The following is a 56,857-nucleotide window of genomic DNA, read 5'->3' on the forward strand; positions in this document are numbered from 1 at the left end:
TCGCGCCCCACTCCGAAGCGCGAAAGACCGAAATTCTAGCCACCCCCTCGCGTCCTGGCAAGCGGTATTTTGAAGATCTTATGACAAGCACTTCGTCTGTGATGCTGGGCACCCATTATTCCTCGGTGTTGGTCCCGCCGCCGCCCAACAAAGCCTGGCAGCAGGCGAACATGCCGCCCTCTCAGCTTACAGCCGCGCTACTCGTCTACTCGAGCAACAGCATCGCCCCCAGCCCCCTGGGGCGTTGACGGTAATTGCCCCCCGCCCGGTCAAAGTTAAAGCCGCCGGGAAAAGACTAGAATGGAGGGTTCTTCGAATACAAACATTCAGCCACTATGCGCTCGCGAATCGCCAAACGCCTCCCTCCCGATGCTGACAAGCTGGTCGGCCTGTCGCTCGCGTTGTTTGCGTCGGGCAGCCGCATCGAAGACCGCTTCTGGGAGGCGAAGCTCGATGCGCTGCTCGCGAAAATTGTCCGAAACGGCAACCAGACGACCCTCGATGCCGCGCTCGACCATCTTCAGCAAAACCATCCCGATGCATACGGCGCGCTTGCCGACATGGCCGAAACGCATAGCGAGTCGTTCGTGGTCGAACATGAAGGCACGCCGTACGAAGCGCTCTTGATCGCCGCGCCGGTGCTGGCATGGACCCGCTACGCAATCCCGTCCGGCCCGCTGAAGACTGATTCCGTCGACGCGCTGCGCGCGCATCTGCAGGCACACGTTCTCGCCGATTCCACGCGGGTCGCACTCGCGCCGTTCCTGTACAGCATCGATCAGTTGCCCCGGCATCACGTCGAAACGTATCGGGTGGCGCAACAGCTCGTCCAGGCCGCCGTCAGCGGAACCGTCACCAAGATCAATTTCGGCGATCTACCGGAAACCTCGCCGATTCTCGCCGACCCGCGCTTCCTGCTTGCGGTTGTCGCCGCGCCGGTCGGCGCCCCGCTCTTTCGATGGCAGGAGGAAGACGGCGGGGCGCGCATCGAGCGCGGCCAATGCCTCGAGCAATGGGCGACGCAAGGCGGCGCCAATCTCGCATTGGTGCTGCCGGGCTGCGAATTCGAATGCCTGCTGCCGGATGCCTATTACTCGGCCTGCCGCGACGCCGATGAGCGCGTGCGCCCGCACACGGTCCGCACAGCCATCCGCTACCTCTACGACACGATCGGCGCAGCGCCGCACGACCTCAGAGCCGTGGTGGCGGGCTTCGGCGAGCGCCGCATCGACGAGTATCGCGTCGGCTTCACCCGGCGCGGCAGCAACGACGTGATCTATGGCGTCGTCTGGCCCCTCTACGGGCGCGAAAACGGCGAGCTGGCCATCGACGAGGAACCGGAAGGCGCCGAGGCCGCCGACGGCCCACTCGAGGAAATCGTCGCGCTGCTTAAGGAAGCCGGCGTGACCGACATCCGCCGCCATGCCGGGCGCTTCGAGCCGGAATACTGCGACGACTGCGGCGTGCCGTTGTACGCGGACCCGCTCGGCGAGATCGTGCACGCCGAAATGCCGGAAGATGCCGAGCCCGCGCAACCGCATTTTCATTGAGTTTGCGCGTCGAGCGCGCCGCGACACCGAGCCCTGCCCTGCGCAGGGCTTTTTTCTGCATTTTTCCTATGCCATTCGGCCAGCCGCACGCGACGTAAGGAATTTGTCATCATAGTGCCGGCGGTGCATCACAGACAGCCGGCTCGAACCGGCACACGGATATCGCGCCGCCTCATCCAACCTAGGGAGGCAAAGTATGCGGTTCTCGGTTGTGAATTCAGAAGCAGAAAGACGCGACGGGCTCAAGGCCCTGCTGCGGCAAATCGATCGGCAGGCGCGCTTTAACGATGCGAAAGATTGGGCCCAGGCAAGCCGCGCATTGCAGCGTTCGAGTGTCGATCTTCTCGTCGTCGACTGGCAGGACTCGATGTGCGTGACGGATATACGCGCGCTCCTCAACGAGCACCCGTCGCTGCGAATCGCGGCGCTCACCGACGATGCCTCGCTGCCCCAGGTGCGGGCACTGCTCGGCGAAGGCGTACGCGGCATCATTCCGCGAGCGATGGAACCGCAGTTGATCGTCCACGCGTTCGAGCGGGTGTTGCTCGGCGGCCACTTCGTGTCGCATCGCGTGCTGACGCTAGACGTGCCATCGGCGCAAGAGCCGCCGCACGGCGCCGGGTCGCGAGCACGCGATGCCGCCAACCTCTATTCGCGCCGGATGCGCCTCTCGCGTCCGCTGTCGCCGCGTCAAGAGCAGATCATGCGCTGCGTCCACATGGGAAGCACCAACAAGATGATCGCGCGCACGCTCGGCATCAGCGAGGGCACGGTCAAGATACATCTCGCCAGCATCTTCCAGCAGTTGGGCGCGCTCAACCGCGCTGCAGCCGTTGCGCTCTACAACGACTGGCAGTCGCCGCAACTCGAAGTCCTGCGCCCGCTTGCCGATAGCGCACCAAAGCCCGTGCTCGGCCAGCCCGGGCCCGTGCCTCTGCGACCTAATACCGGCTTCAAATATCCGTTGCCCGACAACGACGACAGCAATCTTCCGATCGCTGCTGAACCTGTTGCGCCATTCGGCAAGAGGAGATCAGACGGAACCTGACGCGTCGCCCGAGGCATTGGCCAGCGGCTTCGACAGGCCGCTGGCATGGAATCCGCTCACACCTTTTGCGCACCAACGAGTAATATGAGATGCATGGGTTTCCTCTACACACCGTTACCGTTATGGCTTGCCGTCGGTGCCTGGATCGTCGCCGCAGGACTGCTTGCGTTCGCGTTATCGCGCAGGCCGTTCCGGCGTCTTCAGGACGGCACGCTGCAGCACGTGTGGCTCGCGATCATCGTGGCGGTTTCGGTGCTATGGGCGACCAACGCCTGGCTGGACGACGGACCTGTCATGCATCTGCTCGGCGCGACGCTGGTGGTCACGCTGTTCGATTGGGCGCTGGCGCTGATTGCGATGGCGGCCGTCAGCGGCATCGCTGCGGTGATTTTCGATGCGACTTGGCAAGGCATCGCGCTGACCTTCCTTGTCTACGGAGCGATGCCTGTCGGCGTTTCCGCGTTGTTGCAGCGCGCGACGATCGCGTGGCTGCCGCGCAATTTGTTTGTCTTTATCTGCGCGCAAGGCTTCGTATCCCCGGCAATTGCGGTGGCCGTTGCATCGGCAGCCGCGATCGGTACGCACGTGGCGCTCGCCAACGGCTCGATGGCCGTGATCCCGGTTGGGTACGCCTTCAGCGTACTCCTGCTCGCTTCCGGCGAGGCGTGGTTTACCGGGATGTCGACTGCGCTCATCGCGGTCTATAAACCGACGTGGGTAACCACGTACGATGTGCGCCGCTATCGGCTCGGCGGCCCCCGCACCTGAGTCGCGGCGCCGCGCCCGACCCGTGCGGCGCTGCGGCGGATGCAATTGCGACGTGGCATCGGCAGTGGAACACCGAGCGAGTTCGCCAAGGCATCGGCCGATTTTTCGCAGCATAGCCCGCCGGAATATTTGTTCTGAAGTTGAACTACACCGCATCGTCAGGCATCTTACGTGCCTGTTGTCTCAACCTGCATAATTAGATGGATAGCTCCAACACTCCGCGCCGATTCTTTCTTTTCGTCGGCCGGCTGGCGGCGTGCGCTGCCAGCGTTTCACTTGCGCTTGCCACTCCCGCCTTTGCCGACCTTGTCGATCAGCGCAACGAAATGATCAACAAGTACATCACCGATATGCATGCCGACCCGCTCGTCGCCGACTGCGCGGCGCACGGAAACTTCGTCGCCAGCACATCGAGCGCAATCGACCATGTCGAGTTCTCTCCCGAATCTTTCGATAGCGAGCACGCCACCATCACCCCCTGGAACGATTCGTTCGACGAAGGCAAACAACGAGTGAAAGTCGATAACATCGTGACGGTCGAAGGGTTGGGCTACCCGCACGACGCGAGTCAGCCGCCGATCAATTTGAAGTTCCGCTGCGGCTATGTCGGCACGCAGATGCTCGCTTTCAGTTGGAACGATCCGGTGCCGCCCGCAACGCGTGCCAAGGCGCCCGTCTCCAAGGCTGCGAAAGGCAAACACACTGGCAAGGGCACGACGAAAAAGAAGTCGACCGGCAAGAGCGCCTCCAAGGCGGTCTCGTCGAACGCAACGACGAAGAAAAAGGCCACGGCCAATAAGTCGTCGACAAAGAAGGAGACCAATACGGAGCAGAAGACGTCGACGGCAAAAGAGTCCTGACCGTTTTGGGCGACCCGTCTGTGCCGTTGCGCCGCGCATGAGGCGATTCGACGCGCTCGCCGGCCACGCAGATGGCAAACGCCAGCGAGGCATCACGCCGCGGCGCAGCACCGGGCCTCAGGGCCTCAGGCAAACGTCTCGACATGCCGCAGCACCGCATTGAGCATCGCCGCGCCCAGCGCCGCGCTGCGCTCGCCGTTCCAGCCGACGCGCTCGTCGGGAAGATTCGCGTTGTCCTTGAACGGCATCTCCAGCGTCAACGACAGGCAGCCGAATTCGTGGCCGATGGACTTCGACGCGAGCTTCAGCGCGTCCTGCTGGTACTTCGACGGTTCGTAGCCGAATTTGTCCTGGAAGTCCGGGCTTGCCTGCTTGAATGCGTCGATGAATGCGGCTTGCCGCCTACCCTGCTCCTCCGTAAAACCGGGCAACATCTCGGAGCCCGCGACGAACACATACGGCAGGGCCTCGTCGCCATGGATATCGAAGAAGAGATCGCAGCCCGTCGCACGAATGGCATCGCGCACGAGCAGCACTTCGGGGCTGCGCGCCGCGTCCGGCTCCATCCATTCGCGGTTCAAGTTCGCGCCTGCGGCATTGGTGCGCAGATTGCCGCGCACGCTGCCGTCCGGATTCATGTTCGGCACGATGTAGAACACCGCGTGGTCATAGAGCTTTCGCGCAACCGGGTCGCCCGCCCAATCGCCCCACCCTGCGAGCCGCTTCACGAGGCCCTCGACGAACCACTCGGCCATCGTCTCGCCCGGGTGCTGGCGCGCGATGATCCAGACCTTCTTCTTGGGCTTGTCGCCGGTATCCGGCGTGCCGAGCACGAGCAGCGACATCGGTCGGCCTTCGACCGTCTGTCCAAGTTCGACCAGATTCGCTTGCGGCATCTGCTGCACGGCGCCGAGAAACTCCGAATGCCGCTCCTCGCTGTACGGCTCGAAATACGCGTAGTAGATGCGGTCGAAATCGGGCGTGTGGTCGATCGTCATCACGCGTCCGTCGTATGACGTCGGCACGCGGAACCAGTTGACGCGGTCGTAGCTCGCCACGGCCTGGTAGTTGCGCCATCCTTCCGCGAACGCGCACTCGGACGCGTTTTCGAAGGTCATCACGCAGCGCGCGCCGCGCGCGCCCGAAAGGCGGAAATAGAACCACTGCGCAAAATCCGCGTGGCTGTCGCGGCGGACGCGCAGGCGGATATCGTCCGCTTGTTCGCAGGATAGGACTTCGACTGCGCCGGCGTCAAAGTTGGTCGTGATCAATAGACTCATGGGGCGTTCCTTGTCTGGTAGGGATGCGTCGGCGGACTTGACCGTCAATCGCCCACGCGCCGGCGAAATACATAAGTGGAGTCGTTCGAAGCCTCGGCATCGAACGCGTAGCCTTCGGCCGCGAAGTTTTTCAGCGCTTCCGGCGCGTCCGCGCGGTTTTCGACCGCATAGCGCGCCATCAGGCCGCGAGCGCGTTTCGCGTGAAAGCTGATGATCTTGTAGCGGCCACCCTTCCAGTCCTCGAAGACCGGCGTGACGACCGGCGCGTCGAGCAGCTTCGGCTTGACCGACTTGAAGTACTCCTCCGACGCGCAATTGACGAGCACCCGCGCCGCCCCTTTGTTCTTTTGCAACTGAGCGTTGAGCGCGTGCGTGATGCGCTCGCCCCAGAACGCGTAGAGATCCTTGCCGCGTCCGTTCGCAAAGCGCGTCCCCATTTCGAGCCGGTATGGCTGCAGCAGGTCGAGCGGCCGCAGCAACCCGTAAAGGCCCGACAGCACGCGCACGTGGTGTTGCGCGTAGTCGAGATCGGCGGCCGAAAGCGACTTCGCGTCGAACCCCTCGTACACGTCGCCATTGAATGCGAGCACGGCCTGCTTCGCGTTTTCGGCACTAAAGCGCGGCGACCAATCGGCATAACGCTGGAAGTTCAGATGCGCGAGCGTATCGGAGATGCCCATCAGCGACGCGATCTGTTGCGGTGACAGGCGGCGCAGCTCGCCGATCAGCTCGGCGGCTTCGTCTGCAAAATCGGGGATCGTATGTTTCTTGACGTGCGGCGGCGTTTCGTAGTCGAGCGATTTCGCCGGAGACAAAACAATTATCATAGAGGCTCGCCGGCACGCCGTGCCGGGCGGTAAAGACGGGAAAGCCCGATTGTAACGAATGCCTAGTTCCCATGCCTCGCGCGGCGCGCCCCGCGTCATCCTCGATTCGAATGTCTGGATCGACATTCTCGTCTTCGACGACCCCGACACGCGTCCGATCCAGGCGGCGCTGGAATCCGGCGCGCTGCACGCGTTGATCGATGCGCGGTGCCTCGCCGAGCTCACGCGCGTGCTGGACTATCCGCAGTTCGTCGCGCGCAATGTCGACAAGGAAGCGGCGCTGGCGGCCGTCAGACGCCTGGCGGAATTCGTCGCGCCGGAAGCGGCGGACGCTCCGCCAGAAAATGCCCGTCCGCTGCCGAACTGCAAGGATCGCGACGACCAGAAGTTTCTCGAACTCGCACATGCGGCGCACGCCGATTGGCTCGTATCGAAAGACCGTGCCGTGCTGAAGCTCGCGAAGCGAATCGCGCGCGACTTCGGCTTTCGGATCGCACAACCTGCGCCATTCGTCGCTGCCTGCGAACTCGGCGCCGCCGCCGTGCCGGAGCCGGCACCAGAACCAGCCTGACGCCTGGCATTCGACATCAGGCCCGCCGAAACCCTCCGCCAGCGCCTTGACCTCCAACACGAACCTGCTCGAGCCTGCCGACCGAATCATGAACGCACCGCACGAAACGCTCACGACACCCACCTTCGCCTCGCGCCTGCCGCACGTCGGCACGACGATCTTCACGGTCATGAGCGCGCTCGCCGCCGAAAAGCGCGCGGTCAACCTCGGCCAGGGCTTTCCCGATTTCGATTGCGATCCGCGCATCGTCGACGCGGTTGCGAAAGCGATGCGCGACGGACACAATCAATATCCGCCGATGGCCGGCATCGCGCCGCTGCGCCAAGCGATCTCGGACAAAGTCGCGAACCTCTACGGCCGGCGCTACGACGCGAATACCGAAGTCACCGTGACGGCCGGCGCCACGCAGGCATTGCTCACGGCGATCCTCGCGACTGTGCACCCAGGCGACGAGGTCATCGTCCTCGAACCGAACTACGACTGCTATGTGCCGTCGATCGAGCTGGCGGGCGGCAAGCCGGTCTTCGTCACGCTTGAAGCGCCCGACTACGCGATTCCGTTCGACAAGCTCGCCGCCGCGGTCACGCCGAAGACCCGGCTCATCCTGATCAACACGCCGCACAACCCGACCGGCACGGTCTGGCGCGCCGACGACATGCGCAAGCTCGAGGAGATCGTGCACGGGACGAACGTGCTGATCGTCTCGGACGAGGTCTATGAGCACATGGTGTACGACGGCGCACCGCACGAAAGCGTCGCGCGCTACGCGGAGCTCGCGCAGCGCAGCTTTGTGGTGTCGAGCTTCGGCAAGACCTTTCACGTGACAGGCTGGAAGATCGGCTATGTCTGCGCACCGGCCGCACTGACGGCCGAGTTCCGCAAGGTCCATCAATTCAATGTGTTCACGGTGAACACGCCGATGCAGTATGGGCTCGCCGACTATCTGCGCGATCCGGCGCCCTATCTAGCGCTGCCGGCGTTCTATCAGAGGAAGCGCGACTTTTTCCGCGAAGGCCTCGCGAAGACCCGCTTCAAGCTCCTGCCTTGCACCGGCACGTACTTTCAGTGCGTCGACTACGCGGCGGTGAGCGATCTGCCGGAAGCGGATTTCTCGACGTGGCTCACGAGCGAAATCGGCGTGGCGGCGATTCCGGTGTCGGCCTTCTATCACGAGGCGCACGAATCGGGCGTCGTGCGCTTTTGCTTCGCGAAGCAGGAAAGCACGCTCGCCACCGCGCTCGAACGGCTCGCGCGGCTCTGACGGCGAGCGCGATCATGCGACAGAGCGCCCGTTGTTCGCATTCGCGCCTCGCGTTCACGGCTCGTGCAGCCGCTTCATTTTGCAGCGACGTATGCCTTGCGATCGTCCGTCACGCGCTGCGCGGCGGGCCGCTGGTTGATCAGCTTCACGTAGCGCTTCCAATCGATGCCTGCATCGAGCAGGAAGTCGCGCCCGTAGACCGTGTTCGTCGCCATGCCGACGAGCGGCAGGCTTGCAAACGCGGCGATATCGGCGATGGTGAATTCGTGGCCCGCCAGATAAGGCGCGAACTTCGCGAGCCGCTTGAAGCCGGCAATGCCGTGCATCAGGCGCTTCTCAGCCCGCGCCTTGGTGGCGTCAGTCACCGTGCCGCCGAAGAACGCCTCCTTGTACAGCTCGCGCGCGACGAGTTCGAGATGCAGGTCGACGAACGTCACCAGTTCACGCGCCTTCGCGGCCTCGAACGGATCGGCCGGAAAAATCGGCTTGTCGGGATAGCGCTGTGCGAGATACTCGACGATCACTTCCGATTCGCACAAATCGCCCGCTTCCGTGCGGATGTACGGCACCTTGCCGAGCGGCGAATGCGCAAGCACCGCTTCGTCCTGCGACGGAATGATGAACACTTCCTCGAACTCAATACCGTGTTCGAGCAAAACGAACTTCACCTTGTTGTAGTAGTTGGACAGCGCGAAACCGTGCAGCTGGATCATACGGCGTCTCCATGTGACAGGATGATCGGAGCCGTTAGGCGCCACGCGCCGCCGCCAAGCTCCGCCAGGCATCATTTTAAATCGCACGACCGTGCTATTTTAAAACAGATTTGGAGTGGGACACCATTATGGCCTCTCGTCGGACCCGCATCGAGACTGTCGGCATCGTAGGCACAGGCGCGATGGGACGCGGCATCGCGCAGATCGCGGCGCTCGCCGGCCTCACCGTGCGGCTCTTCGATACCGACCCGCAAGCCGTCTTAGCCGCACGCGATTACCTCGCGGACATCTTCGTCAAGCTGACCGTCAAGGGCAAACTCGATGAAGCCGGCGCGCACGCCGCGCTCGCACGCGTGATCGGCGCGCAGGCGCTCGCCGAGCTCGCCGATTGCGATCTGGTGGTCGAGGCGATCGTCGAAAAGCTCGACGCCAAGCGCGCGCTCTTTCGCGAACTCGAAACCATCGTCAGCGGGCGCTGCGTGCTCGCGTCCAACACGTCGTCGCTGTCGATTACCGCCATTGCCGCCGCGTGCACGGATGCGTCGCGCGTCGTGGGCTATCACTTCTTCAATCCAGTGCCGCTCATGAAGGTCGTCGAAGTGATCGACGGGCTGCGCGGCGATCCGGCTGCCGGCGACGCGCTCATGGACCTCGCACGCCGCATGGGACACACCCCCGTGCGCGCGAAGGACATGCCCGGCTTCATCGTCAACCACGCCGGACGCGGGATGAATACCGAAGGGTTGCGCGTCGCGAGCGAGGGCGTGGCGAGCTTTGCCGATATCGACAGGATCATGCGCGAGCAGGCCGGCTTTCGCCTCGGTCCGTTCGAACTGCTCGACCTGACCGCGCTCGACGTGTCGCATCCCGTGATGGAGTCGATCTATCACCAGTTCTATGAGGAGCCCCGCTTCACGCCGTCGCCGATTACCGGCACGCGGCTCGCGGGCGGGCTGATCGGCAAGAAGGCAGGCGAAGGTTTTTATCGCTACGTCGACGGCAAGCAGCAAGTGCCCGGCGAGCCGAGCGCGCCCACCGCACTGCCGCAGCGCGTGTGGGTCAGCGGGCGTCATCCCGAGGCGCGCAACGCGGTGTTGGAACTCGTGACACGCGCCAACGTCGCGCTCGACGAAGGCGCAAAACCCGCTCGCGATTCCTTGATCGTCGTGACGCCGTTCGGTCTCGATGCGACGACGGCGGCCGTCGAAGAGCAACTGGATGCCAGCCGCACCGTCGCAATCGATGCCCTCTTCCCGCTCGCCACCGTCAAGCGCCGCACGCTGATGACGACGCCGGCCACGACACGCGCCGCGCGCGATGCCGCCCATGCGCTCTTCGCCGCCGACGGCGTGCCCGTCACGGCGATCCGCGATTCAACGGGCTTCGTCGCGCAGCGGATCGTCGCGACGATCGTCAACATCGGCTGCGACATCGCGCAGCGGCAGATCGCCTCGCCGCAAGATATCGACCTCGCCGTCACGCTCGGCCTCGGCTATCCGAAGGGACCGCTCGCACTCGGCGATGCGCTCGGCGCGCAGACCCTCCTGACGATTCTGCGCAATATGTCGAACGTGCTCGGCGATCCGCGCTATCGGCCGTCGCCGTGGCTCGCGCGCCGCGCCCAGCTCTGCCTGCCGCTTACGAGCGCCGATGCGGCCGACGCCCCGAACTAAGATCGAATTCGAACACGCCACTGACCCAGGAACCACCATGACCGCCGAACTCCTCGCGTCGCGCCCGCCCGAAAGCGAATCGACGCTCGTTCTCACGCTCTCGAACCCCGGCGCGCGCAACGCGCTGCATCCTGACATGTACGCCGCCGGCATCGAGGCGCTCGACACTGCCGAGCGCGATGCGTCGATCCGCGCGATCGTGCTGACCGGCGCGGACGGCTTCTTTTGCGCGGGCGGCAACCTGAACCGGCTGCTCGAGAACCGCGCGAAAGATCCGTCGGTGCAGGCGCAAAGCATCGACCTGCTCGGCGAGTGGATCTCGGCGCTGCGCGCCTCGACGAAGCCGGCGATTGCTGCCGTGGCCGGCGCCGCGGCCGGCGCGGGCTTCTCGCTCGCACTGGCGTGCGATCTGATCGTCGCCGCGGACGATGCGAAATTCGTCATGTCGTATTCGCGCGTCGGCCTCACACCCGACGGCGGCGGGTCGTGGTTTCTCGCGCGCGCCTTGCCGCGCCAGCTCGCGACCGAAATCCTGCTCGAAGCCAAGCCGGTCGCCGCCACGCGCCTCGTCGAACTGGGCGTCGTGAACCGGCTCGCGAAGCCATCCGCCGTGCTCGACACCGCGCTCGCCTGGGCCAACGAGCTTGGGCGCGTTTCGCCGAACGCCGCCACGCGGATCAAGTCGCTCGTCGCCGCGGCCGATTCGCAGCCGCTCGCCGATCACCTGATTGCCGAGCGCGACAGCTTCGTCGCGTCGCTCCATCACCGCGACGGGCTCGAAGGCATCACCGCATTCCTCGAAAAACGCGCCCCGGTCTACAAATGAGCGATCCGACGACAGCAGGCTTCGACATGCCCAAGCGCCGCCGCATCTTCCTGATGCGGCACGGCGACGTGACTTACTTCGACGCCTCGGGCCGCGCGATCGAGCCCGAAACGGTGCCGCTCAACGCGAACGGCCGCGAACAGGCCAGCGCGGCGGGCCGCGAGTTCGCCGCGCACGAGGTGCGCTTCGATCGCGTGATCGTGAGCGGCTTGCCGCGCACGGTCGAAACAGCGCAGCGCGTGCTGGCGGAGACGGGACAGAAGATCGAGATCGAAATCTGGCCCGAATGGCAGGAGATTCGCGGCGGACGCCTTGCGGGCCTGCCGCCCGGCGAAGTCGAATCCGCCTTTCTGCGCGTGTTCGACGGCATCGTCGCCGAGGACACGCACTTCCTCGGCGGCGAGACGATCGGCGAATTGCTCGATCGCGTGCTGCCGCCCGTCGCAAAGCTGCGCGACGATCCGTTGTGGGACACGGCGCTGCTCGTGCTGCACGGCGGCGTCAATCGCGCGCTGCTCTCGCACGCGATCACGGCAGGCGGGCGCGCGTTCTTCGGCCACCTCGCGCAGGCGACGGGCTGCATCAACGCGCTCGACGTCGGCGGCGAGCCGCGCGACTGGGTCATCCGCACGCTCAACTATTCGCCGCCGTCCCCGCTATTCAAGGACGTGCGCAACACGACGATGGAACTGCTCTACGCGCAATACCTTCGATATAAGCGCGACTGAGCACGAGTATCGAACCCAACCGATCTGGAGGAGACAATGGCAACGAGCCGTCCAGCAGCAGATTCGGATCCGCCGCAAGACTATTCGGCGTTCGTCGGCACCCGCGCGGTGTCCGAGCGTCAGCGTTTCGACATCGCGGCGCTCGGAGAATGGCTCGCCGCGCACGTCGACGGCTTCGCCGGGCCGCTCGCTGTCGAGCAATTCGCCGGCGGCCAGTCGAACCCCACGTTCAAGCTCGTCACGCCGTCGCGCAGCTACGTGATGCGCGCGAAACCCGGCCCTGCCGCGAAGCTCTTGCCGTCCGCGCACGCGATCGAGCGCGAGTACCGCGTGATGGACGCGCTCGCAGGCACCGATGTCCCCGTCGCGCAAATGCTCGCGCTTTGCGAAGACGAAGCGGTGATCGGCCGTGCGTTCTACGTGATGGAGTTCGTCGCGGGCCGCGTGCTGTGGGACCCGTCGCTGCCCGGCATGTCGAGCGCCGAACGCGCGGCGATCTACGACGAAATGAATCGCGTGATCGCGGCATTGCATACGATCGATGTCGAGAAGGCCGGCCTTGCCGACTACGGCAAGCCGGGCAACTACTTCGCGCGGCAGATCGGCCGCTGGAGCAAGCAGTACCAGGCGTCCGAGACCGAGCCGATCGAAGCGATGCACCGGCTCATCGAATGGCTGCCGCAGCACATGCCGGCTGAAGCGGACGACGGCACGCAGGGACAGAGGCGCGTGTCGATCGTGCACGGCGACTACCGGCTCGACAATCTGATCTTCCATCCAAGCGAGCCGCGCGTGCTCGCAGTGCTCGACTGGGAGCTGTCGACGCTCGGCAGCCCGCTCGCCGACTTCGCCTACCATTGCATGGCGTGGCACGTCGACCCCAAGCAGTTTCGCGGCATCGCCGGGCTCGATTGGACGGCGCTCGGCATTCCCGATGAAGCTCATTACGTGCAGCGCTATTGCGAACGCACGGGCTTGAAGATCGAAGGCGACTGGAACTTCTACCTGGCCTACAACATGTTCCGCATCGCGGCGATCCTGCAAGGGATCATGAAGCGCGTCGTCGAGGGCACGGCGGCGAGCGCACAAGCGGCCGACGCCGGCCGCCGCGCACGGCCGATGGCCGAACTGGCGTGGCAGTACGCGCAGAAAGTGCGCTGAGCTCGGCACCGATACCGTCACGAAAGAAACCGTCCCAGCGGGAGGCATCATGAATTTCGACTACACCCCGAAAGTCCAGGCGTTGCGCGAGAAGCTCCTCGCGTTCTTCGACGAGCACGTCTATCCGAACGAAAAGACGTTCTACGAGGAAATCGCTCGCAACCGGCAAAACGGCAATGCGTGGATACCGACGCAAATCGTCGAGACGCTCAAGACGCGCGCGCGAGGCCGGCCTATGGAATCTCTTCCTGCCCGCCTCGAAGCGCGGCGCAGGCCTGACGAACCTCGAATACGCGCCGCTCTGCGAGATCATGGGCCGCGTGCCCTGGGCGCCGGAAGTCTTCAACTGCAACGCGCCCGACACCGGCAACATGGAAACGCTCGAGCGCTACGGCAGCGAAGCGAACAAGCGCGAATGGCTCGAGCCGCTGCTCGAAGGCCGGATCCGCTCGGCGTTCCTGATGACCGAGCCTGACGTGGCGTCCTCCGATGCGACGAACATCCAGACGCGCATCGAGCGCGACGGCACCGACTACGTGCTCAACGGGCGCAAGTGGTGGTCGTCGGGCGCGGGCGATCCGCGCTGCAAGATCTATATCGTGATGGGCAAGACCGATCCCGACGCGGCGAAACACCAGCAGCAATCGATGATTCTCGTCCCCGCGGACAGCGCCGGCATCACCGTGCACCGGCCGCTGTCGGTGTTCGGCTACGACGACGCGCCGCACGGCCACATGGAGATCACGCTCGAAAACGTGCGTGTGCCCGCATCGAACATGCTGCTGGGCGTTGGCCGCGGCTTCGAGATTGCGCAAGGCCGCCTCGGTCCGGGCCGCATCCACCACTGCATGCGCTTGATCGGGCTCGCGGAACGCGCGCTCGAATTGATGTGCAAGCGCACCTCGCAGCGCGTCGCGTTCGGCAAGCCCATCGCCGCGCAGACGGTCACGCAGGAACGCATCGCCGAAGCGCGTTGCATGATCGAACAGGCGCGCCTCTTGACGCTGAAGACCGCCTACATGATGGACACCGTCGGCAACAAGGGCGCGCGCGGGGAGATCGCGATGATCAAGGTCGTCGCACCGAACATGGCGTGCCAGGTGATCGACTGGGCGATCCAGGCGCACGGCGGCGGCGGCGTCAGCGACGACTTCCCGCTCGCCTACGCGTACGCGTCGGCCCGCACGCTGCGCTTCGCTGACGGCCCCGACGAAGTGCACCGCAACGCGATCGCGAAGCTCGAACTCGCGCGCTACGTGGACCCTGAAGCGGCCGCGCACGGCTGAGAAACCCGGACGCCAAGCCGGATTTTCGAGGCCGTCAGCAGCACGTAGCAATCCATGCTCTAATTTTTTCCGTGCTTTTGGCGCCGCGTGTGCGGCGCCGTCCTTATGGAAAAGGAGACGAGATGCACTATCCCCACGCTCACTTGCTTTGCATGGGACCGGAGTACGCGCTAAAGCGCTACTCCGGATCGACACGTTCGCTGCCCCCGAAGGAGGCGTCATGATCGACGTCTATAGCTGGGCGACCCCGAACGGCCATAAGGTTCACATCATGCTCGAGGAGACGGGCCTCGATTACAACGTGCACGGCGTCGACATCGGCGCCGGCGACCAGTTCAAGCCCGAGTTCCTCGCGATCAGCCCGAACAACAAGATCCCGGCGATCGTCGATTCGCAAGGGCCTGGCGGCAAGCCGCTGTCGCTGTTCGAATCGGGCGCGATCCTGATCTATCTGGCCGAGAAGACCGGCAAGTTCCTCTCCGCCGATCCCGCCGCCCGCTACACGACGCTGCAATGGCTGATGTTCCAGATGGGCGGCATCGGCCCGATGTTCGGTCAGACGCACCATTTCCGCATCTATGCGCCCGAGCAGATCGAATACGCGGTCAGCCGCTACACGAACGAGACGAAGCGCCTGTACGGCGTGATGGATACGAAGCTCGGCAAGACGCAATATCTCGCGGGCAACGATTACTCGATCGCCGACATCGCGAGCTTTCCATGGACACGCTCCTGGAAGAACCAGGGCGTCGATCTGGACGACTTCCCGAACGTGAAACGCTGGCATGAAGCGATTGCGGCGCGGCCGGCGGTCCAGCGCGCGGTCGAAGTGCTGGCGTCGGAACGCAAGGCTTCGTTCGACGACAAAGCGAAGGAAGTGCTGTTCGGCGCGACGCAATACGCGCGGCATTGAGCGGCAACCGCGCCGCGGGGCATTGTGGCGAGCGGCCCTCGACGTGCCGCTCGCCGCGCCCTGCAACGAACTTCCTTAGAAATAGTGCCGCGTGATGAACTCGGCGACGCAAACCGGCTTGTCGCTGCCGCCCGCAGCGCCGCCTTCGGCTTCGAGCGTCACGTTCCAGATGACCTGTACGCCGCCGCCGTCCACATCGGTCACGCCCTCCACCTGAAAGCGCGCCCGCACGCGCGCACCCACCCGAACCGGCGCCGTGAAGCGTACGCGATTGAGCCCGTAGTTGACGCCCATGCGCTGCCGCATCGCGACGGTCTTTTCGAGCAGCGCCGGGACCAGCGACAACGTCAGGAATCCATGCGCGACCGCTCCGCCGAACGGCGAATCGCGCGCGGCCCGTTCGGGGTCGACGTGTATCCACTGGTGATCGCCGGTCGCATCCGCAAACATGCCGACGCGAGCCTGATCGATTTCGACCCAGCCGCTCGTCAGCGGCGCGGCGCCGATGAGCGAGCGCAGCGCGTCGGCATCGCCGAGCTCGACGATCGCGTTCTGCGCAGAAGCCGGCATCTCAGGCGTCATGTTGCCTCCCGTCCCCCAGGGGACTTCCTTCGGGGCGCTGGGCCGCCCCAAGGAAGGCAACCGCCCTCGCGGCTGGAAGCGAACAATAGTGAGCGTGGGGGCGGTTCATCGGGTGCCTCCCGGATTACGCAGCCCGAAAATCACCTTCGAGCGCACGACGATAACCGTCTCCCCGTTCTGGTTGATGCCTTCCCATTGGATCGACACGATGCCGCGGTCCGGACGGCTCTCGGATACGCGCTTGTCGAGGACCGTGTTCTTCATCAGGATCGTGTCGCCGGCGCGCACCGGCTTGATCCAGCGGACTTCGTCGACGCCGGGCGAGCCCATCGACGTCGAACCGCGCAACTGATTGCGCACGACAAGACCCATCATGACCGAACACGTATGCCAGCCGCTCGCGATCAGACCGCCGAACGGGGACGCCTTCGCGGCGGCCTCGTCCACATGGAACGGCTGCGGGTCGAACTGCTCGCCGAACCGGATGATTTCGTCGGCGCCGAACGTGTGCTCGCCGACGTCCGCCGTCGTGCCGACTTCAAAGTCTTCGTAACTCATACCCATTGTTCTGCTCCTTCATTGAAGTGAGTCTTCGCGACAGCGCTCAGGCATCGGCCGTCGCGAAACCCGGCAGCGCCGCGAAGCGCGCGAGGTGATGGTCGACGTCGCCGAGCGTCGTCTCGATGATCGCGAGCCGCTTGAACCAGTGCGCCGCCGCGACCTCGTTGGTCACGCCCATGCCGCCGTGCAACTGCACCGCTTGCTGACCGACGAAGCGCGCGGCTTGTCCGATGCGCACTTTCGCCGCCGATACCGCGCGGCGCCGCTCGTCGGCATCGCGGCTCGCATAGCGGACCGCCGCCAGATACGCGAGCGAACGCGCCTGTTCCGTATGAATCAGCATCTCGGCCATTCGGTGCTGCAGCACCTGGAAGCGCGCAATCGGCACGCCAAACTGCTGACGCGCTTTCGTGTATTCGAGGGTTGCATGATTCAGCGCGTCGAGCGCGCCGATGGCTTCCGCGCACAGCAGGACGATGCCATAGTCGGCGATGTGCTCGAGCGTCGCTGCTCCCGCGTGCACGCCGGCAAGCCGGCGGGCGGGCGTATTGGCGAACGTGAGCGTCGCGGCGCGCTGACCGTCGATCGTGCGGTACTCGGCAACCTCGGCGTGCGCCGCGTCGCGCGGCACGATGAACAACGCGATTTCGCCGGCAAGACGCGCCGGCACGATCCAATAGTCCGCTTGCGCGCCGTGCTGCACGATCGATTTGCATCCGGTCAGCGTGAATCGGCCGCCCTCTTCTTTGGCAGTAGTCGCGATATCGAACAGGTCGTAGCGCGCGTGAGGCTCATGAAACGCCACAGCGAGCTTGATCTCGCCTGCGCCCGCGCGTTCGAGCCATTGCGCGTCGTCGCCGTCGCCCGTACCCGCAAGACGCAGCGCCTCGATGCCGACCGCCGTCGCCCAATACGGCTCGACGACGAGCCCTCGCCCCAGCTCCTGCATCACGACGAGCATGTCGACCGCACTGCCGCCGAACCCGCCCTGCGCTTCGGGCACCGGCAGCGCCGTCAGGCCAAGCTCGGCGAAAGCGCCCCAATGCGCGGCCGAGACGCCCGGCTCCGACCGCACGATGGCCTGCCGCGTTTCGAAGCCGTAGTGCTTCTCGAGATAGCGACGCAGCGCGTCGGCGAATTGCTGCTGTTCATCGGTGAAGGTGAAGTCCATGCGCCGCTCCTGTCGATCAGAGTTGGCGCTTTAGCGCTTACTCTGGTCCCATGAAAAGCTCAAAGCCCGAGAATCATCTGCGCGATGATGTTCTTCTGGATTTCGTTCGAGCCACCGTAAATCGACGTCTTGCGGAAATTGAAGTAGTACGCGGCGAGCGGAGCGGCATCGTCGTCGCCGGCGATGCTGTGCTCGCGCTTGCCTTCGAGGAACGGCGCGTCGAATGCCGCCGCGAGCGGCCCGGCCGCTTCGAACATCAGTTCCGTCAATCCTTGCTGGATTTCGGTGCCCTTGATCTTCAGCATCGATGCCTCTGGCCCCGGCCCGCGCCCGCTCGCCTCGTTGCTGACGACGCGCTGCACGGTCACATCGAGCGCCATCAGCTCGATCTCGAGCGCAGCCACTTTGGCGCCGAATGACGGATCTTCGATCAGCGGTTTGCCGTTTTTCCTCTGCTCGCGCGCAAGGCGCTTCAGGAACACGAGTTCGCGCTTCGAGCGGCCCACCGCAGCAATACCCGTTCGCTCGTGGCCAAGCAGATACTTCGCGTAAGTCCAGCCGCGATTCTCGTCGCCTACGAGATTCCCGACCGGCACTTCGACGTCCTCGAAGAACACCTCGTTGACCTCGTGATCTTCGTCGAGCGTGATGATCGGACGCACAGTGATGCCCGGCGTCTTCATGTCGATCAGCAGGAACGAGATGCCTTCTTGCTTCTTCGCGCCGCTATCGGTGCGCACGAGGCAAAACATCATGTCGGCGTGCTGGCCGAGCGTCGTCCAGGTCTTCTGGCCATTGACGACATAGTGATCGCCGACGCGCTCGGCCCGCGTGCGCAGCGACGCGAGATCGGACCCCGAGCCGGGCTCCGAATAGCCCTGGCACCACCAGTCGGTGCCGTCGAGAATGCGCGGCAAGTAGTGGCGCTTCTGCGCTTCGCTGCCGTACTTCATCAGCACGGGCGCAACCATCGACACGCCGAACGGCAGCACCGGCGGCGCTCCGACGCGCGCGCATTCCTCCTCCCAGATGTGACGCTGCGTCGCGTTCCAGCCGGGCCCGCCGTATTCCACGGGCCACGCCGGCGCAGACCAGCCACGCGCGCCGAGCCGCTTATGCCAGCTCGCAATGTCGTCGCGCGACAAGCGTTTGTGATTGAGGACCTTGGCGGCAAGCTCGGCAGGCAGATTCGCTTCGAGCCACGCGTGGATTTCGGCGCGGAATGCGCCTTCGGCGGGGGTGTAGTCGAGATTCATACGCAGTGTCTCCTGGCCGCGCCGTTCGCCGCCAGGATGACGCTGCGCTTATTGCAGCGACTCTTTGAGTGCGGTTGGAACCGGCAGCGGCATCACGTCGATGCCCTCTTCGACCAAGGCCTTCGCATCCTCCGGCGTCGTGACGCCGCGGATGCTGCGCGCGGGCGCTTCATTGTAGTGAATGCGCCGCGCTTCCTCGGCAAAGCGCTCGCCCACGTTCTCGGTTTTCTCGAGCAGCTCGCGCAATGCACGCATCGCACGGGCCTGCAACTCACCGGCATCCGCCGCGGGCTGCACCGCGCTCGCGCCCGACAGATTGAGACGGGGCGCGGACGGCATGCGGCTCACTTCGGTCGCGCCGCAAATCGGACATTCGACGAGCTTGCGGGACAACTGCGATTCGAAGTCTTCGGCGGAAGCAAACCAGCCTTCGAACCGATGGCCATGCGGACACTGTAAGTCGAGAACCTTCATGAGTCGGGGCTTGTGCACGAGTGTAGCGCAAAATCAAAATTTGTGAACGACCGTTCGCAAATTTATCGGGGAATCACGACGTGGACTGCTGGACGCTGAAAGCGTAGAGCAAATCGACGTGTGTGCGCGATTTTAGCGCTTCGCGTGAAAACGCGCCGAAGGTGACGCGGTGATGACAAATACGGCGAAACGCACGCCGGACGGCGTGATTCCAGCGTCCTTCACGCGAGCGGCCAAGCGCCGGAAAGCGCCTTCTCGAGCCAGAACGTGCCGATGATCGTCTTCACGTCGCTGATCTGGCCCGTGCGCACCCACTCCATCACTTGCGCAAGATCGACCGTGAACGTCTCGAGAAACTCCCCGTCGTCGAGTTTGCGCTCACCGGCCGTCAAACCGCGCGCGAGAAAGATATCGATGAATTCCGTCGAGTACGAAATGATCGGATGAATGCGCGTCAGGTACACATACTCGCGCGCCGTATAGCCGGTCTCCTCGCGCAGCTCGCGCTTCGCGCACGCAAGCGCGCCCTCGTCCGGATCGAGCTTGCCGGCCGGATACTCGGTCATCACCTTGCCGATCGGATAGCGATATTGGCTTTCCATCAGCACACGGCCGTCGTCGAAGAGCGGGATCACCATCACCGCGCCCGGATGCTGGACGTATTCGCGCGAGGCATGCTTGCCGTCCGGCAAACGCACGATGTCGCGCTTGAGCGTCAGGAAGGAGCCTGCGTGGATCGTGTTGCTTTCGACGCACGTCTCGGTGAGCGCGGCATCGTGGTTGGGCAGTTCAGCCATGGTGCCTTCCGTCCCCAAAGTGGTCTTGCTTCGGGGCGCCGGGCCGCCCCCAAGGGAGGCATCCGCCCCCTCGGGGGGCAGCGAACGAAGGTGAGTGTGGGGCTCGTTCATGTCGCCTCCTCGGACAGCCAGGACGCGCGATGGCGGCTAGCCATCAGCGGCGTTTGACGAGATATTGAAAAATGAAGCCGGGAAACGCGAAAACGACGAACAGGCTGAACGTGATCGCATAAAACTGCCAGCCTTGCTCGAAGCGGTTGCCGGCGCGCGCTTCAAGCATGAAGCCGAGAGCGCCGACCACGAAATACAGCACGATCAATTCGCCGATCCGAATCCACGCGTTCTTCTTCGCCGCCTTGAGCGGCACGACCGCGAAAAGCCTCTGATTCAGAAACGGCAAGTTGGCGCCCGCGAGCGCCAACAGCACGATAAACCCGCCTGCTGCCGACATCACAGCGCCACGGGCAACGTATGCGTGATCGCGGCCAGGCAGGCAGTCATGAGCGGGCCCGGAACGATGCCGAGCAGCAGCACAGCGACCCCGTTCAGCGACAGCACGACACGCTTGCACGTATCGCCTGTGATCGGCGTCGTGTCTTGCGGCGCATCGAAGTACATCAGCTTGACGATACGCAGGTAGTAGAACGCGCCGAAGAGCGACGTCACCACCGCGAGCACGGCCAGCCACGTGAGGCCGGCGTTCATCGCCGATTGCAGCACGGCGAGCTTCGCGTAGAAGCCGACGGTCGGCGGAATGCCTGCGAGCGAGAACATCATCACCATCATCACGAACGCGAAGACCGGGCTGCGCTTGTTCAAGCCCTTGAAGTCGTCGAGCGAATCGGCTTCGAAGTCGCCGCGTGCGAGCAGCATCACCACGCCGAACGAGCCGAGCGTCGTGATCAGGTACACGATGCTGTAGAACATCGCCGAGCCGTACGCGCCGGCCATGCCGCCGGTTTTGCCGTCGACCACGCCTGCCAGCAGGCCCAGCAGCACGAAGCCCATGTTCGAGATCGCCGAGTAAGCGAGCATCCGCTTGACGTTGCGCTGGACGATACCGGTGATGTTGCCGACGATCATCGACAGCGCCGCCAGAATGACGAGCATTTCCTGCCAGTCGACTGCGAGCGGCAGCAGGCCCATCACGAGGAAGCGCAGGCCCCACGCGAACGCCGCGACCTTCGGGCCGCCGCCGACGAGAAGGGTCATCGCCGTGGGCGCGCCGTGATAGACGTCGGGCACCCACATGTGGAACGGCACGGCGCCCATCTTGAACGCGACACCGGCAACGATGAAGATCACGCCGAACAGCAGCACCACATCATTGATACGGCCCGAAGCCACCGCCTTCAGCACTTCGTTCAGGTCGAGCGAGCCCGTTGCGCCGTACAGCATGGAGATACCGTACAGCAGGAAACCGGAAGCCAGCGCACCGAGCACGTAGTACTTCATCGCCGCTTCGTTCGACTGCGACGCGTCGCGGCGCAGCGCGATCGCCGCGTACAGCGACAGCGACATCAGTTCGAGGCCGAGGTACAGCGTCAGGAAGTTGTTGCCCGAGATCATCACGAGCTGGCCGAGCAACGAGAACATCCCCAGCAGGACGAAGTCGCCGCGGAACAAGCCGCGATCGTCAAGGTACTTGCGCGAATAGATGAGCGTCACCGCAAAGCCGAGCGACACCACCGACTTCATCGCGCTCGCGAACGAATCGACCACGTACATCCGCGAGTAGAAATACAGCGTCTGCGTATCGAACGCGAGCGCCGCGAACCAGATGCCCGCGATCACCGACGACACGACCGCAATCCAATACGTCAAGCGACGGCCGGACGCGCCGACGAACGTGTCGTTCAGCCAGGCCACGACGATCGCGGCCATCACCAGCGCGTCCGGACCCAGAGCAGACATAGAAGCGTTTTGCATGATCTTTATATTCCTCTGCTCTGCATTACTGTGACAACGGCGGCAGCTTCGACTGCGCGACGTGGGCGAGGAGGTTGTCCACGGCGACGTGCATCACATCGGTGAAAGGCTTCGGATACAGGCCCATGAACAGCGTCAGCGCCGCCAGCACGCCCAGAATGAAGAATTCCCGGCGGTTGATGTCCGTGAGCTTCGCGACGTGGTCGTTCGCCACCTTGCCGAAATAGACGCGCTTGTACATCCACAGCGTGTACGCCGCGCCGAGAATCAGCGTGAGGGCGGCGCCGAACGCGATCCAGAAGTTGTAGCCGACCGACGCCAGGATCACCATGAACTCGCCGACGAAACCCGAGGTGCCCGGCAGGCCGGCGTTCGCCATCGCGAACAGCATCACCAGTGCCGCGAACTTCGGCATCGTGTTGACGACGCCGCCGTAATCGGCGATCTGACGCGAGTGCATGCGGTCGTACAGCACGCCGATGCAAAGGAACATCGCGCCCGACACGAAACCGTGCGAGATCATCTGCACGATCGCGCCTTCCGCACCCATCTGGTTGAAGATGAAGAAACCGAGCGTGACGAAGCCCATGTGCGCAATCGACGAATACGCAACCAGCTTCTTCATGTCGGCCTGCACCATCGCGACGAAGCCGATGTAGATCACCGCGATCAGCGACAGCGCGATGACGACCGGCGCCAGCGCATGGCTCGCATCAGGCGTGATCGGCAACGAGAAGCGGAGGAAACCGTACGCGCCGAGCTTCAGCATGATCGCCGCCAGCACGACAGAGCCGCCTGTCGGCGCTTCCACGTGCGCGTCAGGCAACCACGTGTGCACCGGCCACATCGGCACCTTCACTGCGAACGCCAGGAAGAATGCGATGAATAGCAGCACCTGAGGCGTCATCGCGATCTGCGCGCTCTGCCAGGCCGCGAGGTCGAACGTGCCCGTCTCCACGTACAGGTAAATCAGCGCAACCAGCATCAGGAGCGAGCCGGCCAGCGTGTACAGGAAGAACTTGAACGCTGCGTAGACCCGGTTCGCACCGCCCCACACGCCGATGATGAGGTACATCGGGATCAGCGTAGCTTCGAAGAACACGTAGAACAGCATGCCGTCGGCCGCCGAGAACACCCCGACCATGATCCCCGACAGGATCAGGAACGCCGCGAGGTACTGCGACACGTGCTCGGTGATCACCTCCCAGCCGGCGATCACGACGATCACCGTGATCAGCGCGGTCAGCACGACGAACCACATCGAGATGCCGTCGACGCCGAGGTGGTACGTGATATGGAAGCGCTCGATCCAGTTCGACTGCTCGACGAACTGCAGCGCCGCCGTGCTCGAGTCGAAGCCGGTGATGAGCGGCAGTGTGACGAGCAGGCCGAGAACCGAACCGATCAGCGCCAGCCAGCGCGCCGGAGCGGGGTTCCTATCGGAACCGATAGCGAGAACAGCGAGGCCGAAAACGATCGGCAACCAAATCGCGACACTGAGAATCGGAAAAGAGTGCATTAGTATCCCCGCCTTATTTGCCGCCGAGCGTTACAAACAGGGTCAGGAGCCCCAACATGCCGATAATCATGGCGAACGCGTAGTGATAGATGTAACCGGATTGGAGGAAGCGGATCACGCTCGCGAACCAGCCGACGAAGCGCGCGCTTCCGTTGACGACACCGTCGATGACCGCGACATCGCCCTCTTTCCAGAGGCCACGGCCGATCGCCACAGCGCCCTTGGCAAACACGACGTCGTTGATCTTGTCCATGTAGTACTTGTTATCGAGCAGCGTGTAGATCGGACCGAACGCGCGGCGAATCACCGCCGGCAGGTCCGGACGCTTCAGATACAGGAACCATGCGGTGACCACGCCCGCGAGCGCGAGCCATACCGGCAAGCCCGACACCGAGTGCAGACCCATCGCCACCCAGCCGTTGAATTCGTCGGCCATCTCGTGCAGCGCCGGATGGTTCTCGCCGATGAAGATCACCTGGCTGAACGCGACACCATGCTGGAAGAAGTCGCCGAACAGCATCGGGCCGATTGCGATCGCACCGATCACCACGGACGGAATCGCGAGCAGCACCAGCGGCACCCAAACCACCCAAGGCGTCTCATGCGGCTCGTGCGCGTGGCCGTGATCGTCGTGGCCGTGACCGTGGTCGTCATGACCGTGGCCATGACCATGAGCGTGCAATGCCGCTTCCGCGCCCAACGGCGAATCGGGGTGCTTCGGACCGCGGAAGCGCTCTTCGCCGTGGAACACCATGAAGTACATACGGAACGAGTACAGCGCGGTGACGAACACGCTCGCCACGACCGCGAAGTACGCAAAGCCCGAACCCGGCAGATGCGAGAGCTTCACGGCATCGATGATCGAGTCCTTCGAATAGAAGCCCGAGAAGAACGGCGTGCCGATCAGCGCGAGCGAACCGACCAGCGACGTGATCCAGGTGATCGGCATGTACTTGCGCAGACCGCCCATGTTGCGCATGTCCTGATCGTGGTGCATGCCGATGATGACCGAGCCCGCGCCGAGGAACAGCAGCGCCTTGAAGAACGCGTGCGTCATCAGGTGGAACACGGCGACCGGGTAGGCCGACACGCCGAGCGCGACCGTCATGTAGCCGAGCTGCGAGAGCGTCGAGTATGCGACCACGCGCTTGATGTCGTTCTGGACGATGCCGAGGAAGCCCATGAAGAGCGCGGTAATCGCGCCGATCACCGTGATGAACGACAGTGCCGAATCCGACAGCTCGAACAGCGGCGACATGCGCGTCACCATGAAGATGCCGGCCGTCACCATGGTTGCCGCGTGAATCAGCGCGGAGATCGGCGTCGGGCCTTCCATCGAATCGGGCAGCCACACGTGCAGCGGGAACTGCGCCGACTTGCCCATCGCGCCGATGAACAAGCAGATGCAGGCGACCGTCAGAAGGCCCCAGTTCGTGCCCGGGAACGAAAGCGCCGCGAGTTCGTGGTTCTTCGCGAACACGTCCGTGTAGTTCAGCGAGCCTGCGTACGCGAAGATCAGGCCGATGCCGAGCAAGAAGCCGAAGTCGCCGACGCGGTTCACGAGGAACGCCTTCAGGTTCGCGTAGATCGCGCTTTCACGCGTGAAGTAGAAGCCGATCAGCAGGTACGACACGAGACCCACCGCTTCCCAGCCGAAGAACAGCTGCAGGAAGTTGTTGCTCATCACGAGCATCAGCATCGAGAACGTGAAGAGCGAGATGTACGAGAAGAAGCGCTCGTAGCCATCGTCTTCGGCCATGTAGCCGATCGTGTAGATGTGCACCATCAGCGACACGAAGGTCACGACGCACATCATCATCGCGGTCAGCGTGTCGACCAGGAAGCCGACTTCGAGCTTCACCGAGCCAACGTTCATCCATTCGTAGACCGTCGCGTTGAAGCTCGCGCCGTTCAGCACGTCGACGAACACTATCGCCGACAGGATGAACGAAATGAACACGCCCAGGATCGTGATCCGGTGGCTCCCCTTGCGCCCTACCGTCTTGCCGAACAGCCCCGCAATCAGCGAGCCGGCGAGCGGTGCGAGCGGAACCGCCAGCAGCAGGTTTTCATTAAGTGTCGTTGACATAACAGCGGTGCCTGAATTTAACCTTTGAGCTGATCGAGGTCTTCGACGTTGATCGTGTCGAGACTGCGGAACAGAGTCACCAGAATCGCGAGGCCGATCGCGGCTTCAGCCGCGGCCACCGTGAGCACGAAGAACACGAAGATCTGGCCGTGCACGTCGCCGAGGTAATGCGAGAACGCGACGAAATTGGTGTTCACCGCCAGCAGCATCAATTCGATCGCCATCAGGATGATGATGATGTTGCGACGGTTCAGGAAAATACCGACGATGCTGATCGCAAACAGGATCGCACCGAGCACGAGGTAGTGAGCAAGGGTCAACATGTTTTTCTCCAGTGCGCTCAGGCCTTGTTGCCGACCGTGCCGGCGCCGGTGTTGCCTGGTGCGGCTTCGCTTGCGGCAGCTTCCGGCAGCACCTTTTCCGCCGGCATCTTCACGAGGCGCACGCGGTCCTCGCGACGCACCTTGACCTGTTGCGACACACGCTGGCGTTTGCTGTCCTTGCCTTGGCGCGCGGTCAGCGCCACGGCGGCGATGATCGCGACGAGCAGCACGAGGCCGGCGATTTCAAACGCGAAGATGTAATCGGTGTAGATGACCTTGCCGATGAGGCGCGTGTTCGGCATCGCGCCCGCGGCCCCCACGCCGCCCGCGCCTGCCGTCACGTCGTGCAACGGCGTGACCGTTGCACCGTAGCCGTGCCACAGGATCAGCGCCGTTTCGATCACGATGATCGCGCCGACCACCGTCGCCATCGGCACGAAGCGCCTAAAGTCCTTGCGCAGGACGTCGAGATTGATGTCCAACATCATCACGACGAACAGGAACAGCACCATCACCGCGCCGACGTAGACGAGCACCAGCAGGATCGCGAGGAATTCGGCCTGCAGCAGCATCCAGATGGCCGCCGCGTTGAAGAACGCGAGCACGAGGAAGAGCGCAGCCGCAACCGGGTTGCGCGAGGTGATCACCTTCAGCCCTGACACCGTCAGGAGCGCAGCAAAGATGTAGAACAGTACGGTCGTGAATTCCATGATTACCGGTTCATCGTTAGCCCATCGTCAGGCATGGTGGTTCTTTGGCTTAAGGCATCCGCCGAACGGCACGGCGGTCTACCGCGCCGCAGTGCGGATCGCCCCGCGGCGCACGGCCTTCAAGCCGGCAGCATCAAACCAAAACGGTCCAGCTAAAGCGTTCAAACGAGATTCAACGGTAAGGCGCATCGGCTGCCTTGGCCGCGGCGATCTCCGTTTCGTAGCGATCGCCGACCGCCAGCAGCATTTCCTTCGTGAAGTACAGGTCGCCCCGCTTTTCGCCGTGGTATTCGAGGATCTGCGTCTCGACGATCGAGTCGACCGGGCAGCTTTCCTCGCAGAAACCGCAGAAGATGCACTTGGTCAGGTCGATGTCGTAGCGCGTCGTGCGGCGCGTGTTGTCCGCGCGCGTTTCCGATTCGATCGTGATGGCCAAGGCCGGGCACACCGCTTCGCACAGCTTGCATGCGATGCAGCGCTCTTCGCCGTTCTCGTAGCGGCGCAGCGCGTGCAGCCCGCGAAAGCGCGGCGAGATCGGCGTTTTCTCTTCCGGGAACTGCACCGTGAACTTGCGCTTGAACGCATAGCGTCCGGTCAGCGCGAGCCCCTTCAGCAGCTCGGTCAGAAAGAACGTCTTGAAGAAGTTTTGGATTGCGGTCATGTTCTCGTCCGCCCTTTATTTCCAGATATTCAACGGCGACATGATCCAGAACCCGACCACGATCACCCACACCACGCACACCGGCAGGAAGATCTTCCAGCCCAGGCGCATGATCTGGTCATAGCGGTAACGCGGGAACGTCGCACGCGCCCAGATGAATACCGACAACAGGAAGAAGACTTTCAGCACGAGCCATAAGATGCCCGGGATGAACGACAGGAAGCCGAACGGTGCGCTCCAGCCGCCAAGGAACATCGTGGCAGCCAGCGCCGAAATCACGATCATGTTGATGTACTCGGCGAGGAAGAACAGCGCGAACGCCATCCCCGAGTAATCGATCATGTGGCCCGCGACGATTTCCGACTCCCCTTCAACCACATCGAACGGGTGGCGGTTCGTTTCGGCGATGCCGGAGATGAAGTACACGACGAACACCGGCAACAGCGGCAGCCAGTTCCACGACAGGAAAGTCACGCCGTAGCTCGCGAAGATGCCGCGCTCTTGCGAAGTCACGATATCCGAGAGGTTCAGGCTGCCCGAGGTCATCAGCACGACGACAAGCGCAAAGCCCATCGAGATTTCGTACGACACCATCTGCGCCGCGGCGCGCATCGCGCCGAGAAACGCGTACTTCGAGTTCGACGCCCAGCCGGCCAGAATCACGCCGTACACGCCGACCGACGAAATCGCGATCGCGTACAGGAGACCCGCGTTGATGTCGCCGAGCACGGCGCCCGCCTGGAACGGAATCACCGCCCACACCGCGAACGCCGGGACCACGACCATGATCGGCGCGATCAGGTAGATCCAACGGCTCGCCGCCGTCGGCTGAATCACTTCCTTCAACAGCAGCTTCAGCACGTCGGCGATCGGCTGCAGCAGACCGGCCGGGCCGACGCGGTTCGGGCCGAGACGCACGTGCATCCAGCCGATGAGCTTGCGCTCCCAGAGGATCAGGTAGGCCACGCACAGCAGGATCGCGACGGACACCACCAGGATCCGGATGAGCGCCCACACTGTGGGCCATGCCACGCCGAGAAGCTGACTGCCGCCCGAGTTGATCGTATCGAACAAGCTCATTTACGCCTTCTCCACCACCAGTTCACCGAACAAGCTGCCCAGCGCAGCGCCGGCAGGCGTAGCCGCCGACACGCGGACGACCGTCTCCGCAAGATTTGCCTCGCGCACCGCGGGCGCTTGCACCTCGCGGTCGCCCTGACGCACGCGCACCGCGTCGCCTTCCTTCAATGCCAGCTTGTCGAACAGCGCGGCCGGCAGGCCGATCGTATTCGCCGCGCGCGCGGCGGCCGTCAGATGCAGCGACGGCGCACGACGCACGAGCGGGTCGGCGTGATAGATCGGCACGTCGGCGATGCGCTCGAACTTGCCGTCCGCGGCCTTCGCAGCGGCGCCGTTCGCACGTGCGACTGCGGCGCTCGTGCGGTTCGACAGACGCGCGGCGATTTCGCCCTCGCCGAGCGCGGCCGTGCGCACTTCTTCCGCCGTGTCGTATTCGAAGCCCGGCAAGCCAAGCACGCTGCCGAGCACGCGCAGCACCTTCCATGCGGGACGCGTTTCGCCGAGCGGACGCACGACGCCGTTGAACGACTGCACCGTGCCTTCTGCGTTGACGAACGCACCGGCCGTCTCGGTGAACGGCGCGATCGGCAGCAGCACGTCGGCGTAATCGGTGCCGTGCTTGAACGCCGACAGCATCACGACCATTTCCGCCTGGTTCAGCGCGGCCAGCGCCTGCGCCGGATTCGCGGTGTCGAACTCGGGTTCGACGTTGAGCAGCAAGTAGCCCTTGCGCGGCTGTTCGAACACTTCGCGCGCGTTCAAACCGCCCTCGCCCGGCAGCGCGCCGGCCAGGTGGGCACCGACGGTATTCGCCGCTTCGGCGACGAAGCCGAGCGTGGCGCCCGTGTTTTCAGCAATCCATTGAGCGGCCGCATGAATGCGTGCGAACTCCGGGTGGCGCACGGCGCCGTTGCCGAGCAGCACGACGCGCAGCTCGCCGGCGCTGAGCGCAGCGGCGACATCCCTCGCCGCTTCCGAAGCTTGAGCCGAGGCGAACGCTTCCGGCAGTGCCACGCCGCGCGCTTGCGCGACGGCGGCGGCAATGCCTGCAAGCTCGTCGAGCCATGCCGACGGCGCGGCGGCGATGCGCTTGGCGGTCGGGATCAGCGAGTCGTCGCCCGTCGCGTTGAGGAAATGCACCTTCGCACCGCCCTTCGCCGCTTGACGCAAGCGCGCGGCCACGAGCGGATGATCGCGGCGCAGGAACGAGCCGATGACGAACGCAGCATCGACCTTCGACAGATCGGCGAGCATCACGCCGAGCCACGGCGTGCCTTCCGGCTTCGCGGAGAAATCGGCTTGACGCAGACGGAAGTCAACGTTCGGCGTACCGATCGCGGCAGCAAGCTGCTTCACGAGGAACAGCTCTTCGAACGTGCTATGCGGGCTCGCGAGCGCCGCGAGCGCCTTCGCGCCGTGGTCCGCGGTGATGCCCTTGATGCCCTTCGCGACGTATTCGAGCGCGGTCTGCCAGTCGGATTCGACCCACTGGCCGCCTTGCTTGATCATCGGCTGCGTGAGGCGCTCTTCGCTATTGAGGCCTTCGTACGAGAAGCGGTCCTTATCCGAGATCCAGCACTCGTTGATCGCTTCGTTCTCGAACGGCAGCACGCGCATCACGCGATTGTTCTTCACTTGAACGACGAGATTCGCGCCGACCGAATCATGCGGGCTCACCGACTTGCGGCGCGACAGTTCCCACGTACGCGCGCTGTAGCGGAACGGCTTGCTGGTGAGCGCGCCGACCGGGCACAGGTCGATCATGTTGCCCGACAGTTCGGAATCGACGGTCTTGCCGACGAACGACGTAATCTCGGCATGCTCGCCGCGGCCCAGCATGCCGAGCTCCATCACGCCGGCGATTTCCTGGCCGAAGCGCACGCAGCGCGTGCAGTGAATGCAGCGCGTCATCTCTTCCATCGAGATCAGCGGGCCGACGTTCTTATGGAACACGACGCGCTTTTCTTCGCTGTAGCGCGACGACGATTTGCCGTAGCCGACTGCGAGATCCTGCAACTGGCATTCGCCGCCCTGGTCGCAGATCGGGCAATCGAGCGGGTGATTGATCAGCAGGAATTCCATCACCGATTGCTGAGCCTTCACCGCCTTCTCGGACTTCGTATGCACGATCATGCCCTGCGAGACCGGCGTCGCACACGCGGGCACGGCCTTCGGCATTTTCTCGACATCGACGAGACACATCCGGCAGTTGGCCGCGATGGAGAGCTTCTTGTGATAGCAGAAGTGAGGAATGTACGTGTCGACCTTATGCGCAGCCTGGATCACCATGCTGCCTTCGGCCACCTCGACCTTCTTGCCGTCTATTTCAAGTTCAACCATGATGGTGAATGGTCCTTAACCTATTTACCGCTCAATCATTCGCTCAGTGCCGGCCCGGCGGATTGCCGTCGAGCCGTTCAGTGCGGCAATGAAATTCCGTGCGTGGGGTACCGCTCGCGCCGCTTCAGGCCGCGCGTTACGCGAGCACCGCTTCGACCGAAGCCGGCGCGCCCGCGTGGCCGCCCACGAGGCAATGCTTGTGCTCGACGTGATAGGCGAATTCGTCCCAGTAGTGCTTCAACATCCCGCGCACCGGCATTGCCGCTGCGTCGCCGAGCGCGCAAATCGTGCGGCCCATGATGTTATCCGCGACCGAATTCAGCAGATCGAGGTCTTCCTTGCGGCCCTGGCCGTGCTCGATACGGTGCACGACGCGATAGAGCCAGCCGGTGCCTTCACGGCACGGCGTGCACTGGCCGCACGATTCTTCGTAGTAGAAGTACGACAGACGCAAGAGCGAACGTACCATGCAGCGTGTGTCGTCCATCACGATCACCGCGCCCGAACCCAGCATCGAGCCGACCTTAGCGATCGAGTCATAGTCGAGATCGGTCTGCATCATGATGTCGCCCGGTACGACCGGCGCCGACGAGCCGCCAGGAATCACGGCCTTGATCTTCTTGCCGCCACGCATGCCGCCGGCAAGCTCCATGAGCGTCGCGAACGGCGTGCCGAGCGGCACTTCATAGTTGCCCGGGCGCTCGACGTCGCCGGACACCGAGAAGATCTTCGTGCCGCCATTGTTCGGCTTGCCGAGTTCGAGGTAGGCCTGCGGCCCGATCGAGAGCAGGAACGGCACGGCAGCGAACGTTTCGGTGTTGTTGATCGTCGTCGGCTTGCCATAGACGCCGAAGCTCGCCGGGAACGGCGGCTTGAAGCGCGGCTGGCCCTTCTTGCCTTCGAGCGACTCGAGCAGCGCGGTTTCTTCGCCGCAGATATAGGCGCCGTAACCGTGGTGCGCGTGCAGCTGGAACGAGAAACCCGAGCCGAGAATGTTGTCGCCGAGGAAACCCGCGCGGCGCGCCTCTTCGAGCGCTTCTTCGAAGCGCTGATAGGTTTCCCAGATTTCGCCGTGGATATAGTTGTAGCCGACCGTGATGCCCATCGCGTATGCACCGATCGCCATGCCCTCGATCAGGGCATGCGGGTTCCAGCGCAGGATGTCGCGGTCTTTGAACGTGCCCGGCTCGCCTTCGTCCGAGTTGCAGACGAGATACTTCTGCCCCGGGAACTGGCGCGGCATGAAGCTCCACTTCAGGCCGGTCGGGAAGCCCGCACCGCCACGGCCGCGCAGACCCGACGCCTTTACGTCGGCGATCACCTGCTCGGGCGGAATCTTTTCTTCGAGAATGCGGCGCAGCTGGGCGTAACCGCCGCGCGCCACGTAGTCTTCGAGGTGCCAGTTGTCGCCGTTCAGGCCAGCGAGAATCAGCGGTTTGATGTGACGATCGTGGAGAGACGTCATTTCGAAAGTTCCTCCAGCAATTGGTCGATCTTCTCGCGGCTCATGAAGCTGCACATGCGATGGTTGTTCACGAGCAGCACCGGCGCGTCGCCGCATGAGCCCATGCACTCGCCCTCTTTTAGCGTGAACTGGCCGTCGGGCGTGGTTTCGCCAAAGTCGATGCCGAGCTTCTTCTTCAGGTATTCGGCAGCGCCGTCCGAGCCGCCGTCCGGCCCGAGCTGGCACGGCAGATTCGTGCAGAGGGTGATCTTGTATTTGCCGACAGGCGACGTCTCGTACATCGTGTAGAACGTCGCGACTTCCTGCACGGCGACCGCAGGCATGCCGAGATAGTCCGCCACGTACTGCATGATTTCCGGCGACAGCCAGCCGTGCTCTTCTTGAGCCACGGCCAACGCCGACATCACGGCGGACTGTTTCTGATCGGCGGGATACTTCGCGATCGCACGATCGATTTCTTTCAGGCCTTCAGCTGAGATCATTTTCAGACACGACTCTTTCAATTCCTACCGAACGAAAACCTGCCGCGGGTGTTGCATGCGACGGACCTAGCGCTCCTCTTGGCTCCTGGCGGGGCCGCGAGCTTCGCGTCGCCCCGCGAGCGGACTTGCCGCTGGCGACACCCGCCGTTGCCGGCGCGCATCGCGCGGCGGCTTAACGGTCGACTTCCCCGAACACGATGTCCTGCGTGCCGATGATCGTCACGGCGTCGGCGATCATGTGGCCCCGCGCCATTTCGTCGAGCGCGGACAGGTGCGCATACCCGGGTGCGCGAATCTTCAGGCGATACGGCTTGTTCGCGCCGTCGGAGATCAGATAGATGCCGAACTCGCCCTTCGGATGTTCGACGGCTGCATACGCCTCGCCTTCCGGCACGTGGAAACCTTCGGTGAAGAGCTTGAAGTGGTGAATCAACTCTTCCATGTTCGACTTCATGCCCACGCGCGACGGCGGCGCAACCTTGTGATTTTCCGTCATGACGGGGCCAGAATTCTTCCGCAGCCACTCAATACATTGTTTTGCAATGCGAGTGGATTGGCGCATTTCTTCGACGCGCACCAGATAGCGGTCGTAACAATCGCCGTTCACGCCGACTGGGATGTCGAAATCGAGGCGATCGTACACTTCGTACGGCTGCTTCTTGCGCAAATCCCACTCGATGCCTGAGCCGCGCAGCATCGCCCCCGTCAGGCCGAGCTGCATCGCACGCTCCGGGCTCACCACGCCGATGCCGACCAGGCGCTGCTTCCAGATCCGGTTGTCGGTCAGCAGCGTTTCATATTCGTCGACGCAAGTCGGAAAGCGCGTGAAGAAATCGTCGATGAAGTCGAGCAGCGACCCTTGGCGCGCTTCGTTCATCCTCGACAACGCCTTCGCATTGTGGATTTTGGACGCCTTGTATTGCGGCATCGCGTCAGGCAAATCGCGGTAGACGCCGCCCGGACGGTAGTACGCCGCGTGCATCCGCGCACCGGACACGGCTTCGTACACGTCCATCAGGTCTTCGCGCTCACGGAACGCATACAGAAACACCGCCATCGCGCCGACGTCGAGCGCGTGCGCGCCGATCCACATCAGGTGGTTCAGCACGCGCGTGATTTCGTCGAACAGCACACGGATGTATTGCGCGCGGATCGGCACATCGATGCCGAGCAGCTTTTCGATCGCGAGGACATAACCGTGCTCGTTCACCATCATCGACACGTAGTCGAGACGGTCCATGTACGGCACGGATTGAATGAACGTCTTGGTTTCTGCGAGCTTTTCGGTCGCGCGGTGGAGAAGGCCGATGTGCGGATCGGCACGTTGAATCACTTCGCCGTCGAGTTCGAGCACGAGGCGCAGCACGCCGTGCGCGGCCGGGTGCTGCGGGCCGAAGTTGAGCGTGTAGTTTTTGATTTCTGCCATGGCGTCCTCTTAGTGTTTCAGACCGCCATAGCGATCCTCGCGGATCACGCGCGGCGTGATTTCGCGCGGCTCGATCGTCACCGGCTGGTAGACGACGCGCTTCTCTTCCGGGTCGTAACGCATTTCGACGTAGCCGGAGACGGGGAAATCCTTGCGGAACGGATGGCCGATAAAGCCATAGTCGGTCAGGATACGGCGCAGATCCGGGTGGCCTTCGAAGACGATGCCGTACAGATCGAACGCTTCGCGCTCGTACCAGTTCGCCGAATTCCAGATGTCGACAACCGATGCGACGATGGGCACTTCGTCATCCGGTGCGAACACGCGCACGCGCAGACGCCAATTATTCGAGATAGACAGCAGATGCAGCACCGCCGCAAAGCGCGGGCCGTCGTAGGCGCCGTCGCCGTAGGTTTGGTAGTCGACGCCGCACAGATCGATCAACTGCTCGAAGCCGAGCGCGCGGTCGTCACGCAAGCGCTTCGCGATATCGAGGTATTCGCTTGCCTTCACGACGATCGTCAGTTCACCGATCGATTCCGTGATGCTCGCAAGGCGGCCGCCAAAAGCCGCCTCGAGGTTCGCTTTGAGGGTCTCGAGTTTGCTTGCCATATTGTGGGGAGGCTCAGGCCTTATTGACGGGCGATGGTGTTGGTGCGGCGGATCTTCGCTTGCAGCTGGATCACGCCGTAGACAAGCGCCTCAGCCGTCGGCGGGCAGCCCGGCACGTAGACGTCGACCGGCACGATCCGGTCGCAGCCCCGCACCACCGAGTACGAATAGTGATAGTAGCCGCCGCCGTTTGCGCATGAGCCCATCGAGATCACCCAGCGCGGCTCGGCCATCTGATCGTAGACCTTGCGCAGCGCCGGCGCCATCTTGTTGCACAGCGTGCCGGCGACGATCATCACGTCCGACTGGCGCGGGCTGGGACGGAACACGACCCCGAAACGGTCGAGGTCGTAGCGGGCCGCGCCCGCATGCATCATCTCGACCGCGCAACACGCGAGACCGAACGTCATCGGCCACAACGAGCCGGTACGCGTCCAATTGATCAGCTTGTCAGCCGTGGTGGTGACAAACCCTTCCTTCAAGACCCCTTCGATACTCATTTGCTTTCCACTCCAGACGGGCGGCGGAGAGTGGCCGCCCACGCAAACCGGCGATTAGCCCGTCACTCCCAGTCGAGGCCGCCCTTCTTCCAGATATAGGCAAAGCCCAGCAGGAATTCGAGCAGAAAAATCATCATCGCCAAGAAGCCCGTCCAGCCGATGTCGCGCAGGGCCACACCCCACGGAAACAGGAACGCGGTTTCAAGGTCGAAAATGATGAACAGGATTGCAACGAGGTAGTAGCGCACATCGAACTTCATGCGCGCGTCTTCGAACGCTTCGAAGCCGCATTCGTACGGCGCGTTCTTTTGATTGTCGGGCTTGTTGGGGCCGAGGATCTTACCAATGCTGACCAACGCTATGCCTAAACCGGTGCCCACAATGAGGAACAACAATACGGGGAAATAGGCTGCGAGGTTCAAGACTATCCTCAATTGGTTGGTTCTGAATTCCGCCGGAGTGTACACCCTAACGGGAAATCACTTCATCCAACTCAGCGTCGCAAGGAAGCCGCAAGGCTGGAGCCAGAAGTGACAATGCCAGCCGAAGCGATGCATGCGGCTGGCATTGGATAACTTTGGTGCCGACGGCGAGACTCGAACTCGCACAGCTTTCGCCACTACCCCCTCAAGATAGCGTGTCTACCAATTTCACCACGTCGGCACTGGCTGCAATCCGGGAAAACAACTTATATAACCAGCGAATCGCTTCAAGACTTAAATTCTAACCCGTCTAAACAGTTTGTTCAACGCACAAATGCGTTTTGAACGAAATTTCTTATTTCGGCACGTTCTGACCCGGAGCCGATGCCGGCGACGCAGCAACGGGCACGGAAGCCGCCGCCGGAAGCGAAGCAGCCGATGCCGCCACCGGTGCCGTCGGAACTTCGCCAAGCACGCCAGCCGAGGGTTTCGACTTGTATGAACCGATGTAGGTCAGCGTCAGCGTCGTCACGAAAAAGATCGCCGCGAGAACGCCGGTCGTACGCGACAAGAAGTTCGCCGAACCCGTCGCGCCAAACAGGCTTCCCGACGCACCGCTGCCGAAAGCAGCGCCCATATCGGCACCCTTGCCGTGCTGAAGCAGCACGAGGCCGATGACCCCAAGCGCCGACAGCAACTGGACGACGATGATCAACGTTTTCAAATACAGCATTGCGCTCACCTGAGTTTGAGTTAATCGTCCGACACAAATGCGTCAGACGTGTGTACTGCAATCGCGCCGGCGCAACAACGCGACGGCGCTTTGTTCAATGCGCAGCAGCGATGGCCGCTTGCGCCGCCTCGCAGATCGCGAGGAAATCCTTGCTCTTCAAGGACGCGCCGCCAATCAGGCCGCCGTCGATGTCCTTCTGGCGAAACAATTCTTCCGCGTTTTCCGGCTTCACACTGCCGCCGTACAACAACGGCACGTCGGCAACCGCCGCGCCCTTCGCCGCGAGACGCCCGCGCAGGTAAGCATGCACTTCCTGCGCTTGCTCCGCCGTCGCGCTGCGGCCCGTGCCGATCGCCCAAACGGGTTCGTAGGCGACGACAATGCGAGCCGCCTCGTCCGCCGACAACACCGCGAGCACTGCCTCGAGCTGCGCGCCGACCACCCGCTCCGTCGCACCGGCGTCGCGCTCTTCGAGCGTTTCGCCGATGCAGACGACAGGCGTCAACCCAGCTTGCAGCGCACGCTGCGTTTTCGTCGCCACGAGTTCCGCGCTTTCGCGGTGATACGCGCGGCGCTCCGAGTGCCCCACGATCGCGAGCGTCGCACCGAATTCCACGGCCATTTCGGCCGCGACTTCACCGGTATAAGCGCCGTGCGTGTAAGCGGAAACGTCCTGCACGCCATAGCCGACACGCGTGCCGCTCAACAAGGTCTGCGCCTGTGCCAGATAAGGTGACGGCACGCACACGCCCACCTGCACACCGTTTTGCAGCGCGACCGCACCTTCCGCCACGGACTGCAGCAGCGCCGCATTCTCGTCAAGGCGCCCGTGCATCTTCCAGTTACCGACTACCCGCTTCGCTCGTTGTCTCGACATTGTTTAGTCCCGGCCCTTTTTCGCTTCAGGCACTTTTTCAGTGCCTGGTTCGACACCTCATTGCGCCTTCTCAGGTCGATTACTGCACGCCCCGCGGCATTTCACGCCTATGGCCGCCCCGCCTTCGCTAGACGGACCGGACGGGCTTGCTGCTCATCTTGCTGCCCATCGCACTGCCCATCGCACTGCCCATCGCACTGCCCATCGCACTGCCCATGATTCGCAGACCACCCCACGCGGCGTACGCAAAACGCGCAATTTTACTGTGTGCTGGCAGAGCGGGTCAAACCGCCTGCGTCAACCTTAGAGAGTCCAATCCAGCACGATCTTTCCGATATGCTCGCCGCTTTCCATCAGCGCGTGCGCCTGCGCCGCCTGGGCCGCGGGAAACACGCGATAGATGACCGGCTTGATGCGGCCCTCTTCGAGGTGCGGCCAGACGTGCTCTTTCAATTGACCCGCGATCTTTGCCTTGAAGTCGACGGAGCGCGGACGCAGCGTCGAGCCCGTCACCGTCAAGCGCCGGCGCAGAATCTCGTTGAAGTTGAGCTCGGCTTTTGCGCCACCGAGGAGCGCGATCAGTACGAGCCGCCCGCCGTCCGCAAGCGCGCTCAATTCACGCGTCACGTAGCTTCCCGCGACCATGTCGAGGATCACGTCGACGCCGCGATCGTTCGTCAGCGACTTCACGACCTCGACGAAATCTTCCGACTTGTAGTTGATCGCGCGGTCCGCACCAAGCTGCTCGCACGCGCGGCATTTTTCGGCGGAGCCCGCCGTCGCGAACACACGAAACCCGAGGGCGTGCGCGATCTGAATAGCCGTCACGCCGATGCCACTCGATCCGCCCTGCACGAGCAGCGTTTCGTTCTCGCCCCCTTCGCCGCGCCCCAGTTGCGCGCGCTCGAAGACATTGCTCCAGACCGTGAAAAAAGTCTCGGGCAGCGACGCCGCCTCGACATCGGAAAGCCCGTCCGGCGCCGGCAAGCACTGCGCAAGCGGCGCGCTCGCATATTCGGCGTAACCGCCGCCCGCCAAGAGCGCACACACGCGATCGCCGATCTTGAGCCCAAACGGATTGCGCTTCTCGTCGATCGTCCCACCGACGATCTCGCCTGCCACTTCCAACCCCGGCAAATCCGACGCTCCCGGAGGCGGCGCATATCCGCCCTTGCGCTGAAACACGTCAGGGCGATTGACGCCCGACGCCGCCACCTTGATGAGCACCTCACCCGCCTTCGGCTCGGGCATCGGACGCTCTCCGAGCACCAGAACTTCAGGCGCACCAAATTCGGTAATTTCGATCGCGTTCATCTACGTCACCTCCAAGGTTCGGTTGGCCTTGCGAGCCGCTCCGACATTGATTGGATGCCGCGCCGCTCGCGGGGCCAATCATCCTGCCAGCTTTGCATGGGACCCGAGTAAGCGCTAAAGCGCCAACTCGGGTCGACCGCCCTGCATGGGACCCGAGTAAGCGCTAAAGCGCCAACTCGGGTCGACACAAGAAAACGGCCGGCGCGCTTGCGCGCAGCCGGCCGTCATCATATCGCTACCGCGTTACTGCTGCGGCGCCGACTCAGGCTGCGCCGCACCCGAAGCCGCGTCGTTCAACAGCGCCTTCGCGGACAGCCGCACACGGCCCTTCTCGTCCGTCTGGATCACCTTGACCTTAACCTGCTGGCCTTCCTTCAGGTAGTCGTTGATGTCCTTGATGCGCTCGTTGGCGATTTCGGAGATATGCAGCAAGCCGTCCTTGCCCGGCAGGATATTCACGATCGCGCCGAACTCGAGCAGCTTCAGAATGGTGCCCTCATACACCTGGCCGACTTCGACTTCCATCGTAATGTTCTCGATGCGCTTCTTCGCCTCGGCCATCCCTTCGCTGCTCGTGCTCGCGATGGTAACGACGCCGTCGTCGGAAATGTCGATCGTGGTGCCGGTTTCTTCGGTCAGCGCACGGATCACCGAACCGCCCTTGCCGATCACGTCGCGGATCTTTTCCGGGTTGATCTTGATCGTAATCATGCGCGGCGCGAATTCCGACAGCTCGGTGCTCGCGCCCGACACGGCCGCGGTCATCTTGCCGAGGATGTGTATGCGGCCTTCCTTCGCCTGCGCGAGCGCGACCTGCATGATTTCCTTCGTGATGCCCTGGATCTTGATGTCCATTTGCAGCGCGGTCACGCCGTCTGCGGTGCCGGCCACCTTGAAGTCCATGTCGCCGAGGTGGTCTTCGTCGCCGAGGATGTCGGTCAGCACCGCGAACTTGTTGCCTTCGAGGATCAGGCCCATCGCGATGCCCGCGACGTGCGCCTTCATCGGCACGCCGGCGTCCATCAACGCGAGGCAGCCGCCGCAGACCGAAGCCATCGACGACGACCCGTTCGATTCCGTGATTTCCGACACGACGCGAATCGAATAGCCGAACTCGTCGGCGCTCGGCAGGCACGCGGCGAGCGCGCGCTTCGCGAGACGGCCGTGGCCGATTTCACGGCGCTTCGGCGAGCCGACGCGGCCCGTTTCGCCGGTCGCGAACGGGGGCATGTTGTAGTGAAGCATGAAGCGGTCGCGGTACTCGCCTTCGAGCGCGTCGATGATCTGCTCGTCGCCCTTGGTGCCGAGCGTCGCGACGACGAGCGCCTGCGTTTCGCCGCGCGTGAAGAGCGCCGAACCGTGCGTGCGCGGCAGCACGCCGGTGCGGATCTCGATCGGGCGCACGGTGCGCGTGTCGCGGCCGTCGATGCGCGGCTCGCCGTTCAGAATCTGGCTGCGAACGATCTTCGCTTCGATGTCGAACAGGACGTTGCCGACGGTGGTCTTGTCGGCCGGCGCGGCGCCCGTCGTCGAGGCTTCTTCTTCGAGCTTCGCCGACACCGCTGCGTACACTTCCTTCAGCTTCGTCGAACGCGCTTGCTTGTCGCGGATCTGGTAGGCGGCGAGCAGTTCGCCGTGCGCGAGCTCTGTTACGCGCGCGATCAGCGCTTCGTCCTTCGGCGCCGGCTGCCAATCCCATTCCGGCTTGCCGCCGTCACGCACGAGCTCGTGGATCGCGTCGATCGCGATTTGCATCTGCTCGTGACCGAACACCACGGCGCCGAGCATCACGTCTTCCGGCAGCTGGTCGGCTTCCGATTCGACCATCAGCACCGCGCGCTCCGTGCCCGCGACGACGAGGTCGAGGCGCGAATCCTTGATTTGGGCGCGCGTCGGGTTCAGCACGTACTCGTTGTTGATGTAGGCGACGCGCGCTGCGCCGACGGGGCCATTGAACGGCAGACCCGACACCGCGAGAGCGGCCGAAGCGCCGATCAGCGCGGGAATGTCGGCCGGGACTTCCGGATTCACCGACATCACGTGCACGACGACCTGCACTTCGTTATAGAAACCTTCCGGGAAAAGCGGACGCAGCGGACGGTCGATCAGGCGCGAGGTCAGCGTCTCATGCTCCGACGGGCGCCCTTCGCGGCGGAAGAAGCCGCCGGGGATCTTGCCAGCGGAGTAGGTCTTTTCGAGGTAGTCGACGGTCAGCGGGAAAAAATCCTGCCCCGGCTTCGCCGATTTCGCGCCGACGACGGTCGCGAGCACCACGGTGTCTTCGACATCGACGAGCACGGCGCCGCTTGCCTGACGAGCAATTTCGCCCGTTTCCATCCGGACGTTATGTTGTCCCCACTTAAACTCTTTGACGACTTTATTGAACATAGTCACTCCTTCTCACTTTTCGCTCATTTCATTTATACGTTTCGCCGCAGCCTTACCTGGCGCGGCGACGTCACAGCCAAGGCCCATACGGGAAGAGGAGTGTTATGCCATTCCAGCGCTTCACGCGGTGAGTGAAGCGCTGGAATGACACAAAGCTCTGCCCGCCAAGCCAGACCGTGTTGCAAGCCCTGCGCCGCATGGTGTCCCTGGCCGCGGCGCCTGGCGGTTTGACGCAATTCACATGAAGTGCGCCATTCAAAAACAAAATGCCTGTATCAGCAGACTGACACAGGCATCCTGTTGAAGAGACGATAGTCCGATTACTTGCGCAGACCCAGCTTTTCGATCAACGAACGATAGCGGTCAGCGTCCTTGCCCTTCAGGTAGTCGAGCAGCTTGCGGCGGCGGCTCACCATGCGCAGCAGCCCGCGGCGGCTGTGATGGTCCTTCGAGTGGGACTTGAAGTGGGAGGTCAACTCGTTGATGCGAGTCGTCAGCAACGCGACTTGCACTTCAGGAGAGCCGGTGTCATTGGCAGCACGCGCGAATTGCGCGACAACGTCGGACTTCTTGATATCAGCAACAGACATTTGATTTCCTTAAGAACTAGACAGGCGGTCACGGAAGAAAGGCCGTGCCGTGGGGGTACAGCAAGACGCGTATTGTAGCACAGCCGGATTCGGCGGCTAGCGGTACCGTAAGGATCCTGTTTCGGGGTGCTTTCCGAGGCGGGCTCGAAGCCCGTAAGCGGGGCCCCGCAAGTCCGCGAGAACGCACAGCGCCGGTGCCTTCACGGGCGCTTCATCTGGCAGGTCGTCGGCAACACGGTCCGCTCCGGCGGCAGCGCCAGCACGGTGCGAAAGCCGTAGCCGCTCCCTTCGTTGTCGAAACGCACGCCCGGCGTGCCCGCCTTGTCCATCTCCATCACATAAAGGGGCTGGATCAGCTGATGGTCTTCGGCGCGCATCCACGCGCGGTGAAACCCATTGTCGAATTTCATCCCTTCGAGCGACTTCGCGACCGCGGCCGGGTCCGACGTGTCCGCACGCGTCATCGCGTCGGCCAACATCTCGATCATCACCTCCATGCGCAGCACCGGGTAGTCGTCCTGCGCGGCCGGAAAGCGCGCGCGAAAGGCCGCGTAGTAGGCGTCGGAGGCCGCCGGTCCCGCATTGGGATGCCAGTCCGCGACGGCCAGCACGCGCTTCACGCCGGCGTCGCCGAGCGCCGCGGGTGCGTCAAGGCTGTTGCCGTAGAACGTGTAGAACTTCGCATTGAACCCCTGCTCGCGCGCCGCTTTGACCAGCAAGCTCAAGTCGTTGCCCCAATTTCCCGTGATGACCGCATCGGCGCCGCTCGCGCGCATTTTGGCGATATAGGGCGTGAAGTCCTTCACGCGGCCGATCGGATGAAATTCGTCGCCGACGATCGCGATGTCCGGGCGCTTTTGCGCCAGCGCCTCGCGCGCGAGCGTGCTGACGTCATGCCCGAAGCTGTAGTCCTGGTTCAGCAGGTAGACCTTTTTCACGGACCGGTCCTGCTGGATCACGTCCGCAAGCGCGCCCATCCGCATGCCCGCGTGCGCGTCGAAACGAAAATGCCAGAAGCTGCAATTGGCGTTGGTGAGCGCCGGGTCGTCGGCCGAATAGTTGAGGAACAGCTCGCGATTGTCCGGCTCGCGCGCGTTTTGCTTTTCGATCGCCGCGACAAGCGCCGCCGCGACCGCCGAGCTGTTGCCCTGCATCACGAAGCCGATGCGGCGGTCGGCAGCGGCGCGCAGTTGGACGAGCGCGCCCTCTGTGCTGCCCTTGCTGTCGAGCACGACCAATTCGAGCGGGTGCGCGCCATCGGCAAGCCTGACGCCGCCGCGCGCATTCACGCGTTCGACGCCAAAGCGCAGGTTCCGCTCGACCGCGGCGCCGGCGTTGGCGAACGGCCCCGACATCCCCTCGATCAAGGCCAGCTGGATCGGCGCCCCCGTCCCCGCCGCCGCTTCGGCGACCTTCGCCGCCGGCATCGCCGCCATCCATGCTGCAACGGCGGCCGCCGCCAGCCGGCTCATCCATGCTCTCGTCATCGCTGCCCCGCTTGAATGATTCGAAGCGCGGATCATAGGCCGGCCACCCGGCCATTCGCAAGCAAGCGTCCCGCCGCGCCCTCGCCCCTTTTTCGACGCAGAATGCGCGACGTTGTCGGCAACACGGCGCATTGCCATTCATCGTTTCGCGAACGCCGTCACACCGCCCTTTTCGAAGCGCTAAAAAAATCTTTTGCTGCGCAACCTGTCAAAATCTTGTGACCCCGTGATAAAAAGCCGTCACTCTATGAATCGGAGGACTCCATGAGAAAGCGCCTGACATCCGTGTTAGCGTGCACCGCGACGTTGCTGCTCGCCGGCTGCGCGCAGCCTTGGCAGCAATTCGGGGCGGGCGCCGACCAATCGACGATCATCAGCCGCCTTGGTCCGCCGCGCGAAGTGTACGACCTGCCCAATGGCGGCAAGCGCCTGATGTGGCCGACGCAGCCGATGGGCGAAGTCACCACCGCCGCCGATATCGACGCCTCCGGCAAAATTGTGAACGTGCGCCAGGTATTGCAGCCCAACGAGTTTTATCGCGCGCAAATCGGGCAGTGGACCAAGAAAGACGTGCTCGTCAACTTCGGCCGTCCGGAGGAAACCTCGTATTTCCCGTTGATGAAGCGTGAAGTTTGGACGTATCGCTATCTGGAGGACAACGTCTGGTATCTGCTGTACAGCTTCTATTTCGACGATCAAGGCGTGCTGCGGCTCACGCAGAAGACGCCCGATCCGCTGCACGATCCTGACCGGCGCGGTATCTTCTGACAAAAACGCCACGTGCCGTTCGCGAACGCCTCCAGCGGCGGCGCAGATAGCAAAAAGCCCTCGCATTTTTTGGCGAGGGCTTTTTATTTCCAGCGGGAAAACAAACGGCACTGGATCAACCGCCGCCTGTTGCCTGCTCGATCAGGAACGCTGCGGGTTCAGCTTGTCCGCATTCGAGTACAGCTTGTTCAGCGCCGAGATGTAGGCCTTCGCCGACGCCGCGACGATATCCGGATCGGTGCCGACGCCGTTCACGATGCGCCCGCTCTTCGACAGACGCACCGTCACTTCGCCCTGTGCCTGCGTGCCGGTCGTGATCGCGTTCACCGAATACAGCAACAGCTCGGAGCCGCTGCCGACTTCGCTTTCGATCGCATTGAGCGTCGCATCGACCGGCCCGTTGCCGTTCGCCTCGCCGGTCGTCTCCTTGCCGTCGACCGAAAAGACGACGCGCGCATGCGGCCGCTCGCCGGTCTCGGAGTGCTGCGCCAGCGACACGAACTTGTAGTGCTCGCGTTCCTGCGCTTGCGCCGATTCCTCGGTGACGATCGCGATGATGTCTTCGTCGAAGATTTCCGACTTGCGGTCGGCAAGTTCCTTGAAGCGCGCAAACGCGGCGTTCAATTCGGCTTCGCTGTCGAGCGTGATGCTCAGCTCTTGCAGACGCTGCTTGAACGCATTGCGGCCCGACAGCTTGCCGAGCACGATCTTGTTCGCGGTCCAGCCCACGTCTTCGGCGCGCATGATTTCGTACGTGTCGCGCGCTTTGAGCACGCCGTCCTGGTGAATGCCCGACGCGTGCGCGAACGCGTTTGCGCCCACCACAGCCTTGTTCGGCTGCACGACGAAGCCGGTGATCTGCGACACGAGCTTCGAGGCCGGCACGATCTGCGTCGTATCGATGCCGAGATCGAGGGCGAAGTAGTCCTTGCGGGTCTTCACGGCCATCACGATTTCTTCGAGCGACGTGTTGCCCGCGCGCTCGCCCAGACCGTTGATCGTGCACTCGACCTGGCGCGCGCCGCCAATCTGCACGCCGGCGAGCGAGTTGGCGACCGCCATGCCGAGGTCATTATGGCAATGCACGGAGAACACCGCCTTGTGCGAGTTCGGGATGCGCTCGCGCAGTGTCTTAACGAGGTTGCCGTACAGCTCGGGCACGCCGTAGCCGACCGTGTCCGCAATGTTGATCGTCGTCGCGCCTTCGTCGATCACCGCTTCCAGCACGCGGCAGAGGAAATCCATGTCGGAACGGCTGCCGTCCTCCGGCGAGAACTCGACGTCATCGGTGAATTTGCGCGCGAAGCGCACCGCGAGGCGCGCCTGGTCGTACACCTGCTCGGGCGTCATGCGCAGCTTCTTTTCCATGTGCAGCGGCGACGTTGCGATGAACGTGTGGATGCGAAAGCGCTCGGCGGCGCGCAGCGCATCGGCGGCGCGTTGGATGTCCTTGTCGTTCGCGCGGGCAAGCGAGCAGACCGTGCTTTCCTTGATGATCGATGCAATCGTGTTGATCGCGTCGAAGTCGCCGTTCGAGCTGGCCGCAAAGCCCGCTTCGATCACGTCGACGCGCATCCGCTCCAATTGCTTCGCGATGCGGATTTTCTCTTCTTTTGTCATCGACGCTCCGGGGGATTGCTCGCCGTCGCGCAACGTCGTGTCGAAAATAATCAGCTTGTCTGTCATTTCAGGTCTCCGGGGACTCGTTCATTCGATTGGATACAAAACGGAATTCGGGTGTTTGCGCCACCGCAGGCGACGCCAAACAACGAACGAGGCAAACGGAGGGCGAAAACGATCAGCGCGGCAGGCGCGCTAGGCCTAGCGCGCGTAGCGGCGCACCGGCTAGAAGAGAAAGGAAGGGGAATGTGAAAGTCGCCATGCAGGTGACTATAGCGGCATTCGGAAAATCGCGCAAATGGGGTCACGAAGCCCACACGCAAATTGCTTGCACCCGGTCAGTGATCGTGCGGCGAAGACCTCGCCGGATTCTCCCTGCCCCGGACCGCCATGTACGCCCAAAAAGCGTAGCCCGAAAAGCCGTACAGCACGAAAAGGCCAAACAGCATCAGCGGCGGATCGGACGACACCAGCACGAACGCCACGACGACCAGGAGGATCGCCGCGAACGGCACTCGATGCCGAACGTCGAGCGCCTTGCCGCTGTAGAACGGGGCATTCGAGACCATCGTCACGCCGGCGTACACGGTCAGCGCGAACGCCACCCACGGCAGCCACACGAGCTTGACCGGCACACGGTTATCGGTCGCAAGCCACACGAAGCCCGCGATCAGCGCCGCCGCGGCCGGGCTCGGAAGCCCCTGGAAGAACCGCTTGTCGACGACGCCGATGTTCGTGTTGAAGCGCGCGAGACGCAGCGCAGCACCCGAACAGTAGACGAACGCCGCGAGCCAGCCCCAGCGGCCCAGATCCTTCAGCACCCATTCGTACATCACAAGCGCCGGCGCCACGCCGAACGACACCATGTCCGAAAGGCTGTCGAACTGCTCCCCGAACGCGCTTTGCGTGTGCGTCATCCGTGCGACGCGGCCGTCCATCCCGTCGAGCACCATCGCAACGAAGATCGCGATCGCCGCGATCTCGAAGCGCACGTTCATCGCCTGCACGACGGCGAAGAAACCGCAGAACAGCGCCGCGGTGGTGAACGCGTTGGGCAGTAGATAAATGCCGCGCTTCCTCAAAAACTGCTGGCGTAGAGCGCGGCGGCTGTCGACCGGCCCCGGCTCCGCCGCCAGCGCCTTGTTGCGGCGAAAGGGCCGCGGCAAATGCGAGCCGTTCGAACGGGGGCGGCGCGGTTTGAATGCGGCCATCGATGCCTCCTTGTGCCGCCTTAGAATTCAGCGAGAATCGTCGACGACGCGGAGACCTTCTCGCCGATCGAGACGCGCGGACGGCTGCCCACCGGCAGGTACACATCGACGCGCGAGCCGAACCGGATGAAGCCGTAGCGCTGGCCGCGCGTGAGCGGTTCACCGGCGCGCACGTAGCAGAGAATGCGCCGTGCGATGAGGCCCGCGATCTGCACCGAGGTTACCGTCTGGCCCCCTGCGGTCTGGATTACGACCGCGTTGCGCTCGTTTTCGAGCGACGCTTTGTCGATGGCGGCGTTCAAGTAAGCGCCCGGAAAATACTCGACCTTGGAGATCGCGCCATCCACCGGAGAGCGCTGCGAATGGACGTTGAAAACGTTCATGAACACGCTGATCTTCATCGCTTCGCGATTCGCGTAGGGATCGTGCGTGGTTTCGACCGCGACGATACGTCCGTCGGCGGGACACAGCACGGCATTCGCCTGCGTCGGAATCGGACGCGCCGGATCGCGGAAAAACTGCACGACGAAAATGAGCAGCAGCCAGAACGGCCAGGCAAAGCCGAACCCCGCGACGGCATGGATCAACAACGCAACGACGGCAGCGATCCCAATGAAAGGCCAGCCTTCGCGCGCGATGATCGGGTGAGGGTAATTCATGGATTGATTCAGTCTTTTTGTAAAACCGTAGGATAGCAAAAGCCGTCCGGCGCACGGCGACTCCGGACGGCTTTTTGGTGCAACCGGCACGCGTTTTGCACCGGCTGCGGCGAAGCAACGCGACTTAGTTCTTCGACTGGTCGACGAGCTTGTTCTTCGCGATCCACGGCATCATCGCACGCAGCTTCGAGCCGACTTGCTCGATCTCGTGCTCGGCCGTCAGGCGGCGGCGCGATTGCAGCGTCGGCGCGCCAGCGCGGTTTTCGATGATGAAGCTCTTCGCGTACTCGCCCGTCTGGATGTCCTTCAGGACGTCCTTCATGACCTTCTTCGTTTCATCCGTGATGATGCGCGGACCCGTCACGTACTCGCCGTACTCGGCGTTGTTCGAGATCGAGTAGTTCATGTTCGCGATGCCGCCTTCATAAATCAGGTCGACGATCAGCTTCAGTTCGTGCAGGCACTCGAAGTACGCCATTTCCGGCGCGTAGCCCGCTTCGACCAGCGTCTCGAAGCCGGCCTTGATCAGTTCGACGGTACCGCCGCACAGCACGGCCTGCTCGCCGAACAAGTCGGTTTCGGTTTCTTCGCGGAAGTTGGTTTCGATGATGCCGGCACGGCCGCCGCCGTTCGCCGCCGCGTACGACAGCGCGACGTCGCGCGCCGCGCCCGACTTGTCTTGCGCCACCGCGATCAGGTGGGGCACGCCGCCGCCTTGCGTGTACGTGCCGCGCACGGTGTGGCCCGGCGCCTTCGGCGCGATCATGATCACGTCCAGATCCGCACGCGGAATGACCTGGCCGTAGTGGACGTTGAAGCCGTGCGCGAACGCGAGCGCTGCGTTCTGCTTGATGTTCGCGTGCACTTCCTTCGCGTAGACCTCGGCGATCTGCTCGTCGGGCAGGAGCATCATCACGACGTCGGCGCCCTTCACGGCTTCCGCCACTTCCTTCACGGCGAGGCCCGCGTTCTCGGCCTTGCTCCACGAAGCGCCGCCCTTGCGCAGACCGACCGTCACATTCACGCCGCTGTCCTTCAGGTTCAGCGCGTGGGCATGGCCTTGCGAGCCATAGCCGATGATCGTGACCTGCTTGCCTTTGATGAGGGAGAGGTCGGCGTCTTTATCGTAGAAAACTTTCATGTCTGTTCCTTCGCGTAATCAGTGAAATTCAAATGCGTTGCGTGGTTGCGCCGGGTTTGTTTTCGCTGCGCCCGGCGCCGATCGAAGCGGCGTCACACCTTCAGAATGCGTTCGCCGCGGCCGATCCCCGAGCTGCCCGTGCGGACCGTTTCGAGAATCACGGCGGCGTCGAGCCCTTCGATGAAAGCATCGAGCTTGTCGCTCGCGCCCGTCAATTCGATCGTGTAGGTTTTTTCGGTGACGTCGATGATACGTCCGCGGAAGATATCCGCCATCCGTTTCATCTCCTCACGCTCTTTGCCGACCGCTCTCACCTTGATCAGCATCAACTCTCGTTCGATGTGGGCGCCCTCGGTCAGGTCGACCACTTTCACCACCTCGATCAGGCGGTTCAGATGCTTCGTGATCTGTTCGATCACGTCGTCGGAGCCAATGGAAACGATGGTCAGACGCGACAGCGAATGGTCTTCGGTCGGCGCCACCGTCAAGGTTTCGATGTTGTAGCCGCGTGCCGAAAAGAGCCCGACGACGCGCGATAACGCGCCCGGTTCGTTTTCCAGCAGGACGGAAATAATGTGTCTCATGGTTGATTTCCCAGTCTATCCAGATGTCGATGCCAACGGTTGCCGCCGCCCCGCCTTCGCTGCGCCCTTCGTGAAGGCACGCGAGAGCCGAAGCTGGCGCGGGCAAGCGTCGTTATAGGTCTTCCGAGCCGAGCAGCATCTCGGTGATGCCCTTGCCGGCCTGAACCATCGGCCAGACGTTTTCGGTCGGATCGGTCTGGAAATCGAGAAATACGGTGCGATCCTTCAGACGCAGCGCTTCCTTCAGCGCCGGCTCGACATCCGCGGTTCTTTCGATGCGCATGCCGACGTGGCCGTACGCTTCGGCGAGCTTTACGAAGTCCGGCAGCGCATCCATGTACGAATGCGAATAGCGCTTGCTGTATTCGATCTGCTGCCACTGGCGGACCATGCCGAGGTAGCGGTTGTTCAGCGAGATGATCTTGACCGCCGTGTCGTACTGCTTGCAGGTCGAGAGCTCCTGGATGCACATCTGGATCGAGCCTTCGCCCGTGATGCAGACGACTTCGTCGTCCGGGTGCGCCATCTTGACGCCCATCGCCGCAGGCAGGCCGAAGCCCATCGTGCCGAGCCCGCCCGAGTTGATCCAGCGGCGCGGCTTGTTGAAGCGATAGAACTGCGCGGCCCACATCTGGTGCTGGCCGACGTCCGAGCAGACGAACGCGTTGCCGTCGGTGAGTTCCCAGAGCTTTTCGACGACGTATTGCGGCTTGATGATCTCGCTCGCGCGGTCGTACTTGAGGCAATTCTTCGAGCGCCAGCCTTCGATGTCCTTCCACCATTGCGCGAGCGCATCGGTGTCGGGGCCGTGCTCGGCGTGCTGCAATTGCTCGATGAGCTCCTTGAGCACTTCCTTCACGTCGCCGACGATCGGAATGTCGACCTTCACGCGCTTGCTGATCGAGGAAGGATCGATGTCGATATGGATGATCTTGCGCGGGCGCGAGGCGAAGTGCGCCGGGTCCCCGATCACGCGATCGTCGAAGCGCGCGCCGATGGCGATCAGCACGTCGCAGTTCTGCATCGCCATGTTGGCTTCGTACGTGCCGTGCATGCCGAGCATGCCGAGGAACTTCTTGTCGTTCGCGCGGTAGCCGCCGAGACCCATCAGCGTGTTCGTGACGGGGTAGCCGAGCAGATCGGCGAACTGGTTCAGCTCGCGCGACGCGTCGGCGAGGATGATGCCGCCGCCGGTGTAGATATACGGGCGCTTCGCCGACAGGAGCAGCGCGACCGCCTTGCGGATCTGGCCGGAGTGGCCCTTGGTCACCGGGTTGTACGAGCGCAGCGACACGCTCTTGATCGGCTCGTACTGGCACGGCATCTTCGACACGTCCTTCGGAATGTCGATCAGCACGGGGCCCGGGCGGCCGGTGCGGGCAATGTAGAACGCTTTCTTGACCGTGGACGCGAGATCGCGCACGTCCTTCACGAGGAAGTTGTGCTTCACGCACGGACGCGTGATGCCGACCGTATCGCACTCCTGGAACGCATCCTGGCCGATGGCGGCAGTCGGCACCTGGCCGCTGATGATCACCACCGGGATCGAATCCATGTAGGCCGTGGCGATGCCGGTCACCGCGTTGGTGACGCCGGGGCCGGAGGTCACGAGACAGACGCCGACCTTGCCGGTCGAGCGCGCGTAGGCGTCGGCGGCGTGCACGGCGGCTTGCTCGTGGCGCACGAGGATGTGCTGAAACTTGTCTTGCTTGTACAGCTCGTCGTAGATGTAGAGTACCGAGCCGCCGGGATAGCCCCAGACGAATTCGACGTCTTCGTCGGCGAGCGCGCGCATGAGCACGGTAGCGCCAATGGAGTCAGCTTCGTGGGGGAGAGTCGTATCCGACGTGGAAAATTCCGCGCTTGGCATATTCATCATTCACCTTTCGAATTTTCGGCAAAAAATTGATCGGGTGCTCTCTGCCGGGCTTGTGGCTCGGGTTCAAGCGGCGCGTCCAGTTGACAGGCGAACTTCTTGGGCTCGCCTCAAAAGAGACAGTCACTTATGTTGCGAACCGTTGAAGATAATCGCTGCGCATAGCGCGGTCAAGTCATAATTCCCGCAGCGCAGCACGCCCAGCCCGCAAGCCTGTCGGAATTCTCGGTAAAAACCGCGTAAAAACAACGATTCAGCCGAGCATTGCGGCGCCCGGCGACCCAGCACGGCAAAAGTTTGTTAGCATCCGCGGGTTTTACGACATTTTTCAATCGATTACGGCGTGCACTCGCTGCGCCGATTCCCACGGATGGCATCAGACAAGGAACTCGCCGATTTTCTGGCGGGCGTCGAAAGGCGCGCGTTCAAGCAGACGGTCTACGCCGTGCGCGACGACGATGCCGCCCTAGATATCGTTCAGGACGCAATGATCAAGCTCGCCGAGAAGTACGGCGACCGTCCGGCGGCTGAGCTTCCCCTTCTCTTTCAGCGTATTCTTCAGAACGCGACGCATGATTATTTTCGTCGCCAGAAAGTGCGCAATACTTGGATCAGCCTGTTTTCGTCGCTTGGAAACGCGGAAGACGACGAATTCGATCCGCTCGAAACCCTCGAATCCGAGGAAGGCTCGATCGGAGCGGAAAGCAGTGAGCAAAAGCTCGAACGCGATCAGGTGCTGGCGCTGATCGACGCGGAGATCCAAAAATTACCGGCACGTCAACGGGAGGCGTTTCTCATGCGTTACTGGGAAGATATGGATGTCGCCGAGACTGCCGCCGCAATGGGCTGCTCCGAAGGCAGTGTCAAGACACACTGTTCCCGAGCCACGCACGCACTGGCGGCCGCGCTCAAGGCCAAAGGAATCACGCTATGAGCTCCGCTCCCGATACAAAAGAACTCGAATTCGCACTGAAAGTGCGTCGCGCGCTCGACGAAAACGCCGCCAACCTGCCCGTCTCCGCTGTCGACAAGCTGGCGGCTGCCCGGCGCACCGCTCTCGCCCGCAAGAAACCGGAAGCCGTCACCGCACCCGCCTTGGCGCCGGTGTTCGCCCATGCCGGCATGCCCGTCCCTGCTGGCGCGCCGCGCCGCGTCTCGCCGCTGCGCCGCCTCTTGCGCGTATGGCCGCTCGTGGCGCTCGTGCTGGGCGTCGCCGCCGTAGCCTATTGGGAAGACGTGCAGCGCGCCGCCGAACTCGCCGATATCGATGCCGCGATGCTGAGCGACGATCTGCCGCTCAACGCGTATCTCGATCACGGGTTCAACGCGTATCTGTCGCGCGCCCGTTAAAGCGGCAGGGAGAAAATCGGGGTGAGCTACAAGCGCGGCTTGGCCGTTCTGTTCGGGTGCGCGATTGCGGGCCTGGTCGCGTTCGCCGCAACTTATCCGCGCTTCTGTGCGCAGCCGGCCGCGGCGCCGGCCGCCGGCGCGCCTCTTGGCGTGTCGTCGCCGGTCACGGCGCTGACGGCCGATCTGCCGTCGCTGCCGATCGACAGCAATCCGCTCTCGTGGGCGCGCCTGACGCGCGCCCAGCACGAGGCGCTCGCTCCGTTCGCATCCGAGTGGGACAGGTTCAGCGACGAACGCAAGCGCAAATGGATCAAGATCGCGTCGCGTTTCGCGAAGATGTCGCCTGAAGCACAAAAAAGGCTGCACGAACGCATGATGGAGTGGGTCAAGATGACGCCGGAGCAGCGGCGCGTCGCACGCGAGAACTATCAGGTTTCGAAGGAATTGCCGGCGCAGGCGCGCCAGAACGCCTGGAAGGCGTATCAGGAGCTGCCTGAGGAGCAGAAAGAGAAACTCGCCGCCGCCGAGCGCAAACGCCGGCCGACCGTCGTCAGCGCGCCGCCGTCCGGTACGAAGAGCGAAATCAAGGGGATCAACCGGCTCGTGAACCAGCACGAGCAGCCGGGAAGCAGCGTGGCAGCGTTGCCTCAGCCGCACCCGGCAAGCGAGCCCGCAGCGGGCGGTGTGCCGCAGCTTCCGGCGCCGGGCAGTTTCACGCCCGCGACGCCGGTGCCGGTGTCGCCGCCCGAAGCGCCTTCGGTGTACCAAGGCTCCTGAACGCGGTTGCGCCCGCCCGTGCTCACGCCTACGACCGACGCCCGCACACCCCATCCGCCCGCGGCTCACGTGAGCGCACCGCCGAGCGTGCGCCGCCGGCTGGCGTCGATGGCGTATGAGGGCGTGATCCTGTTCGGCGTCGTGTTCTTCGCCGGCTACCTCTTCAGCACGCTGACCCAGCAGCGCAACGGTCTCACCCATCACAACCTGCTTGCCGCGTGGATCGGTGTCGTGGCCGGCGTCTATTTCGTCTGGTTCTGGACGCACGGCGGCCAGACGCTGCCGATGAAAACATGGCGGCTGCGCGTGGTTGGCGCCGACGGCAAGGCGGTGTCCGTCGGACGCGCGATTGTCCGCTATGCGCTGGCGTGGCTATGGTTTCTGCCGCCGCTCGCCTTGCATCCGCTCCTGAAATTGAGCCTGCCGGTGACGCTAGGCGTCGCGGCCGTCTGGTTCGTCCTGTGGGCCGCGGCCGCGCGGTTCGACCGCGAACGGCAATTCCCGCACGATCGGCTGGCGGGCACACGCATCGTCACCGTCGACCTCGCCCGGCCCGCCGCCGCAACCGCCGGCTGATGCGCTTTTGCAACGCCCGGCACGGCACAAACGGCACGTAATAAGAAGTTCTTGTGACTGTCACGGAGCAGTCACAGCCCCATGGCGGAATGCGCGTATCGCAAACTCGACGCGTGAGCCATGGACCAAGAAACGTCCGCGACTTCCCTCCTCCGCCAAATCGGCGCCAGCGTCGACCCCGTCGCCTTCCGGCCCGCCTCAATAGACGACACGCTGCCAGTCCCGCAGGATCCCGGTCTCCCTCCCGCAACGGCCAGCAGTCGTCACGACGATGACGATGCCGGCTCGCACCGCTACCGCGCGATCTGGCTGTCGGACATCCACCTCGGATCGAGCGGCTGCCAGGCGCCGTATCTGCTCGACTTCCTGCGCCACAACGAATCGGAATACCTGTACCTCGTCGGCGACATCATCGACGGCTGGCAATTGAAGAAAGGCTGGTATTGGCCGCAGGCGCACAACGACGTCGTGCAGAAGATCCTGCGCAAAGCGAGAAAAGGCACGCACGTCGTCTACATCCCCGGCAATCACGACGAAGGCGCGCGCCAGTTCTGCGACCTCGCGTTCGGCGACATCCATGTGCGCGGCGAAGCGTTCCATACGACGCTCTCCGGCAAGCGCCTGTGGATCGTGCACGGCGACTTGTTCGACGGCGTGATCCAGCACGCGAAGTGGCTCGCCTATCTCGGCGACACCGCGTACACGATGATCCTGATCCTGAACCGCTGGTTCAACCGGATCCGCAGCAAGCTCGGCTTCCAGTACTGGTCGCTGTCGCAGTACCTGAAGCACCAGGTCAAGAACGCGGTCAACTTCATCTCGTCGTTCGAGCGCGTGATGACCGACGAAGCGCGCCGCCGCGGCTGCGACGGCGTCGTCTGCGGCCACATCCACAAGGCCGAGATCCGCGACATCGACGGCGTGCTCTATTGCAACGACGGCGACTGGGTCGAGAGCCTGTCGGCGCTCGTCGAGACGCTCGAAGGCGAACTGAAGGTGATCTACTGGACCGTCATGCGCTCGCCGCAAGTCAGCTCGCGCAAGGCGAAGGCCACCGCTTAAATCCTGCTCCTCATCGGACCACCCTCAATGAAAATCCTGATCGTCACAGATGCATGGGAACCGCAGGTCAACGGCGTGGTGCGCACGCTGAAGAACACGACGCGCGAGCTCTCCGCGCTCGGACATCGCGTCGAGCTCCTGACGCCGCTCGAGTTCAACACGATCCCATGCCCGACTTATCCGGAGATCCGGCTGTCGCTGTTTCCGCGCCGCAAGCTCAATGCGCGCATCGACGAATTCGCGCCGGACGCGCTGCATATCGCGACCGAAGGCCCGCTCGGCCTCGCCGCGCGCGCCTATGCGCTCAAGCACAAGCTGCCGTTCACGACCGCCTACCACACGCGCTTTCCCGAGTACGTGCAGGCGCGCTTCGGCATCCCGCTTTCGGCCACCTACAAATTCCTGCACTGGTTCCATAAGCCGTCGCTGTCGGTGATGGCGCCCACGCCGGTCGTCAAAGCCGATCTGGAAAAATACGGCTTCACCAACGTCGTGCTGTGGACGCGCGGCGTCGATCTCGACATCTTTCATCAGATGGAGTCGAAGGTTCTCAACACCGCGCGGCCGATTTTCCTGTACGTCGGGCGCGTTGCCGTGGAGAAGAACGTCGAGGCGTTCCTGAAGCTCGATCTGCCCGGCTCGAAGTGGGTCGCGGGCGAAGGCCCCGCGCTCGCCGAATTGAAGTCGCGCTATCCCGAGGTCAACTACCTCGGCGTGCTGACGCAGGCCGAGCTCGCGAAGGTCTACGCGGCAGCCGACGTGTTCGTGTTCCCTAGCCGCACCGACACGTTCGGACTCGTGCTGCTCGAAGCGCTCGCGTGCGGCACCCCGGTGGCGGCCTTCCCGGTAACCGGTCCGATCGACGTGCTCGGCGACGGCGGCGCCGGCGCAATGAACGAGGACCTGCGCGAAGCGTGCCTCGAAGCGCTGAAGATAGATCGCAATCATGCCCGTGCATGGGCTGAGCGCTTCTCGTGGACCGCCGCTTCGGAGCAGTTCGCGGCCCACTTGAAACCGCTGTCGCGCCCGACGTTCAGCGAGGAAAGCGCAGCCGCATGACGCGCGGCACGACAGGCGCGAAAGCGCGGCCCCTGCCGCCGCCGGCGGCGTCGCGGGCGGGGCAGGCGTTGCCCGAACGCACGGCGCCCGACGCCAGGCTCGACGCCGAGCCGTTCGGCGACACGATGGCGGACGACCCGCACGCCAAGCGCGCAACCAGCACGCCTTCCCCCGCTGGCGCGATAATGACCGCTCCATCGAACGACGCGCCTCGCCCTCCGCGAGCCGCGTCCGCCGACTCCGCCCCACAGGTCACGCCGATGCGCCTCCCTCTCTCCGACTCGCACGACAGCACCGACACCCACGAACCGCTCGGCCCCGACGATCCGCTCGCGCCGCTGCCGTTCAATCCGTACAAGGGCAATCGCGGCGTCACGCGCGCGTGGCACGCTCTCAAGAACTCGCTGAACGGCTTTAGCGTAGCAATCCGCGAGGAAAGCGCGTTTCGCCAGGAGCTGACGCTCGCCGCGATCCTCGTGCCGTGCGGCGTGTTCGTTCCTGTCGATGCGGTCTCGCACGTGCTGCTGCTCGGCTCGGTGCTCCTCGTGCTGATCGTCGAGCTGCTCAACTCGAGTGTGGAGGCCGCCATCGACCGTATCTCGCTCGAACGCCACGAGCTGTCCAAGCGCGCGAAGGATCTCGGAAGTGCGGCGGTGATGGTGGCGCTTTTCGTCTGCGTCATGACGTGGGTGCTGATCGTCGGGCCGCTCGTGGTGCGCTGGGTCGGCCAGTGGGTCGGACGTTAGCGCGCCGATTCGTTCGGACCCCGCAATGCAGCGCCCCGAAGCCGCGATAGCGGCCTCGCACGACGCGACCGGTGAAAACCCTGAATCCAAGGCTAGATAAGAGAACGAGCGGTTTATAATCGCCCGGCAGTCTCAAAATCATAGAAACCGAGCCGGGTCGACGCCGCAGCACACC

56 protein-coding genes, 1 tRNA gene and 1 pseudogene are annotated in these 56,857 nt (G+C 63.4%); 21 read left to right on the plus strand and 37 right to left on the minus strand.

Annotation, left to right across the window (positions count from 1 at the left end):
• The 5 genes from J3489_RS20710 to J3489_RS20730 all read left to right on the plus strand — a co-directional run.
• Positions 1–248: hypothetical protein (locus tag J3489_RS20710; RefSeq protein WP_207001152.1), on the plus strand; the 248-nt coding region annotated here is incomplete at its 5' end.
• Between the two features lie 87 nt (positions 249–335).
• Positions 336–1,550 carry a DUF2863 family protein gene (locus J3489_RS20715; protein WP_207001153.1) on the plus strand — a complete coding sequence of 405 codons (1,215 nt, stop codon included), beginning with the start codon at positions 336–338 and terminating at the stop codon, positions 1,548–1,550.
• A 196-nt stretch (positions 1,551–1,746) separates the two neighbouring features.
• Positions 1,747–2,598: a response regulator transcription factor gene (locus J3489_RS20720; RefSeq protein WP_207001154.1), complete on the plus strand. Its 852-nt coding sequence runs from the start codon at positions 1,747–1,749 to the stop codon at positions 2,596–2,598.
• A gap of 93 nt (positions 2,599–2,691) precedes the next feature.
• Positions 2,692–3,366: an energy-coupling factor ABC transporter permease gene (locus tag J3489_RS20725; RefSeq protein ID WP_207001155.1), complete on the plus strand. Its 675-nt coding sequence runs from the start codon at positions 2,692–2,694 to the stop codon at positions 3,364–3,366.
• Positions 3,367–3,566: 200 nt separating this feature from the next.
• Positions 3,567–4,226 (plus strand): BspC domain-containing protein, encoded by a 660-nt coding sequence (locus J3489_RS20730; protein ID WP_207001156.1) that lies wholly within the window; start codon positions 3,567–3,569, stop codon positions 4,224–4,226.
• Between the two features lie 125 nt (positions 4,227–4,351).
• On the opposite strand, the gene J3489_RS20735 is transcribed toward J3489_RS20730, so the two are convergent.
• A complete protein-coding gene (locus J3489_RS20735; protein ID WP_207001158.1) occupies positions 4,352–5,506 on the minus strand; it encodes a M14 family metallopeptidase in 1,155 nt (384 codons plus the stop codon).
• Positions 5,507–5,550: 44 nt separating this feature from the next.
• Positions 5,551–6,333 carry a peroxide stress protein YaaA gene (gene yaaA / locus J3489_RS20740; protein WP_207001160.1) on the minus strand — a complete coding sequence of 261 codons (783 nt, stop codon included), beginning with the start codon at positions 6,331–6,333 and terminating at the stop codon, positions 5,551–5,553.
• 58 nt (positions 6,334–6,391) lie between these two features.
• On the opposite strand from yaaA, the gene J3489_RS20745 reads away from it, so the two are divergent.
• Both J3489_RS20745 and J3489_RS20750 read left to right on the plus strand, forming a co-directional pair.
• Positions 6,392–6,904: a putative toxin-antitoxin system toxin component, PIN family gene (locus J3489_RS20745; protein ID WP_207001162.1), complete on the plus strand. Its 513-nt coding sequence runs from the start codon at positions 6,392–6,394 to the stop codon at positions 6,902–6,904.
• Between the two features lie 88 nt (positions 6,905–6,992).
• On the plus strand, positions 6,993–8,165 hold the full coding sequence (locus J3489_RS20750) for a pyridoxal phosphate-dependent aminotransferase (RefSeq protein ID WP_207001164.1): 1,173 nt from the start codon (positions 6,993–6,995) through the stop codon (positions 8,163–8,165).
• Positions 8,166–8,239: 74 nt separating this feature from the next.
• Here the strand turns inward: J3489_RS20750 and J3489_RS20755 are convergent, their stop codons facing one another.
• Complete coding sequence (locus tag J3489_RS20755; protein WP_207001166.1) at positions 8,240–8,878, minus strand: glutathione S-transferase family protein; 639 nt, start codon at positions 8,876–8,878, stop codon at positions 8,240–8,242.
• A gap of 128 nt (positions 8,879–9,006) precedes the next feature.
• Between J3489_RS20755 and J3489_RS20760 the strand changes: the two genes are divergently transcribed.
• From J3489_RS20760 to J3489_RS20785, 6 genes and pseudogenes are all read left to right on the plus strand, one after another.
• Positions 9,007–10,551 carry a 3-hydroxyacyl-CoA dehydrogenase gene (locus tag J3489_RS20760; RefSeq protein ID WP_207001168.1) on the plus strand — a complete coding sequence of 515 codons (1,545 nt, stop codon included), beginning with the start codon at positions 9,007–9,009 and terminating at the stop codon, positions 10,549–10,551.
• 37 nt (positions 10,552–10,588) lie between these two features.
• A complete protein-coding gene (locus J3489_RS20765) occupies positions 10,589–11,377 on the plus strand; it encodes an oxepin-CoA hydrolase, alternative type (protein WP_207001170.1) in 789 nt (262 codons plus the stop codon).
• A complete protein-coding gene (locus J3489_RS20770) occupies positions 11,374–12,105 on the plus strand; it encodes a histidine phosphatase family protein (RefSeq protein WP_207001172.1) in 732 nt (243 codons plus the stop codon). Before J3489_RS20765 ends, J3489_RS20770 begins: the two co-directional genes overlap by 4 nt.
• A 36-nt stretch (positions 12,106–12,141) precedes the next feature.
• Positions 12,142–13,266, plus strand: a complete 1,125-nt coding sequence (locus J3489_RS20775) for a phosphotransferase (RefSeq protein WP_207001174.1) — start codon at positions 12,142–12,144, stop codon at positions 13,264–13,266.
• Between the two features lie 49 nt (positions 13,267–13,315).
• Positions 13,316–14,552: pseudogene (locus tag J3489_RS20780) on the plus strand (acyl-CoA dehydrogenase family protein).
• Between the two features lie 220 nt (positions 14,553–14,772).
• A complete protein-coding gene (locus tag J3489_RS20785) occupies positions 14,773–15,465 on the plus strand; it encodes a glutathione binding-like protein (protein WP_207001176.1) in 693 nt (230 codons plus the stop codon).
• Positions 15,466–15,540: 75 nt separating this feature from the next.
• Here the strand turns inward: J3489_RS20785 and J3489_RS20790 are convergent, their stop codons facing one another.
• From J3489_RS20790 to J3489_RS20925, 28 genes are all read right to left on the minus strand, one after another.
• On the minus strand, positions 15,541–16,035 hold the full coding sequence (locus tag J3489_RS20790; protein WP_374193469.1) for a MaoC family dehydratase: 495 nt from the start codon (positions 16,033–16,035) through the stop codon (positions 15,541–15,543).
• 117 nt (positions 16,036–16,152) lie between these two features.
• Positions 16,153–16,611, minus strand: coding sequence for a MaoC family dehydratase (locus J3489_RS20795; protein WP_207001180.1), 459 nt, complete (start codon positions 16,609–16,611; stop codon positions 16,153–16,155).
• 40 nt (positions 16,612–16,651) lie between these two features.
• Complete coding sequence (locus J3489_RS20800) at positions 16,652–17,779, minus strand: acyl-CoA dehydrogenase family protein (protein WP_207001182.1); 1,128 nt, start codon at positions 17,777–17,779, stop codon at positions 16,652–16,654.
• A 59-nt stretch (positions 17,780–17,838) separates the two neighbouring features.
• Positions 17,839–19,035, minus strand: coding sequence for an acyl-CoA dehydrogenase family protein (locus J3489_RS20805; RefSeq protein WP_207001184.1), 1,197 nt, complete (start codon positions 19,033–19,035; stop codon positions 17,839–17,841).
• Positions 19,036–19,083: 48 nt separating this feature from the next.
• Positions 19,084–19,509 (minus strand): DUF1178 family protein, encoded by a 426-nt coding sequence (locus J3489_RS20810; RefSeq protein WP_207001186.1) that lies wholly within the window; start codon positions 19,507–19,509, stop codon positions 19,084–19,086.
• Between the two features lie 221 nt (positions 19,510–19,730).
• The gene (locus J3489_RS20815; protein ID WP_207001188.1) at positions 19,731–20,306 is read right to left on the minus strand and encodes an NUDIX domain-containing protein; all 576 of its coding nucleotides are present in this window, start codon (positions 20,304–20,306) and stop codon (positions 19,731–19,733) included.
• Between the two features lie 154 nt (positions 20,307–20,460).
• Positions 20,461–20,757 (minus strand): DUF2818 family protein, encoded by a 297-nt coding sequence (locus J3489_RS20820; RefSeq protein ID WP_207001190.1) that lies wholly within the window; start codon positions 20,755–20,757, stop codon positions 20,461–20,463.
• Positions 20,757–22,235, minus strand: coding sequence for an NADH-quinone oxidoreductase subunit NuoN (nuoN, locus tag J3489_RS20825; RefSeq protein WP_207001192.1), 1,479 nt, complete (start codon positions 22,233–22,235; stop codon positions 20,757–20,759). The genes J3489_RS20820 and nuoN overlap by 1 nt, the downstream gene beginning before the upstream one ends.
• A 25-nt stretch (positions 22,236–22,260) precedes the next feature.
• The gene (locus J3489_RS20830) at positions 22,261–23,754 is read right to left on the minus strand and encodes an NADH-quinone oxidoreductase subunit M (protein ID WP_207001193.1); all 1,494 of its coding nucleotides are present in this window, start codon (positions 23,752–23,754) and stop codon (positions 22,261–22,263) included.
• A 13-nt stretch (positions 23,755–23,767) separates the two neighbouring features.
• A complete protein-coding gene (nuoL, locus tag J3489_RS20835; RefSeq protein ID WP_207001194.1) occupies positions 23,768–25,843 on the minus strand; it encodes an NADH-quinone oxidoreductase subunit L in 2,076 nt (691 codons plus the stop codon).
• A 17-nt stretch (positions 25,844–25,860) separates the two neighbouring features.
• Positions 25,861–26,166: an NADH-quinone oxidoreductase subunit NuoK gene (nuoK, locus tag J3489_RS20840; protein ID WP_153102134.1), complete on the minus strand. Its 306-nt coding sequence runs from the start codon at positions 26,164–26,166 to the stop codon at positions 25,861–25,863.
• A gap of 17 nt (positions 26,167–26,183) precedes the next feature.
• Positions 26,184–26,876: an NADH-quinone oxidoreductase subunit J gene (locus J3489_RS20845; protein ID WP_207001195.1), complete on the minus strand. Its 693-nt coding sequence runs from the start codon at positions 26,874–26,876 to the stop codon at positions 26,184–26,186.
• 172 nt (positions 26,877–27,048) lie between these two features.
• Positions 27,049–27,537: an NADH-quinone oxidoreductase subunit NuoI gene (gene nuoI, locus J3489_RS20850; protein ID WP_207001196.1), complete on the minus strand. Its 489-nt coding sequence runs from the start codon at positions 27,535–27,537 to the stop codon at positions 27,049–27,051.
• A gap of 15 nt (positions 27,538–27,552) precedes the next feature.
• Positions 27,553–28,617 (minus strand): NADH-quinone oxidoreductase subunit NuoH, encoded by a 1,065-nt coding sequence (gene nuoH, locus J3489_RS20855; protein WP_207001197.1) that lies wholly within the window; start codon positions 28,615–28,617, stop codon positions 27,553–27,555.
• Entirely contained in the window at positions 28,618–30,957 is a 2,340-nt protein-coding gene (gene nuoG, locus J3489_RS20860) for an NADH-quinone oxidoreductase subunit NuoG (RefSeq protein WP_207001198.1), read from the minus strand.
• 136 nt (positions 30,958–31,093) lie between these two features.
• Positions 31,094–32,422, minus strand: coding sequence for an NADH-quinone oxidoreductase subunit NuoF (gene nuoF, locus J3489_RS20865; protein WP_207001200.1), 1,329 nt, complete (start codon positions 32,420–32,422; stop codon positions 31,094–31,096).
• Positions 32,419–32,904, minus strand: a complete 486-nt coding sequence (gene nuoE, locus J3489_RS20870) for an NADH-quinone oxidoreductase subunit NuoE (protein ID WP_207001203.1) — start codon at positions 32,902–32,904, stop codon at positions 32,419–32,421. The genes nuoF and nuoE overlap by 4 nt, the downstream gene beginning before the upstream one ends.
• Before the next feature lie 172 nt (positions 32,905–33,076).
• Complete coding sequence (locus J3489_RS20875) at positions 33,077–34,330, minus strand: NADH-quinone oxidoreductase subunit D (RefSeq protein ID WP_207001205.1); 1,254 nt, start codon at positions 34,328–34,330, stop codon at positions 33,077–33,079.
• 9 nt (positions 34,331–34,339) lie between these two features.
• Positions 34,340–34,942, minus strand: a complete 603-nt coding sequence (locus J3489_RS20880) for an NADH-quinone oxidoreductase subunit C (RefSeq protein WP_207001206.1) — start codon at positions 34,940–34,942, stop codon at positions 34,340–34,342.
• 20 nt (positions 34,943–34,962) lie between these two features.
• Complete coding sequence (locus J3489_RS20885; RefSeq protein ID WP_006052903.1) at positions 34,963–35,442, minus strand: NuoB/complex I 20 kDa subunit family protein; 480 nt, start codon at positions 35,440–35,442, stop codon at positions 34,963–34,965.
• 62 nt (positions 35,443–35,504) lie between these two features.
• Positions 35,505–35,864, minus strand: coding sequence for an NADH-quinone oxidoreductase subunit A (locus tag J3489_RS20890; RefSeq protein WP_207001208.1), 360 nt, complete (start codon positions 35,862–35,864; stop codon positions 35,505–35,507).
• A gap of 156 nt (positions 35,865–36,020) precedes the next feature.
• Positions 36,021–36,105, minus strand: a tRNA-Leu gene (locus tag J3489_RS20895).
• Positions 36,106–36,219: 114 nt separating this feature from the next.
• Positions 36,220–36,597: a preprotein translocase subunit SecG gene (gene secG / locus J3489_RS20900; RefSeq protein WP_207001210.1), complete on the minus strand. Its 378-nt coding sequence runs from the start codon at positions 36,595–36,597 to the stop codon at positions 36,220–36,222.
• A gap of 94 nt (positions 36,598–36,691) precedes the next feature.
• Positions 36,692–37,474, minus strand: coding sequence for a triose-phosphate isomerase (gene tpiA / locus J3489_RS20905; RefSeq protein ID WP_207001212.1), 783 nt, complete (start codon positions 37,472–37,474; stop codon positions 36,692–36,694).
• 303 nt (positions 37,475–37,777) lie between these two features.
• The gene (locus J3489_RS20910; RefSeq protein WP_207001214.1) at positions 37,778–38,788 is read right to left on the minus strand and encodes an NAD(P)H-quinone oxidoreductase; all 1,011 of its coding nucleotides are present in this window, start codon (positions 38,786–38,788) and stop codon (positions 37,778–37,780) included.
• Between the two features lie 243 nt (positions 38,789–39,031).
• The gene (gene pnp / locus J3489_RS20915; RefSeq protein WP_207001216.1) at positions 39,032–41,182 is read right to left on the minus strand and encodes a polyribonucleotide nucleotidyltransferase; all 2,151 of its coding nucleotides are present in this window, start codon (positions 41,180–41,182) and stop codon (positions 39,032–39,034) included.
• A 314-nt stretch (positions 41,183–41,496) separates the two neighbouring features.
• The gene (rpsO, locus tag J3489_RS20920) at positions 41,497–41,766 is read right to left on the minus strand and encodes a 30S ribosomal protein S15 (protein WP_207001221.1); all 270 of its coding nucleotides are present in this window, start codon (positions 41,764–41,766) and stop codon (positions 41,497–41,499) included.
• Between the two features lie 200 nt (positions 41,767–41,966).
• Positions 41,967–43,238 carry a branched-chain amino acid ABC transporter substrate-binding protein gene (locus J3489_RS20925; RefSeq protein WP_374193468.1) on the minus strand — a complete coding sequence of 424 codons (1,272 nt, stop codon included), beginning with the start codon at positions 43,236–43,238 and terminating at the stop codon, positions 41,967–41,969.
• A gap of 279 nt (positions 43,239–43,517) precedes the next feature.
• Here J3489_RS20925 and J3489_RS20930 point away from each other — a divergent pair, with 279 nt between their 5' ends.
• On the plus strand, positions 43,518–44,021 hold the full coding sequence (locus tag J3489_RS20930) for a hypothetical protein (RefSeq protein ID WP_207001223.1): 504 nt from the start codon (positions 43,518–43,520) through the stop codon (positions 44,019–44,021).
• Positions 44,022–44,162: 141 nt separating this feature from the next.
• Here J3489_RS20930 and J3489_RS20935 read toward each other — a convergent pair whose 3' ends face one another.
• The 6 genes from J3489_RS20935 to J3489_RS20960 all read right to left on the minus strand — a co-directional run bounded on the left by J3489_RS20935 (position 44,163) and on the right by J3489_RS20960 (position 51,112).
• A complete protein-coding gene (locus J3489_RS20935; RefSeq protein WP_207001225.1) occupies positions 44,163–45,707 on the minus strand; it encodes a 2-isopropylmalate synthase in 1,545 nt (514 codons plus the stop codon).
• 272 nt (positions 45,708–45,979) lie between these two features.
• Positions 45,980–46,852, minus strand: coding sequence for a CDP-diacylglycerol--serine O-phosphatidyltransferase (pssA, locus tag J3489_RS20940; RefSeq protein ID WP_207001227.1), 873 nt, complete (start codon positions 46,850–46,852; stop codon positions 45,980–45,982).
• Positions 46,853–46,872: 20 nt separating this feature from the next.
• The gene (locus tag J3489_RS20945) at positions 46,873–47,511 is read right to left on the minus strand and encodes a phosphatidylserine decarboxylase (RefSeq protein ID WP_207001229.1); all 639 of its coding nucleotides are present in this window, start codon (positions 47,509–47,511) and stop codon (positions 46,873–46,875) included.
• A gap of 124 nt (positions 47,512–47,635) precedes the next feature.
• Entirely contained in the window at positions 47,636–48,652 is a 1,017-nt protein-coding gene (ilvC, locus tag J3489_RS20950) for a ketol-acid reductoisomerase (protein WP_207001232.1), read from the minus strand.
• A 92-nt stretch (positions 48,653–48,744) separates the two neighbouring features.
• Positions 48,745–49,236 (minus strand): acetolactate synthase small subunit, encoded by a 492-nt coding sequence (gene ilvN, locus J3489_RS20955; RefSeq protein WP_136898714.1) that lies wholly within the window; start codon positions 49,234–49,236, stop codon positions 48,745–48,747.
• Positions 49,237–49,348: 112 nt separating this feature from the next.
• Positions 49,349–51,112 carry an acetolactate synthase 3 catalytic subunit gene (locus tag J3489_RS20960; RefSeq protein WP_207001373.1) on the minus strand — a complete coding sequence of 588 codons (1,764 nt, stop codon included), beginning with the start codon at positions 51,110–51,112 and terminating at the stop codon, positions 49,349–49,351.
• Positions 51,113–51,482: 370 nt separating this feature from the next.
• On the opposite strand from J3489_RS20960, the gene J3489_RS20965 reads away from it, so the two are divergent.
• From J3489_RS20965 to J3489_RS38600, 7 genes are all read left to right on the plus strand, one after another.
• Positions 51,483–52,046, plus strand: coding sequence for an RNA polymerase sigma factor (locus J3489_RS20965; RefSeq protein WP_207001234.1), 564 nt, complete (start codon positions 51,483–51,485; stop codon positions 52,044–52,046).
• A complete protein-coding gene (locus J3489_RS20970) occupies positions 52,043–52,462 on the plus strand; it encodes a DUF3619 family protein (RefSeq protein WP_207001236.1) in 420 nt (139 codons plus the stop codon). The genes J3489_RS20965 and J3489_RS20970 overlap by 4 nt, the downstream gene beginning before the upstream one ends.
• Before the next feature lie 21 nt (positions 52,463–52,483).
• Complete coding sequence (locus J3489_RS20975; protein WP_207001238.1) at positions 52,484–53,239, plus strand: DUF3106 domain-containing protein; 756 nt, start codon at positions 52,484–52,486, stop codon at positions 53,237–53,239.
• Positions 53,240–53,245: 6 nt separating this feature from the next.
• A complete protein-coding gene (locus J3489_RS20980) occupies positions 53,246–53,815 on the plus strand; it encodes an RDD family protein (RefSeq protein ID WP_207001240.1) in 570 nt (189 codons plus the stop codon).
• 120 nt (positions 53,816–53,935) lie between these two features.
• Positions 53,936–54,877: a UDP-2,3-diacylglucosamine diphosphatase gene (locus J3489_RS20985; protein ID WP_207001241.1), complete on the plus strand. Its 942-nt coding sequence runs from the start codon at positions 53,936–53,938 to the stop codon at positions 54,875–54,877.
• Between the two features lie 27 nt (positions 54,878–54,904).
• Complete coding sequence (locus tag J3489_RS20990) at positions 54,905–55,936, plus strand: glycosyltransferase family 4 protein (protein ID WP_207001243.1); 1,032 nt, start codon at positions 54,905–54,907, stop codon at positions 55,934–55,936.
• 260 nt (positions 55,937–56,196) lie between these two features.
• Entirely contained in the window at positions 56,197–56,682 is a 486-nt protein-coding gene (locus J3489_RS38600) for a diacylglycerol kinase (RefSeq protein ID WP_309491397.1), read from the plus strand.
• Positions 56,683–56,857 lie beyond the last annotated feature (175 nt).

Origin of the sequence: Trinickia mobilis (assembly GCF_017315705.1) — a bacterium.
In the GTDB taxonomy this organism is placed as follows: Bacteria; Pseudomonadota; Gammaproteobacteria; order Burkholderiales; family Burkholderiaceae; genus Trinickia_A; species Trinickia_A mobilis.

Coding starts and splice junctions, on each gene's coding strand:
- J3489_RS20735 (WP_207001158.1), bottom strand. CDS start 5,506: ATGAGTCTATTGATCACGACCAACTTTGACGCCGGCGCAGTCGAAGTC.
- J3489_RS20925 (WP_374193468.1), bottom strand. CDS start 43,238: ATGAGCCGGCTGGCGGCGGCCGCCGTTGCAGCATGGATGGCGGCGATG.
- J3489_RS20820 (WP_207001190.1), bottom strand. CDS start 20,757: ATGTCGGCAGCAGGCGGGTTTATCGTGCTGTTGGCGCTCGCGGGCGCC.
- J3489_RS20965 (WP_207001234.1), top strand. CDS start 51,483: ATGGCATCAGACAAGGAACTCGCCGATTTTCTGGCGGGCGTCGAAAGG.
- J3489_RS20725 (WP_207001155.1), top strand. CDS start 2,692: ATGGGTTTCCTCTACACACCGTTACCGTTATGGCTTGCCGTCGGTGCC.
- J3489_RS20880 (WP_207001206.1), bottom strand. CDS start 34,942: ATGGCAAGCAAACTCGAGACCCTCAAAGCGAACCTCGAGGCGGCTTTT.
- J3489_RS20730 (WP_207001156.1), top strand. CDS start 3,567: ATGGATAGCTCCAACACTCCGCGCCGATTCTTTCTTTTCGTCGGCCGG.
- J3489_RS20815 (WP_207001188.1), bottom strand. CDS start 20,306: ATGGCTGAACTGCCCAACCACGATGCCGCGCTCACCGAGACGTGCGTC.
- J3489_RS20875 (WP_207001205.1), bottom strand. CDS start 34,330: ATGGCAGAAATCAAAAACTACACGCTCAACTTCGGCCCGCAGCACCCG.
- J3489_RS20910 (WP_207001214.1), bottom strand. CDS start 38,788: ATGAACGCGATCGAAATTACCGAATTTGGTGCGCCTGAAGTTCTGGTG.
- nuoH (WP_207001197.1), bottom strand. CDS start 28,617: ATGAGCTTGTTCGATACGATCAACTCGGGCGGCAGTCAGCTTCTCGGC.
- J3489_RS20800 (WP_207001182.1), bottom strand. CDS start 17,779: ATGGACTTCACCTTCACCGATGAACAGCAGCAATTCGCCGACGCGCTG.
- J3489_RS20745 (WP_207001162.1), top strand. CDS start 6,392: ATGCCTAGTTCCCATGCCTCGCGCGGCGCGCCCCGCGTCATCCTCGAT.
- J3489_RS20970 (WP_207001236.1), top strand. CDS start 52,043: ATGAGCTCCGCTCCCGATACAAAAGAACTCGAATTCGCACTGAAAGTG.
- J3489_RS20750 (WP_207001164.1), top strand. CDS start 6,993: ATGAACGCACCGCACGAAACGCTCACGACACCCACCTTCGCCTCGCGC.
- J3489_RS20830 (WP_207001193.1), bottom strand. CDS start 23,754: ATGCACTCTTTTCCGATTCTCAGTGTCGCGATTTGGTTGCCGATCGTT.
- J3489_RS20765 (WP_207001170.1), top strand. CDS start 10,589: ATGACCGCCGAACTCCTCGCGTCGCGCCCGCCCGAAAGCGAATCGACG.
- nuoL (WP_207001194.1), bottom strand. CDS start 25,843: ATGTCAACGACACTTAATGAAAACCTGCTGCTGGCGGTTCCGCTCGCA.
- J3489_RS20755 (WP_207001166.1), bottom strand. CDS start 8,878: ATGATCCAGCTGCACGGTTTCGCGCTGTCCAACTACTACAACAAGGTG.
- J3489_RS20935 (WP_207001225.1), bottom strand. CDS start 45,707: ATGACAGACAAGCTGATTATTTTCGACACGACGTTGCGCGACGGCGAG.
- J3489_RS20795 (WP_207001180.1), bottom strand. CDS start 16,611: ATGGGTATGAGTTACGAAGACTTTGAAGTCGGCACGACGGCGGACGTC.
- J3489_RS20810 (WP_207001186.1), bottom strand. CDS start 19,509: ATGAAGGTTCTCGACTTACAGTGTCCGCATGGCCATCGGTTCGAAGGC.
- ilvN (WP_136898714.1), bottom strand. CDS start 49,236: ATGAGACACATTATTTCCGTCCTGCTGGAAAACGAACCGGGCGCGTTA.
- nuoI (WP_207001196.1), bottom strand. CDS start 27,537: ATGACCGCAATCCAAAACTTCTTCAAGACGTTCTTTCTGACCGAGCTG.
- ilvC (WP_207001232.1), bottom strand. CDS start 48,652: ATGAAAGTTTTCTACGATAAAGACGCCGACCTCTCCCTCATCAAAGGC.
- J3489_RS20845 (WP_207001195.1), bottom strand. CDS start 26,876: ATGGAATTCACGACCGTACTGTTCTACATCTTTGCTGCGCTCCTGACG.
- J3489_RS38600 (WP_309491397.1), top strand. CDS start 56,197: ATGCGCCTCCCTCTCTCCGACTCGCACGACAGCACCGACACCCACGAA.
- J3489_RS20790 (WP_374193469.1), bottom strand. CDS start 16,035: ATGCCGGCTTCTGCGCAGAACGCGATCGTCGAGCTCGGCGATGCCGAC.
- J3489_RS20990 (WP_207001243.1), top strand. CDS start 54,905: ATGAAAATCCTGATCGTCACAGATGCATGGGAACCGCAGGTCAACGGC.
- secG (WP_207001210.1), bottom strand. CDS start 36,597: ATGCTGTATTTGAAAACGTTGATCATCGTCGTCCAGTTGCTGTCGGCG.
- J3489_RS20715 (WP_207001153.1), top strand. CDS start 336: ATGCGCTCGCGAATCGCCAAACGCCTCCCTCCCGATGCTGACAAGCTG.
- J3489_RS20805 (WP_207001184.1), bottom strand. CDS start 19,035: ATGAATCTCGACTACACCCCCGCCGAAGGCGCATTCCGCGCCGAAATC.
- pssA (WP_207001227.1), bottom strand. CDS start 46,852: ATGGCCGCATTCAAACCGCGCCGCCCCCGTTCGAACGGCTCGCATTTG.
- J3489_RS20760 (WP_207001168.1), top strand. CDS start 9,007: ATGGCCTCTCGTCGGACCCGCATCGAGACTGTCGGCATCGTAGGCACA.
- yaaA (WP_207001160.1), bottom strand. CDS start 6,333: ATGATAATTGTTTTGTCTCCGGCGAAATCGCTCGACTACGAAACGCCG.
- rpsO (WP_207001221.1), bottom strand. CDS start 41,766: ATGTCTGTTGCTGATATCAAGAAGTCCGACGTTGTCGCGCAATTCGCG.
- tpiA (WP_207001212.1), bottom strand. CDS start 37,474: ATGTCGAGACAACGAGCGAAGCGGGTAGTCGGTAACTGGAAGATGCAC.
- J3489_RS20960 (WP_207001373.1), bottom strand. CDS start 51,112: ATGAATATGCCAAGCGCGGAATTTTCCACGTCGGATACGACTCTCCCC.
- nuoK (WP_153102134.1), bottom strand. CDS start 26,166: ATGTTGACCCTTGCTCACTACCTCGTGCTCGGTGCGATCCTGTTTGCG.
- J3489_RS20985 (WP_207001241.1), top strand. CDS start 53,936: ATGGACCAAGAAACGTCCGCGACTTCCCTCCTCCGCCAAATCGGCGCC.
- J3489_RS20770 (WP_207001172.1), top strand. CDS start 11,374: ATGAGCGATCCGACGACAGCAGGCTTCGACATGCCCAAGCGCCGCCGC.
- J3489_RS20945 (WP_207001229.1), bottom strand. CDS start 47,511: ATGAATTACCCTCACCCGATCATCGCGCGCGAAGGCTGGCCTTTCATT.
- nuoF (WP_207001200.1), bottom strand. CDS start 32,422: ATGACGTCTCTCCACGATCGTCACATCAAACCGCTGATTCTCGCTGGC.
- nuoG (WP_207001198.1), bottom strand. CDS start 30,957: ATGGTTGAACTTGAAATAGACGGCAAGAAGGTCGAGGTGGCCGAAGGC.
- J3489_RS20930 (WP_207001223.1), top strand. CDS start 43,518: ATGAGAAAGCGCCTGACATCCGTGTTAGCGTGCACCGCGACGTTGCTG.
- nuoE (WP_207001203.1), bottom strand. CDS start 32,904: ATGATCTCAGCTGAAGGCCTGAAAGAAATCGATCGTGCGATCGCGAAG.
- J3489_RS20885 (WP_006052903.1), bottom strand. CDS start 35,442: ATGAGTATCGAAGGGGTCTTGAAGGAAGGGTTTGTCACCACCACGGCT.
- J3489_RS20720 (WP_207001154.1), top strand. CDS start 1,747: ATGCGGTTCTCGGTTGTGAATTCAGAAGCAGAAAGACGCGACGGGCTC.
- J3489_RS20785 (WP_207001176.1), top strand. CDS start 14,773: ATGATCGACGTCTATAGCTGGGCGACCCCGAACGGCCATAAGGTTCAC.
- J3489_RS20775 (WP_207001174.1), top strand. CDS start 12,142: ATGGCAACGAGCCGTCCAGCAGCAGATTCGGATCCGCCGCAAGACTAT.
- nuoN (WP_207001192.1), bottom strand. CDS start 22,235: ATGCAAAACGCTTCTATGTCTGCTCTGGGTCCGGACGCGCTGGTGATG.